This window comes from Dehalococcoidales bacterium, from assembly GCA_041652735.1.
Classification (GTDB): Bacteria; Chloroflexota; Dehalococcoidia; order Dehalococcoidales; family RBG-16-60-22; genus RBG-13-51-18.
Genome location: JBAZGT010000020.1, coordinates 1 through 47,411, shown reverse-complemented (window position 1 = coordinate 47,411; position 47,411 = coordinate 1). Strand labels below are relative to the sequence as shown.

Genomic DNA, 47,411 nt, shown 5'->3' with positions numbered 1-47,411 from the left:
CATTGCTATTGTCCAGCGCCGTTCCGATGGGGGTGGCCGATTTGCTCCGAAAGAGTGGCCTACTTTACTCCGAAAGGCCGGCCGGTTTGCTCCGAAAGGGTGGCCGTTTTAGTCCGAAAAACGCATTTTACTCTTAAATGCATGTCGAAATCCCGCTGTTCGTTCAATGATAGGTAAAGCTAATATGACAGAATAACATTCTGAATTTCTATATCGATAGCGCCTTTGGCACAGACTTTATTACCGCCGGAGCACTCATTGCCGGTGCCGTCAAATCCCGGGTCGTAAGTTGCCGTTTTTAATGAATTGTCCGGCACCCCTGCTTTAATCCAGCTTCTCCCAACCAATACCCCGCGGTGTCCTGGTCAGTCGTGTTCCCTCATGGCTTACAGGAACTTGCTAAGGCTGGTCTACGTCATTTCGGTCGTTTGGTTCTTGGTGATCAAGAAGTTCCCCATAGCCAGCGCGTCCAAGCCGGTGGAATAGAAGCAGCGGACCGCGTCTTCCGGAGTTTCTATTATAGGTTGGCCCTGAATATTAAAACTGGTGTTGAGTAATACTGGTGTGCCGGTTAGAGCGCCGAATTTCTCGAGGAGATCGTAGAATACCGAATTAACACCTTTACTCACGGTGTGTAGCCGCGCCGAGCCATCGACGTGGGTGATTGCCGGCAGCAGGTCACGCATCTGCGGTTTGACCGGACACACTTTGAGCATGAAGGGGCTTTCGCCGATGATATCGAAGTACTTGTCTTTAGTCTCTACTGGGACTGACGGCGCAAACGGGCGGAAAGCCTCTCGATGCTTAACTTCGGCGTTGATCTTGTCCTTCATATAAGGTGGAGTCGGATTAGCCAGAATGCTGCGATTTCCCAGGGCACGGGGACCGATTTCCATTCGTCCCTGGAACCACCCCAGTATTTTGCCGTCCGCCAGCATTCGAGCGGCTACTGACGAGATGTCATCATATCTTTTGGCGTGGAGTTTGCACTCGCTGATCAGCTTTCCGATATATTCATCAGAGTAAGCGGTACCCAAGAACGGATCGTCGTGCACAAATACGCGCGGCTGGTTTAGTATCGTATTGTAGACGTAATAGGCTGCCCCGATGGCGGTGCCGTTATCCCCCGCCGCGGGCATCACGTATATATCATCAAATCCCGCTTCCCGCAGGATACGTCCGTTCATCACACTGTTGAGTGCTATGCCTCCGGCGATAACCAGATGACGACTATCGGTTTTTTGTCTCACCACCGCGCAAAGGTTCAACGCCCGTTCCTCCAATACTCTTTGAAACGCGGCCGCGACGTTCTTATGATTGTCTTGAAACTCTTTGCCTTTCCGCGGAGGGCCGAAGGTCGCGGAGAACTTTGGTGAGCAACGCTGTTGTCCCTGGTACTGATAATAGAAATAGGACAAATCTATTTTGATAACGCCATTTGCGTCAACCTTAGCTATCCCGTCAACGATCTTTCCGAATATGTCGGGGTCGCCGAACGGCGCAAGCCCCATAGTCTTGCCCTCATCGTAATTGGGCCGAAAGCCGCAGAATTCTGTGGCTGATTCGTAGAAAGAGCCGAGCGAGTGGGGAAAGAAGCTTTCCGAAAAACAGGTGATTTGATTACCCTTGCCTTCCCCGATAAAAGACGTAGCCCATTCACCCCAGCCATCGAGGCTGATTATCGCCGCTTTCTCGTAAGGTGAAACTAAGAACGTGCCGGCGGCATGTGACAAATGATGTGGTATGAAATAAACTTTAGGACCATTCTGCGGCCATGTATAGCTATACCAGCCCCTGAATCGTGATTGCTTGCGAAGTAATGTGACGAGTTCATTTTTGATGAATGGTCGGGCTTTAGGCGCATGAGCCAGTCCATAAACAATCTTGTTTGCCCAGTTCTTGGAGGGTTTGATGGAAACTGCCACCGCGTCGATGTCTTTAGGATTGAGGCCAGCTATGGCCAGACAACGTTCGATGGCTTTCTGGGGAAAGGCGTCTGTATGCTTGTTGCGTGTAAGCCTTTCTTCCTCTATGGCTGCTACTATCTTCCCGTCCACTACGATGCATGCAGTACTGTCATGGAACGAATAGTTTAGTCCTAGTATGTTTAGCTGCTTCAATTTTATCGTTACTCCTCTTTAGCATATTTAACTAATTGCCATCTGGCAGATCAAGGCACTTGATTACATTCTTCTAACACCTAATTGTTCTTATAGATCTACCCCTCTGGTTTAGAATTACGCCGCAACTATAGTGTAGTGAATGACTATCTTGCGGGCGGTAGTTTAGAATTCCCTGTACAGTGCTATCTCTTTGTATTTAATATATCATATCCAGGCTAAGACCAGATGGTAATATTGTCAATATCAATTATCTAAATCTAGATTAAACAAACCTCCCAAATTCAAGGTAACTAAGTCTGGCCGCCGCGTAACCGGTTGACATACTTCTTTTTCCGGTATGGTTTTGGGATAAATAACTCTCGGCACCGTCTCCTCTGTAAAAAAGGTATCCTGTTTGGGGTGACGGTTAGTGGTATGCCTATGGGGATACTTTATTAAGTTTAACTGCATTTGAGTGTAACTATTTGCTTGTTGGTAGCAGTTTTTTATCCGACTTGTGATTATCGAGTTTCTTGAGGTCAGGCTTGTGAATATCGAGCATATCTAAGGCTATAATTATACTCTATGGCGGGCTATTTGTAAAAACGGTACGCGCCGGTTATCCCGCCCCTGGGCAATGATTCAAATCAAACCGCGCAGCACTGGCCTCCGTTACGTATCATTAACCGGCGCTATGTTGACAGCGATATAGCTATGGTGCTAATATGAATTGGTTTCTCTGGAACTGTCTCACCTAAATACCTAAAAAGGACACGGTGAACAGACGGTATCCTGATTACATCGGGATCGACGGTAGCGCGGGAAACGGCGCTATCTCCCTGGTTGGAAAGGAGAAAAAATGGTGCTGGTGTCTTAATTAATAGCGTGCTTCATGATGATGAGGTGCGCTATTTTTTATTTCCCCTTTAGTTTGGTTTTTTAGCTTTTATTATTAGCTTTTTATTTACCATAAAAAATCCCGGTAAACGGCCGGGGTTATAATATTTGTCTCCGGAGCTGTGGCACCTGATTCCCGGCGTCAGCGGGATATGGTGAACAGCCGGTATCCCCGGTACTTGCGGGGGTCGACGGCGGCGCGGGAAACAGTGCCGCCTCCCAGGTAGGAAAGGAGCAAAATGGCTGCGTTCCCGTATGAAATGGTGCGTCTTTTGAGGCCCGGCGCTGCATTTTTATACTTTTTTAAGAATTCACGGATTTTCATTATTTTTTCCTCCTTTTTGAGACAGCGCGGGACTGGCGGTATCAACCACTACTGCCGGGCCCGCGCCCCCTCACCTGAGGTAAGCTCCGCATGATACCCGCCGGCATGATTACCGAGTTAATCCGCTGGGGGACGGATTTATCCACCGAGGCTGGCCGGCTGGGTCATCAAAGAGACCTTGTCTTATCTTCACCGCTGGTTTTGGCCTGGGATGGTACGGCGGCCAGAATCGGTATTCAGGAGGTGGTTGCCCGTACTGTTGGTATGGAGCGGTCCGGCCTGGGGCATGTCTCCCTGGTTTCCGGCTGGAGAAAAAACCGGCTGCCCCTGCCTTTTTATCAATACGTTGACGGCGTTAGAAAAAACACCGGACTCGCTATTTCGGTGGATTTCGGCGCTATAAATATGCCGGAAATGGTCATTCTAAAAGAAATCGGCGTGAGCAGCGTCTGCTGCGCCTTGCCGGCCAAAGACGCTCGGGTGCTTTTAGAGGTCCCGCCGCGGCCGGTCTATCAGGACCGGCTCCGCACTTTGCGGGAAGCCGGAGAGCTTGGGCTAAAAACCGGCGTCAGTCTGACCATCGGCATCGGGGAGTCTTTTAAGGACATCGATGCCGCTGTCAGAATTGTGGAAAAGCTGGGGATTGACTCCCTGTCCGTTTCCGGTGTCTGGCCCGCCACGCTGACGGCCGCCCAGCAGCGGTATCAGGTCGACCTTATCGGGCGGATTGCCGCGGCCGCCAGGCTCTGCTTGCCGGATGGAATGGATATCGCCGTATCCACCGCCGCCACCGCCCCGGACCCCTTGTTTTTTATGGAATGCGGCGCCAATGTCTTCACCGTTGCGCCGGAACACGCGGCCTCGCCCAACGGCTTGGTCAAGCATTTGCGGGCCATGTGGCAAAACGGCCTGGCAGCCTGAATTTTATCGATTTTATTGATTACAGGAGGAATAAAACATGCAGCAATATAAAATGTGGATAAACGGTAAATGGGTGGGGGCGGAATCCGGGCGGACCTACCCGGTGGTCAACCCGGCCAATGAAGAAGTAATCGCGGAGGTGCCGCTGGGGGATAGGGCAGATGTGGATAAAGCCGTCGCGGCGGCGAGACGCGCTTTCCCCGTGTGGTCTCAGAAGACCCAGGCGGAGCGTTCCCGCATCGTCAGCCGCATTGCCGCGGCGCTGGGGGAGCGACTTGAGGAAGTTGCCCGAATTGAGATGCTCGACCACGGTGCCCCCATTAACGCGGCGCGCGGTATGCACGTCGGTGGCTCGGTGGAAAACCTGGAGTACGCGGCCCAGGTCAGCCGGGTGCTTATGGGCAGCGCCGTGCCCGTTAACCCCGCCGCCTTGACCTACATCCAGCGGGAGCCGGTGGGCGTCTGCGCCCTGATTACCCCGTGGAATTTCCCGCTGCTGATGGTCGCCTGGAAGCTGGGCTTTGCCCTGGCCGCCGGCAATACCTGTGTCATCAAGCCGCCCAGCATAGATTCCCTTTCCACCCTTAAGCTGGCCGAGGTGCTGGAGAGCGTTGATTTGCCCCCCGGCACGGTCAACGTTATCACCGGCCCCGGCGGCACGGTGGGTGAAGCTCTGGCCTCGCACCCCGGCGTGGACAAGATAGCCTTCACCGGCAGCTGCGATACCGGCAAGGATATCATGGCCTGCGCCAGCCGTTCCGTCAAGCGCGTCGGGCTGGAGCTGGGCGGAAAAAACCCGTTCATCGTGCTGCCGGACGCTGATATTGACGCCGCCGTCGAGGGGGGCGTCTTTGCTTCGTTCTGCAACAGCGGCATGATTTGCGCCTCGCCGGGCCGTTATTACGTCCATGAAAGTATCCATGATGAGTTCGTGGAGAAATTCGTGGCGGCGGCGGGTAAAATCGTCGTCGGCGACCCCGCCAGTGAAAAGACCCAGATGGGGCCTTTAGTCAGCGCCGAACACCGGGATAAGGTGGAGGGGTATATCAGGTCCGGCGTCGCGGAAGGCGCCAAGCTGGTGCTGGGCGGCAAAAGGCCGGCCGCCCCGCCCCTGAACAAGGGTTACTTCGTCATGCCCGCCGTCTTTACCGGGGTTACCCAGGACATGACCATCGCCCGCGAGGAAATCTTCGGACCGGTGGTATGCATTATGAAATACCTGAGCGAGGACCGGGTGGTGGCGCTGGCTAACGATAATACCTTCGGGCTGTGCGCCTCGGTGTGGACGCGGGATATGCCCAAAGGCATCCGGATGGCAAATGAAATACGCGCCGGCTGGGTCTGGATTAACGAGCACCTGATGCTTGCGCCGGGCCTGCCCTGGGGCGGCTATAAAGAGAGCGGCATCGGCAAGGACGGCTCCATCCATACCCTGGACGAGTATACCGAGCTTAAGGTCATTTACGCGGATTTAACCGGTGCGACGCACAAACCCTGGCACGTTTTATAAGGTAACAAATATCTTCGCTGTCAGGTTGTGCTGCCTGGCCGACCTGTAAAAACGAAGCCCCTTCCCCGTAATAGGGAGGGGGCTTCGTCTTTGTTCGCTGCTTGGCTACTCGATTACATACCCTTGAGCGACGTGTAAATCCCGCCGGTGCCGCCGTAGAGTTTCAGCCCGTAGCGTTCGTAGATGGGCAGGGCTTCCTCGTAGAGGTACATCATCCGGGATACGGACGGCGGTGCGAAGTCCTCGTAGGCCGCTTTGCGCATTGGCGTGTGCGGCACGATGGAGCAGACCACGCCCAGGGACGCGCACATCTCCACGCCCTTGAGGATGGAGTCGTCGGACTCGCCCAGCCCGGTGATGGCCATGGTATAGACCTCGTTGTGGTCGAAGATTTCCGTGCATTTCTTCCAGACTTTCTGGTAGGTCTCGATGGAGTTCTTGCCCTTGAGCGGCATGATATCTTCCCGCAGGTTCACGTCGAAGCACTCGATGTTGCAAAGCACGGTGGTGGCGCCGGCCGCTTTGCCTTCCTGCAAGAGCGTTTCCAGCATGGCCCAGTCCGTCACCGGCTCGAAGTTGAGCGTCATGGTGACTTTCGCCTTCTGGTTGATGAGTTTCGCCGTGGCCACTAAATCTTCCAGGCCCTTGCCCGTCGTGAGCTTGGTGCCGGTGCTCAGGGTGACATGTTTGGCCATGCCCTCTTTGTAGGCGGCTGCCGCCACCTCGGCTACATGCCGGGGGGACTTGTCGGTATAGCCCGCCCACCAGCTTTCCACAGCGCAGAATTTGCAGCCTTTTCCGAGCTGCTGGTAGCCGCAGCGCTGGTTCAGTACCGAGCGCAGGTGGTCCGGCTCGCCGATGACCGCGATATCGGACATCTTGACGCCGTCGCTGGTGACGCTGTTATAAAACTCCGGCCGCGGCAGCATGACGACTTCCGTGTATTTCTCGTCGTTCCGCCATACCTCGAACTCGCCGTCCGCCGCTTTCACCAGGTGGAAGGGGGAGTGCTCGGCGAATTTGCCGTTGATGATGAGCACCGTGGTCAGGTGGCCGTCCACCGGGGATTTCAGGCAGAACACGAACCGCCCGTTCTTGATGGCCGGGGCGTTCCATTCCCGCTCCAGTTCGTCCTGCAGCTCCGGTGACACCAGCACCCCGTGGGTCTGCAAATCCGTCTTGATTCTCCCCAGTACGCCTACTTCCGTGGTATACGTTCTTAAACTTACCATTTCTAATCCTCCTAAGATTATTAATTGATAAAAGGCTTTCTATGCCCCGAATCTGGTAACGTCTTTAATGGCGCTGAAGCCGCCGCCCCGCACGCAACCCGCTGTGCAGGCGCACATGTCCAGCCCGTACTTTTTATGGATAGCCGCCGCTTTTTCATAGAGGTTAAGCATTCTATCGGCGGAAGGCGGGATAAAATCCTCGTAAGCGGCGCCGGCGGCCGGACTGTGCGGCACCAGGAAGGTCATTACCCCGTTCCCGGCCGCCATTTCCACCCCCTTGATGATTGACGCGTCGCCCTCGCCGATGCCCACCACCACCGTGGTGGATACCTCGTTATTGCCGAATATTTCCCGGCATATCTTCCAGTTTTCTATATACTCGCTGACGGGTATCCTGCCCTTGGCCGGCATGATTTCCTCCCGCCGCTTTTCGTCGAATACCTCGATATTTATCGAAACGGTGGTGACGCCCGCTTTTTTCGCCTCGCTCAGTAACGACCGCAATAGGGCGTGGTCGGTCACCGGCTCGAATTCCAGCATGATGGGCACGTCCGCCTGCGCGTGAATCAGCTGCGCCGTCTTCACCAGGCTGGCCAGCCCTTTGTCCGGCGTATCGGACGTGGCCGTGGTCAGGGAAATATGCTTTACCGCTCCCTCCCTGTACCCCGCGATGGCCGTTTCCGCCACCTGCTCCGGCTGCTTGGTGGGCATGGCGTTCCACCAGTACTGCACCGCGCAGAACTTGCACGCCTGCCCGGTCTGCTGGTAGTAGCAGCTCTGGCTGACCACGGAGCGCAAATGCCCCGGCCCCACGATGACCGCCACCTTGCTCATAGGGCTGCCGCCGCTGGTCTTCAAATCATAAAACTTCGGGCGGGGCAGGGGTATAACGTCCGCGTATTTTTCATTATCTTTCAGTACTTCAAATTTGCCCGGCTCTTTTTCCGTTAAAGAATATGGAGACTTGCCGCCCCGTTTCCCGTTCACGATGAATACCGGCAGCATCTCTCCGCTGCCGTCCGGGGACGCCAAACACAGCACCAGCCGCCCGGTGCTTACCGCCGGGGCGTTATAGCCCGCCTCCAGCGCCGCGGCTGTTTCCGGCGCAATGCGCAGCCCCTTTTCCTGGAGCCCCGCCTTTATCCCCGCCACCGAATCGTTTTTCTTCAACAGTTTTTCCTTAACGGTGTTTCCACGCATAAATCGAATTTTATGAAGTCCAGCCCCACCCGGTAGTCCAGGCCGGACTTATGGATAATCTCTTGCACCTCCGGCAGGGTGTAGCTTGACATAATGGCTTTGGGCCAGTTGTCCCGGTGGCGCTTGTTCATGAACAGCGATAGCCCCCGGATAAACACCTCCCAGAAAGGGTTGCCGTAGACCCGCCGGTTGTCCCGGATAATTACCGCCCCGCCCTCTTTCACCACCCGCCGCGCCTCGGCAAACACCTGCTCCGGGTTGGCCCAGTGGTGCAGTGACGCGTAGCTGACCACTAAATCGAACGACTTGTCCGGGAAGGGCAGGGCCGCGCCGTTGCCTTTGATAAACGTAATCTTGCCGTTCATCCCCGCGGCTTTGGCGTTCTCCTTGGCGCGCGCCAGCATGTCCTGGGAAACGTCCAGCCCGGTGATTTCATATTCATTCCCTTTTGTTTTCGCCAGCTCGATGGCCAGCCGCCCGCTGCCGGTGCCTATGTCCAGTACCTTCCCCGCCCTTATGCCCCGCCGCCGCACCTTGTGCGCGAAGTACTTGTACTCCGGCAGCATGTAGAGCCGGGCGCCCTTGTCGTACTGTTTCACGGCGGCCGTGCCTTTAATGGCTTCGTGGTTTAGTGGTACGCGTTTTAAAATCTTCATTTTCTAATGATAAACGATAATGCTTAATATTATCGCCGCCGATATTACCATGCGGTATAAAGCCAGCGTGCTCCAGGCGCGGTGCACCTGCTTCGTGTCCGGCGCGGCGCTGGCCAACGCCCTGCAGCGGTACAGCGTGTACAGCCCGAAGGCCGCCGCCGGTACTATATACAGCCAGCTTATGCTGGTCAGCAGTGGCAGCAGCACGCTCATGATGAACAGTAGCCCCGCCAGCCCCAGCGTCATTCGCGCCGCCGCCCGCGGCGAGGGTTTGCTGAAGAACGCCGGCGTGGCGATGACCGCCTTGCCTTGTTTGTCATACCGTATATTCAGCAGGTAATGCGCCATGATGTGGCCGGATTGCCATACCGCCCCCAGCAGGTATAAGTACCAGGGCAGCGCCGTGGTGAATACCGTTTCCGGGGCCAGGCACGCCCAGCCGCAGAGAAATATCAGCCCCTCTATAGGGGGCAGGGAAAGGTAGCCTATTTTATCCCGCAGGTGCGTGGAATACAATGAGCCCAGCACCTCCGCCCCCAGCAGGATAAAGAAAGCGGTGGGATTGAAGTAAATCCAGCACAGCGCCAGGGCGGCTGCGTAAGAGGCCAGCGCAATACCCAGTGCCGCCCCCGCCTTTACCCGCCCGCTGGGGATGCCGCGGGAAGGCCATAGCGTTTTGTCCCTCTCCCGGTCCGCCCAGCGGTTGAAAATATTGACTCCGGCCGCCGCCAGTGCCCCGGTGAAAAAACCCGCCAGGCATAAGCCCCAGGACGGCAGCCCCCGGATGCTTAAAACGGCCGCGCTGGCGGCATTGAGCGGCGTTAAAAGCAGGAATAAAGGGCGCGCCAGCGTCAGATGTCCCGCCAGTTTTTCCCTGGCGCTGTATCTATCGCGGATAAGTAAATCGGAGCCGAAATTGGCGTGAACGACTTTACTCAGATTCATTAGCTTAAGCTCCAGCCGGCTGGCGCTGTTTCCCCGTTAATCTACTTGTCGCCTTCCGTGCGTTCGCTGTCCAGCGGGAACAGCGCCTTATAGCGGGATTTCGGCATTTTGCCGGTGAGGATAACGGTATTGATGGGGAAAAGGTCGGGCGAAAGGTGGGCGTAGTAAATATGCACGCTTAAGACGAACCAGGCCAGGAACAGCGCCACGCTGCGGTGAATTACCGCCGCAATGGCTATCCCCAGTCCGCCGATGATGTGCTGGGAGACGGTGGTATAGTGCATGGCCAGCCCGGTCACCGAAAGGGTGGGTATGCCGAAAAGGATGATGAAGAAGTCTATCTTCTGCCCGAAGGTAAAGCGGTCGTAGTCCGGCTCCTCTTTCTCGAAGCCGAAGATGTAGAGGTTCATGTGAATCATATCCACGATGTCTTTCCACCCGGGCAGCATGGCGCGCATCTTCTCTTTTTTAATGAAGAACTTGTAGGCCAGGTAGAAGAGGAAATAGAACACCGTAAAATCAACTACATACGCGAAGTAGTGGTGGAAATGCCGCTTGTCCGCCAGGCTCCCCCAGATGTTGTTGAGGAAATTGCTCCCCGCCCCCCAGTCCGGGAAGGCCTGGAGCAGCCCTATAATGCCCGCCAGGGTGACGAATATCATTATCAGGTAGTGCTGAATCTTGAAATGCCCGTTGAAGCGGGTTACCTGCTCATCGCCGGGCTTGCCTTCGGGCAGGTGATGCGGCTGACGGCCTTGGTTGATGCGCCAGCGGATAAGCTCGCCGATAATGGTGACCAGCATGAATAGTATCGCCGCCGCCGTGACGATGTAGAATATCCAGCGGATTGCCGTCACCGCCGTGTAGGAAACGTATTGCTGTAGATAGGCCACGTGCGGCGCGTCCCCGTAGTATATATAGCCTTTGGGGTCGAGCGTGGGAAAAAGGTACACCAGGAACGCTATGAACGCGGCCAGTATCCCCAGTTCAACCAGCATCACGAAAGGAAACTTTAAGTTTTTCATGGCTCTCACATCCTTTAATATCGTGCTGTAGCTAGTTTATTATTTTTTTACCACGCTTACTCTTTTTTAACCCAGGCGGTAGAGAATCCCGTAGCCTCCCTGGGGATAGTCCCAGGTCAGCGACCCCTGGTCGCACACGATGCGGCAGGTGCCGCATTCCAGGCAGCCCTCCCAGGAAAGCACCACGTCCTCGCCGTTGATGGTATAGTTTTCCACCGGGCAGACGTATGTGCAGGCCTTGTGCGGGCATTTCCGGCAGATTTCCGGCTTTATCTGGAGGTGTGCCTGCTTGTCCACGTGGAACAGGTCCAGTGCCAGTTTATCGTCTATTTTCATAGGAAAGACAGCCCTCCCTTCAGGCATCTCCAGCAGAAGCCGAGCAGCGGGAATCTTGACTTGGTCGCTTTGCCCAGGTTTTTGCGGAAATCCTTAATCATCTGCCATTCCTGGCTCCGCTTGGGCGTCTCTTTTACCGCGAAGTAGTCCACGGCCGCCTGGGTGATAACGTCGAAGTAGGGGCCGAAGAACTCCGGGTTCTTTTCCGCGAAGTGGTTCATCTTGCGGTAGCGCTTGAGGTCTTTCATCACGAAGCTTTTTTCCAGCAGTTTCTGGTAGTAGGCCAGCGACTTCGCGGAGTAGTCGTTCAGCCCGCGTGCGTGGAGGATGGCTTTGGCCGCCGCTTCCCCGGACGCCATGGCGAAGTTGGTCCCCTCGTAATGGAGGGACGCGTTTAAAAAGCGGGCGGCGTCCCCGGCTATTACCAGCCCGTCGGTGAAGTACCTGGGTGTATCGTCGTAGCCGCCGTCGGGGGCCAGGTGCGCCTGGTACTCTACCGTTTTGCCGCCCTTGATATAGTTCTTCACGAAGGGGTGCGCCTTGAACTGCTCGAAGAGCTCGGTCGACTTTCTTTTGCTTTTTATCAGCGGGTCCAGGGCCAGCCAGGTGACCAGGGAAACGCTTTCCTGGTTGGTGTAGATATTGCCGCCTCCCCAGATGCCCTTGGTGGCGTCCCCCGCCATGTATTTTATCTCCACGCCCTCGTCCCCGCTGATGCCGAACCGGTCTTCGATGACATTCCGCGGCAGCTCGATGATTTCCTTCATCCCCAGTGATACCTGCCGCGGTACGTAGCTTTTTCTCAAACCGGCCTTTTCCGCCAGTATGGAGTTTACCCCGTCCGCCAGGATTACGGTATCGGCGTAAAGCTCGCCTTCCTCCCCCCGCACCTTCACCCCCGCCACTTTGCCGTTCACCCGGAGCAGGTCGTCCACCTGGGTGTTCAGCAGCAGCATTGCGCCGGCCTCCTCCGCCTTGGAGGCGTACCATTTATCGAAGGCCGCGCGTGATACGGTGAAGCTGTTGTTGTAGGGCGGCTGGTTATGCTCTTCGCTCTCCACGCCGATGGATACCGCGTTCTGCGGCGATACCAGGTAAATCTTGATGCCCTTGATATGCCGCTCCACCGGCGCCTCTTCCCAGAAGTTGGGAACAAGCCGGTTCAGCACCGTGGTGTACAGTATCCCCCCGAAGACGTTCTTGCTGCCCGGACTGGAGCTGCGCTCCAGCAGCAGGACGTTCAGCCCGGCTTTGGCCAGGACCAGCGCCGCCGTGGTGCCGGCCGGCCCGGCGCCGACGATTATAGTATCGAATTTGTTTTCGCTGTTTTCGTTATCCATCGTAGTTATTATCCGGATATGGATAATCTCTTTTCTTAAATTTTGTGTCCCGCCTCCGCGCCGGCTCTGGTGGCGTCTACCATCAGGTCCGGTTCCGGTTTGAAACAGCTCCCGACGGTATATACTTCGGAGACGATGCCCTTCAGCTTGTCGGCCATGTCCAGGTTCTGTTTGAGGAACAGGGACGGCATGACCGTGTCTGCCTCGAGTTGTATTTTCTGGCCTTCTTTGGTGGTGATAACCAGGCCTTTCTCGTTGATTTCTTCGTACTTGACGCCGCCGTAGAGCTTGACGCCCTTCCGCTCGTACCAGGGCAGCAGCCGCAGCTTGTCGTCAACCGTCATGCCCTCGGCGAAGTTTTCCGTGGTATGGCAGATAGTGACCTGGCGGCCTTTCTTGGTCAGCCACTCGGCTATTTCACAGCCGTGGTGTTCGCCGCCCATGACGATGACGCGTTTGCCCACGCCGGGCATCATGATGCCCGCGCCCCAGTCGGACATCTTGGGGCCGAGAATCATCAGGAGCTTGTCCAGCTTGGTGAGGTCCATCACGTTCTTCCGGTTGATGCCGGGCAGGTTCGGGAACATGACGACCGTCCCGCCCAGGGCGAGCACGACCGTGTCCGGCTTCTTTTCTTTAATGAAGTCCACATCCACCGTCTTGTTCACCTTTATGGTTACGCCCTCTTTTTTCAGCTGGCGTTTGTACCAGGCCAGCAGGTCGAGTAAAACATCGGTTTCCAGGTCCTTGACCAGGGCGGCGATGGGTACCAGCCCGCCGAGTTTCAGACTCTTTTCGTACAGGGTCACGCTATGGCCGCGCTGCGCGGCGGTAAGGGCCGCCTGCATGCCGGAAAGGCCGCCTCCCACCACCATGACATTCTTCTTCTTGGCGGCCGGTTTTATCACGTATTGCCGCTCCTTGCCCAGGTCCGGGTTGACCCGGCATTCGATGCACTCGTTGCGGTTGCGCACGTCCATGCAGTGCAGACAGCCGCAGCAGGGCCTTATATCTTCCATCCGGTCGTTGATGACTTTATTCGGCAGCTCGTGGTCGGCCAGCAGGCGGCGCACCATGGGCACGAAGTCCAGCTTGCCCTCCCGCAGGAATTTCTCGCCGAGCGGGGCATCGAGACGCCCGGCCGCCCAGGCCGGTACGGTTACCACCTTTTTTACGGCTACCACCAGCGGCCAGGTAGCCCCGTGTCCCTTCCTGCTCCAGTCCAGGTCGCCCAGGTCGGTTTTCAGCCACGGCGGCGCTTCGGGGTAAAGTAGTCTATCGGGTTGCAGCAGGCCTTCGCGGTGGCCGTAGATGTGCGCCCGGCACTGTATGGCGTCGGCGCCGGCATCCTGCATGATTTTCGCCAGCCCCACGCCTTCTTCCATCGTGGTGGCCTTGGGGTGATTGTATTCCCGGATATTGATCAGGCAGGTAACCGTGAAGTCCGGCCCGCAGCGTTGCTTCACGCCCTGGATGATATCCGTCATATAGCGGGCGCGGTTTTCCAGGCTCTGCGGCCCGTACTCGTCCTCGCGCTTGTTCCAGATGCGGGAAAGGAAGGTATTAATCTGGTGGCAGGTGCCGCCGTTGATTTCCACGCCGTCGAACCCGGCTTTCCAGGCCCGCACCGCCGCTTTTATCCACGTTTCCTCGGCTTCTTTCATCTCTTCGTGGGTCATGGCGCGGCAAATCTCGAAGTCCGGCCCCGGCAGCTCTTCCCGCGTCATGGCGGAAGCCGCTTTGGTGTCGCGCTTCGGGAGCAGGCCGGTGGGATTCCACGGCCCGGCGTGCTGGAACTGCACCATTATCGGGCAGCCCTGCGCGTGCACGGCCTTGGCCAGCTCGGCATAGCTCGGGATATACTTGTCGTCGCTGAGGCGGAACTGGGCGTCCACGTGCTGGCAGGCCAGCGGGAACTCCACACCGCAGGACTCCACTATCAAAAGTCCGATGCCGCCCTTGGCCAGTGCTTCATAATAAGCAATTGCCCTGTCGCCCACGAAGCCGTCCCGCTCAATGAAGGACGTCCCGTTAGCGGTCTTGATAAAACGGTTCTTGGTTTTTATCTTCCCTATCTGTCCCGGTGCCAGCAGATGGGGAAATCTGGTGTTTGCTGCCATTTGTTTCCTCCTGTATTTGTTGGATTAGCTATAATAATCCGCTATCGGATATTCCGTTCCTTAAATAGTTACGACTTCAAAAATTCATCCACCTGGCGCATAGCCGGCTGGAGTACCGCCAGTGTGTTTTTCAGCCCCGCCTGCTCCTCCGGCTCCAGCTCCAGTTCCTGGATTTCATAAATGCCGCCGCTGCTCAGCACCATCGGCACGTCCATGCTCAGGTTATGCTGGCCGTATTCCCCGTCCAGCACTGCCGAGCAGGGGAATGTTTCATGGGTATTTTCCACGATGGCCTCGACCACCCTGGCCGCCCCCACGCCGGAGGTTATGCCGGCAGTGCGTCCGGTCTTTAGCTCTTCATAGCGGCGCAGGATATTGGGGATTTCCGCGCGTATCTTCTGCCGCGTGGCGCTGTCGATGTTGACCGGGTTGCCGTTGACCTTTACCGAGCTCCAGACGAGTACCTGGCTTTCGCCGTGCTCGCCTATGACAAAGGCTTCGACGGCGTCCGCTGACTGGCCGAGCTCCTGGGCCAGCATCATGCGGAAGCGGATGGAATCATTGGTGGAGTAGCCGATTACCTTGTGCCGGTCGAAGCCGGTGAAGCGGTACATGGCGTAGTTGAGGGGGTCGACGGGATTGGTGGCGGTGAGGACGATGGCCCCGGGGGCGTACTTTTTAATATCGTTGGCGATGTCCCGGATAATGGGCAGGTTCTTGGGGAGCATTTCCATGCGGGAGGCGATTACGCCCTGCGCCGCGCCCGCGGTGACGATGACGATGTTGGAGTCTTTGATTTCAGGAAAGTCCCCGGCGCGCATGACCACGCCGTTATCCGCTACCGCGGTGCCGGCGTCCATGGCCATATGTATTACCAGGTTTTGCTTGTAGGGGTCTACCAGCACTATTTCATCGGCCAGCCCCTGCAGTGCCAGGACTATGGCCACGTTGGACCCCACATACCCCGCTGCCCCGATTACGCTTATTTTCATGGAATTAATCTCCTCCTTGGTGATGAATAAAGAACACGCTAAAATGCAGGAATAGTATGCTTTACCTGCGAAATACTCCTGTTTGCCGGCGGGATTATAATGATTTCAATTCTATTAATAACACAAGCGGCCCAATTTTACAATAAAAAAGATTTGATAGAAGTATCAATATATCTGTTTTTAAAGCTGGCGCCGGGCATTCGCCGGTATTTGCCCCCCGCGCCGCCGATGGCGTAAAATCAGGCATTATGCTGGATTGCCGGTAAATTGTGAGCAGGAGTGAAAAATGGCTAAATACGATTATTTGAAGTCCTCGGAAATTGTCCGCGATAGCATCTACCCGCCCTTCAAAGGCATGATATTCTATGCCCTCCCCAAAGGCGAGAATTTCCAGATACGGTTTACCCACGTCAGCGTGCCTTTTCAGGGCAAGGAAGACGCGCACAAGCACGACTTCGCCGAGGTGTTTGTTTTCGTGCCCTGTTCCGATGACTTAAAGGCTTATGACGCGGAGTCCGAGCTTTATCTGGGTGAGGAAGGGGAGAAAATCATTATCGATAAGACCACGGCGGTGCATATCCCGGCGGGACTGGTGCATTGTCCCATTATTCACAAGAGGGTCGGCACGCCGTTTTTCTTCGTTAACTGCCCCATCACCCCGGAATATTCGGCCATGATAGGGGAAAACAAGGTGGACTACCCCGTGGACAAGAAATTCTTTCCGCGCAAATAATCCCCCTATCCCCTTCCCTCTTCCCCCTAATCCCTAAATCATGTTCTGCGTCACCACCATGAACACCACCAGGGTGATGAACAGGCCGAACATCAATATGCGCCGGGCGACCGTCGGGTTTTCGTTCTTCAAAGACGACCATGCAATCACCCCGCCGATAATCCCCAGGAAAATCCCCAGTAGCCACCACGCGGCGTATGACTTGCCGGCCGTGGCCGGGGCCGCGGGCGGCGGTTGGGTCCGGCTGGTCCCCGGGGTGGTAGCCGTGCCGCACCGATTGCAGAAAGCGCTGTCCGCCGGGATGGTGTTGCCGCAATGCGTGCAGTAAATATTGCTAGGGACGGCCGGTGCGGCGGTCGCTGTAGCCTCCAGCGTTGCCCCGCAGCGCGTGCAGAAGTTGGCGTTCTGCTGGGCCTGTGCGCCGCATTTGGGACAGAAAAGCCCCTCTATAACCGGCGCCGCGGTGGGCGGGCTCATCACCGGCGGCGGTGCGGCGGTATATGACGGCCGGGCAGGTGGGGTATATGCCCCGGCGTTAACGGTCACCGGCTGTTTGCGGCGGGTGCCGGTGATAAGTGCTATTACCAGTAATAAAACGGCTCCCCCCGCCGCGAACCACCACCACTCGAATTGGAATTTATCGGAAGCGCCGGCGTCCTGCATGCCTTGTTCTATTGCCTTGGCCAGCGTCGCCCCCAGCTGGTTCATATTGCTGACGTTGAAATAGCTGCCGTTCCCGGCGGCCGCCAGGTCTCTCAGACCCTGTTCGTCGGCGGCGGAAGCCACGTTCACCCCCACCACCTGGAAGGAAACGGGGATGCCCGCCGCGAAGGCTTTTTCGATAAACGGGTTCCAGTTATCGTATTCTATGCCGGCGGTCAGGCTTTTTACCGCCGCCTCCGGGTCGCCCCCGGTCGTGTCCACGCTGGTCGGGCTGAGTAAAATAATGGAGCCGGTGGTGCCTTTGGCGCCCGTCTGGAGATATTGCCCGGCCCCCGTGATGGCGGCTGCCAGCGGCGCTCCGCCGAGTGCTTCGGCGTCACTGTCCGGGATGCCGCTCAATGCCTGGCTCAGGGCCGCCGGAGATAGGAACGGGGACACCGGGCCGTACCAGTTTTCCTCGCCGTAATACGGGCCCTTGCCGTAGCCGTAAAGGGCTACCTCTACTCCCTCGTCGGGCAGGCTTTCCACCGCGTTGGCTATAAGGTTGACGAAGCCCATGAAGGAGATGCCTTTTATCTGTGACGAGCCGTTGATGAGGATGACCGTGGAGTGCAGGCCGTTATCGGCGGGGGTAGTGGCCGCGGGCTGTACTTGGCCGGTACGGTCCTGGACGGAAGCGTACTGCATGTCCGGCTGGCTGTAATCGTAGACCACGTCCAGCCGCAGGGAGCAGCCGTCCGCGCTGTTCGCCTTGACGTTCCAGGAAATTTCAGAAGTGTTTCCGGCGCTGGCGTCCGGGGCGCTCTTGGTATCGCCGCCGGAGATGGTGCCGCCGGTAACGGTCAGTTTAGCTTTGACCTGGGACGCTTGGCCGCTGCCTGTATTGGTAAAATGCCCTGTTATCTTAAATTCGTTGGGTTTGGTTGCATCCGGCACGGTTACTTCCAGCCACGGGGAAACCGCCGTAAAGCCGGCCCGCCAGAGACTGGCCACGCGCTGTGCCGCGACCGCCACGCAGGCTTCCGGGTTGTTCAGCCCGGCCAGCTGGGTACGCCTTGAGTTTTCCGCCGCCAGTTCGGCAAAAGCGGCGGCTTGCCCGGCCTGGTTGGCCGCGATGGTGGCCAGGTCATAAACGGGGGTTTTATTCTCCCAGTTCTTCCAGCCCGGGCTGTAGGTGGTTACCGCGGGGATGGTCTTGATATTGCCCGCAAACCCCTCCCAGAGCACGTGGCTGGATGAAATGTCGGTCGCGCCGTTGTTGTACCACGGGTCGAACCAGTCCGCCATGGGGTCGGTCCTCGCCAGGAAAGCCTCGATTTCAGGTTTGAAATCCCAGTCCGGGTCGAAAACGCACCGGTAACAGAAGTCCAGCGACCCCACTATATCTGCGTCGAGGATAATGCTGCTGGCGCCGTGCCCGCCCTGGGCGTTGTAAATACGCAGGATTTCCTCGCGGGAAACGCCGTTGGTATGGAAGGGTGTCTCCACGTCCGCCAGGAAATGCGCTCCCCAGGCGGCGGCGTGCTGTGGCGAGGAGCTCTGGGTAATGCCGGAGCCGATTTTGATGTCCAGCATGAACTGTAGCAAGTCCTGGAACTCCCGCTTGACGGCGTTGGGGGCGTTGCCCTTGCTGCCGGGCGCATCGGCGTTATACCAGTGGTCGGCCCACGGGGAGTTGGCGTTCTCGGCGTCCGGGCCGGGACCGTTGCCGCTCACCCATTCCGTCACACCCTCGTTAGCCAGGATTTCTTCCAGTGTCGGGAAGATTTCCGGATTGAAAGCCGGGTCGCTGCTCAGGAAATTATAGGCTGTCCTGAGGATAAGCTGGTGCACTTCTGAGGCGTCGACTACCGCCCCCCACCCCATTACCGGCGTCGCCGGGACGGCGCAGAGGAGTAATACCGCCAGGAGAATTACAGGTAAGCATTTTTTTAAAATATTCTTCATCTGCCGCCGGTTCTCCTTACGTTTTCATTGGTTTCCGGCATTCCGTAAAATGCCGGCCCCGGGATTAACTGGCTCACGTTAGGATTTGGATAGTGCCGCCGCCCGCGCACATCGGTAGCATCTCTTGCCGATTAACCATCCCGATGCAAGCTTGCCCCGTTTATGGTGAACCCGTACCGCGATACGGGTTCGGGACCCAGGTATTCCGGCTTGGGTTATTTAGCGGGTGGTGAAGTGAAAACTCCCTGAAGTATCCCGTCCGCCGTCCGCTATTCCAGCGGTATTATTTCCCCGCACTTGGGGCAGGTGATGGTGGTGCGGTAGTAGGCCTGGAAGTCTGCTACCATGCTCCCCTCGGCGAACACGGCATACCGTACCCCGATGTTCTGCTTCGCCTCCTCCGTGGCCTTTGCTTTGGCCTGTTCCAGCGTGCCCTGGAAATTCAGCCTCGTTCTCACCTTATCCCCGCCCTCGTATTTGGTCTGTATGATTTCATACTGTTTTTCTGACGGCGCCATGACCTTCCTCCCCGGCGTTTTGTTTCCGGCCATATTATACCATGTGTTCCGCCTGTATTTTCCTCTTTTTTCTCGGGCTGTAAATCCGGGCGTTATTGAATATTAGTCGTTTTCTGTAGTACATTATCCATAGCGCGGGTACGGTCCGGCGCTTAATAATGCAGCCTGCGGCAGGGGGATTAAATATGGAAAAACCATGGTCGGATTTGACTAAGGAAGAAAAACGGGAGCAGCGGCTCCAGGACTATATCCATCCCGTCGGCGTTAAGTTCCGTGACGCTAAAGCGGAGAAGCTTTACCACGAGCGGGTCAAGCGCCAGCTGGCGGCCAGTATGTGTGAAAAACCGGACCGCGTGCCGGTGTCGCTGCCGTTGGGGGGCTATCCGGCCTATTACTCCGGCTATAATTTCAAGAAAATCATGTATGATTACAAAGCTGCCCGTGAGGCGTCTAGCAAGTTCATGTGGGACTTCTATGAGGATATGGACAGCTACGGCGGCATCGGCCTGGCTTTTTCCGGCAAGGTGTTCGATATCCTGGATTACCACCAGTACTCCTGGCCCGGCCACGGCCTGGGCGACGATGCCACCACCTACCAGTATAACGAGAAGCAGTATATGTCCCCCGATGAGTACGACCGCTTTATCGATGACCCCGGCGACTTCGGTTTCCGGGTGCTGACCCCGCGGACCGTCGGCGCGGCGGAGCCTTGGCAGCATTTCCCGCACATGACCAACATCAACGGTATGCCCCTGGTGGCCGTCTATCCCTTCATCCGCCCGGATGTGCGGGAGTCGTTTAAAAAATTCATCGCCGCCGGAGAGGAGCTGGAAAGGCAGCAGGCGGAGAATATGGTCTTCGCTAAAGAGTGCCTGGAAGCTGGTTTCCCCATGGGGCGGGGCGGCATGGGCAGCGCGCCGTTCGACCTTATTGCCGATAATCTGCGCGGCACCTCCGGTATCGCTATCGATATGTTCCGCAAGCCGGAGAAGCTGCTTGAAGCCATCGAGGTGGTGACCAAAATCCACATCGCCCGGCTGATTGAAGGCGTTAACGCCATGAATGGCTTTCAGGTCAGCTTCCCCCTGCACAAGGGCGATGATGTTTTCATGTCCCGCCCGCAGTTTGAGAAGTTCTACTGGCCCAGCCTGAAGCGGGTCGTGGACGCTTTAATTGAGGAAGGCATCATGGTTTCGCTTTTCGCCGAGGGCCGGCACAACCAGCGGCTTGATTATTACGGCGATTTCCCCAAGGGCTGGGTGACCTGGATGTTCGACCGCACGGATATGGCCAAAGCCAAAAAAGCCGTGGGTGATAAGTGCTGCATCAGCGGCAATGTCCCCGCCTCCCTGATGATTGCCGGCACGCCCCAGCAGGTCAAGGACTGCTGCCGCCAGCTTATCGAGGACTGTGCGCCCGGCGGCGGCTACGTTCTGGCCGGCGGCTGCTCCGCCACGGAGACCAAGAACCCGGAGAACTTCCGCGTGTTCATGCAGGCCGCTAAAGAATACGGCATGTACTAAAAAACGGCTTTATTCCGTCACGTTGACCAGCAGGTAGAGGGACTCCAGCACCTCGTCCTGCCCCTGCTTGTATAGAAAGAAATCTATTCTTTGCTGTTGGCCCGGGTTTTCCAGGGTGAAAGTAACCTGCTGCTCATGTTTTTCGTCGGCGGCCAGCGTTATCGGCCCCAGGATATCTTCGGGCGCGCCGTTGATATTGATTTCCACCCGGTAGCTTAGGGTCGCCTGTTCCCGGTTGATGATGCCCAGCGTCAGGCTCGCCTCTTCCCCCGCCTTGAGCTGGAAGGGATAGTCCGCTGTCCTCCCCTCCCCGTCGAGGATATAGAACTCGGTCAGTGTCTCCGGCGGCCCCGCCGTAATGTTATAGATGAGTACCGCCAGCGCTCCCACCGTCGCCAGCACCAGGATGGCGGTAAACAGCCGTTGTAAAGCCTTGGCTTCTGCCCTTTTGTCCATTTTAAGGTAACTATAGCCTAAACCCCGTGTTCTGGCAATAGTGCGCCCCGGTACTTTGGTGCAATTGATTGACATTAGCTGTCAGCAGGTGGTTAAATATAAAAATAGCTTGAAGGGAGCCTGGTGTGAAGTTACCTTCTATCAGCCCGCGGTGGTACATCCCGCTGGCGCTTATCGCTTTTATCGTTCTTTCCCTGCTCTTCCGCATCGCCTTGCCTTACCATCAGATTTTTACTGACGAGGGGATAAAGTATGCCAGCAACGATTCCTACACCTTCATGCGTATGGTGGACAACTGGGTCTATAATTTTCCCCATGTCACCGGCATAGACGTTTACCGCATTTATCCCGGCAATCCTGGCGCCGTCGGGTTTTCCTTTTTTAACTGGATGATAGCTTTCATCTCCTGGTTGCTTGGTCTTGGTTCGCCCAGCCAGCACCTTATCGACGTCGTTGGTGTGTGTTTCCCGGCCGTGCTCGGCGCCCTCACCGTTATCCCCGCCTATTTCCTCGGTAAAACGCTTTTTAACCGCGCCGTGGGTCTGCTGGCCGCCGCTTTGATGGTGGTGATGCCCGGCGAGTTCCTGGGGCGCTCCATTCTTGGGTTTACGGACTATCATGTCGCCGAGACGCTGTTCAGCATGACGGCGGCGCTCTTTCTGATACTGGCCGTCAAGACCGCCGGCGCCAGGCAGCTTACCTGGGGGCAATTCCGGCGGCGGGACTTTAAGCCGGCCCTTAAGCCTCTTCTCTTCGGCCTGCTGGGGGGCTTTTTCCTGGCGCTTTACCTGCTTACCTGGCAGGGCGCGTCGCTTTTTGTCTTTATCATCACCCTCTATTTCGTCGTCCAGTTTATCATCGACCACCTCAAGAAAAGGTCGTCGGACTATCTGGGCATCGCTGGCTTCACCCTGTTTTTCGTGGCGCTGTTAATCTGCCTGCCGTTCTCTATGCCGGGTTACATCGTTATCGGCCTGGTCGTCGCCATGCTGGTGCCCCCGGCGCTTTCCGCTGTTTCCTGGCTGGTGACCCGGCTGCGCTGGCGGCCTTATTTTTATCCGCTGGTGGTGGTGGGGCTGGGGGCGGCCTTTATCGCCGTTTTTTACGCCGTTGCCCCGTCCACTTTTAATATCATCATGGACAGGTTTAAGTTCATCTTCCTTCCCAGCGGCGCCACCGCGGCCACCACTATGGAAATGCAGCCCCTGCTTGCGCCGGACGGCTATTTTACCACCGGGCTGGCCTGGGGCAACTTTACCACCAGCTTTTTCCTCATCCGGGGCTGGCCTATTCCCGGGTTCGGCATTATCGCCTTCTTTATCCTGGTCTGGCTTTATATCAAAAACCGCGCTGAAGATAAAACCCTGCTGTTTTTCTTTTTCTGGACGCTGGTGATATTCATCGCCACCCTCATCCAGCGCCGTTTCTGCTATTACCTGGTCGTCAATCTCTCCCTGCTTTCCGCTTATATTTCCTGGCAGATAATCTGGCAGGCCGGATTGAAGAAAGTGACTCTCCGGCGTCAGGAAGCGGCGGCGCTCAAGCTGGAAAAGAAAAAGCCCAGGAAAGAAAGCGGCTTCTCCATTTATCACGTCAATGTCATTCTGGCCGTCATCGCGGTGTTCTTCCTGGTCTTCTTCTGGAATATCACCCGGGCCAAAGACACGGCCTCTCACGTATATTACGCCCCTTCGGACGCCTGGCAGGCCTCGCTTGTCTGGATGCGCGATAACACCCCCGAGCCCTTTGGCGACCCCTCGGTGTACTATGACATCTACGAGCCGGCCGCCTCCGGCCCGAATTTCGTTTACCCGGATTCCGCTTACGGCGTTACCGCCTGGTGGGACTACGGCTACTGGATATCCCGCACCGCCCGCCGTCTGCCCAACGCCAATCCCGCCCAGGCCACTGAGCCGATACAAAAAGTGGCCGTTTTCTTCCTTTCCGGGGACGATGCCACTCGCGATGAAATCCGCCAAGAGCTGGATTCCTCCTACGTTATCATCGATTATGATTTGACCAGCCTCCTTTCCAAGTTCTCGGCGGTAGTTACCTGGGCGGACAGGTCCCAGAACGAATTCGCCGGTGTTTATTATTATGTGGATAATAATAACCAGCTTGTGCCCGCGATTCTCTACTATCCGGAGTATTACCGTACGCTAATGGTCAGGCTGTACAATTTTAACGGCGAAGCGGTATCTGATGTTGCTCCGCTGGTAGTCACCTATGAAGACAGGGCTACCGACGATGGTTATCAGTACCGCCTGCTTACCGATGCCTATGAAGCCACCAGCTACCAGGATGCTCTGGACTACATGGCGGAACATGCCTCGGAAAACTGTCTTCTCGTGGGGCAGGACCCGTTTGTCAGCCCGGTCGCTCTGGATGCGGTGTCAGACTATGAGCTGGTCTATAGCTCGGACCCCGCCCTGAACTCCGCGGACATCACGGATACCTCTGAGATAAAAATATTCCATTATACGGGCAGCGATTGAGATAAGAGAAAACTAAATGCAGCAGGAAAACGGACATTCTGTTTCCAGGTCTGCCTTTCTGTTGTTGCCGGTACTGGCGCTGGCTTTCTATATCGCGTTTATTCCCCACCAGTCATACGCTTACCCCCTCCACATTGACGAATGGTTGAACCTCGCCCGGACGGAAGGCCTGCAAAACGCGGGCACCATCGCTTACCCTAACGTCCTGTCCGGGGGAGCGCCGCTGGAGCTGAGCTCCAATATGGAGATTAATTTCCAGGTATTCTGGGCGGTGTTCCAGCGCATTACCGGTTTGTCCTGGCTGACCATCTTCCGCTTTTTCCCGTCCGTTATCCTGATGTTCACGGCGTTGGCCGCCTATGTTTTAACGCGCCGGCTGGGCTTTGGGCTGGAGGCCGCTTTCTTTACCTGCCTCATCCCCACCACCGTAGGGATACTCGGCCCGGCTTTTCTGCTGCCCGTTTCCCTGGCTTTGCCTTTTGTCCTGCTGGCTCTCTTTTTAGCTTTTTATTTCCAGAGCTGGTGGAGCTACCTGTTAATCTTTGTTTTCACCTGTTTTCTGGTCATGCTTCATCCCCCGTCGGCGGTATGTCTTTTACTCATCGTCTTCCCTTACGCGCTGCTTAATTTACATAAAGGCGGCTATCTCCGCTGTCTGGGTATAGTTCTGGCTGTCCTCGTGCCTTTCCTGGCCCCCTTCCCCTGGATATACAACACGGTGATAGACGCGGCCAAAAACCTGTTCACGCCGCAGCCGCTGCCGGCCTATGTCGACCTCCCCATGATTATCAAGACTTATGGCTATATCCCGGTGACGCTGGGATTGTTCGGCACTTTCGTGCTGGCGGTGCGGCGGGGGAAAGAAAACTTCGGGCTGGTCCTCGGCCTGCTGGTCGTCTCGCTGATGCTGGCGGTTTTCTATACTTACCATTACGGGCTTTCCATTTTATACGAGCGCGGGCTGCTTTTCATGCTGCTGCTGCTGGGCATCGTGGCCGGGGCGGGGCTGGCCTGGATCAAGGATATCGGCTATAACCGCTGGCTGGCGGCCCGTACTAAAAATACGCGCCCGTTCCGCTATGCCGGCTGGCTGGCCTGCCTGGCGCTGGTGGGCGTTACGCTTTTCGTCAGCATTCCTGACCACCGGCAGCAGCCTTACTATCACATGATTGATGATACGGACTACCAGGCTTTCGTCTGGATAAAGGACAACCTGGGCCCGGAATACCGTAAAGCGGCCGTGGACCCGTGGAAGGCCACCGCCTTTATCGCCGTGACCGGCAAGCTGGTGTTTTCCCGCATCCATGAAGCCGCCACCCCCAACGATGAAGCCGTGGCGGCGTTTCTGGCCGGCGGCTGCGTGGATACCAAATTTTTAATCGACTACAAGATGTCTTTTGTTTATACCCGGGGGCCGTGCAATAATCCGGACCTGGTGGAAGTCCGGGACTATGTTTATGTGCTGAAGAACTAAAGCTGGCCCGCTTGTATTGGAACGCCGTGACCACTACAATGGAACCGTTGACGCCGGACTGGCCGGTATTCCGCTGTTCCGGCAAGATATTGAAACGATGAAAATAGCTATGGTTTTGCCCTGGTTTCCTTCGCTGGACGCCCGCACCGTTGAGGCGCAGCAGGGCGTGTTCGATTTTCGCCAGACGATGCAGCTGGCGGAGCGGGGCCATGAGTTTAAGATTATCTCGGTCAGATGGCGGGGCCAGTCTTCCGCCGAATCTTTCGGCGATAGGGTGGCGGTGCGCCGCCTTTCCCCCCTTTTCATCTTCCCCAAAATACGTTACCCTGTTCCTGAGTTGTTCTCTTTCAGCCGGGCAATAAAGAAATTGTGCCGGGACTGGCGGCCGGACGTGCTCTATTACAGTCACGCCATTTATCTTACGGCCCTGCCGGTGCTCTGGTTGAGGAAGACCGGTATTCCCGTTATCGCCGGCACGGACGCCCTGCCCGGCGTGGCCTGGTTTTACGGCAGCCGTTTGGTGGATTTGGCCGGCCGTCTTTATACGAAATTAGTTCTCAAACGCATTTTGAATTTGGCCGACGGCGTTCACCTGATGAGCTCGCAGCTCATGAAACAGGGCGAGAGCATCGGGCTGGATAAAACTAAAGCCTTCACCATCACCCGCGGCGTGGATACCGCCGTTTTCCATCCCGCCCCGCCCCCCGCCGGACTGCGTGAAAGCCTCGGCATCGGCGAGCGGGACACGGTTGTCCTCTACGCCGGACGACTGGACCTGGTCAAGGGCGTGGGCTATCTGCTCCGGGCCGCCGCCCGCGTTTTGCCCCGCCGCCCCGCCGTCAAAGTCCTTATCGTGGGGGAGGGGAGTTTGAGAAAGCAGTACGAAGCATACGCCGCGCCGCTGTCCCCGGCGGTGATATTCGCCGGCTGGCGCAAGGATATCCCGCGGCTCATGAATGCCGCTGATATCTTTGTGTTGCCCTCGCTGTCCGAGGGCGCCGCCAACGTGGCTATGGAGGCCGGTGCCTCCGGCCTGCCGGTTATCGCCAGCGCGGTGGGAGAGATACCTCATATCATCGTTCCGGGCCTCACCGGGGAGCTGGTCGCGCCCGGGGACGTGGACGGCCTTGCCGCCGCTCTGGAAAAGCTGCTGGACAGTCCGGCGCTGGCCAGGCAAATGGGTGAGGCCGCCCGTAAAAGAATGGCCGAAAAATATACCTGGAATATAATCTGCGAGGCGGTTGCCGGCGAGTACGGGCAAGTAATCGACCGCTTCAGCCGGGCGGGAGAGCGGCAATAGCTATGGATAAAGGGGTGTTCGTCCTTTCGCTGGATTTGGAGCTGGCCTGGGGCGCCTGCTTTGATGCAAGAAAGATTGCCCATAACCGCCGCTATTACCAGGAGACCCGGGCCAATGTCCGCGCTCTCTTGACTCTCCTGGAGAAGTATGAGATTTCCGCCACCTGGTTCACGGTGGGGCATTTGTTCCTCTCGAGCTGCGCCCCGGTGGACGGCGTGGTTCACCCGGAGGTCATTAAGCCGCGCTATCGCTGGCTTGATGGCGACTGGCTGGCCCGCGACCCCTCTTCTGACGTTGCCGCCGACCCCATATGGTACGGGAGCGATATCGTCGCCTCCTTACAAAGCTGCCGCGTGCCTCAGGAAATAGCCTGCCATACCTTTTCCCACATCATCGTGGACGACCCCGCCTGTACGCCGGAGTGCCTGGACTCCGAGCTTAAGGCCTGCCGGGCGCTGGCGGAAAAAATCAGCGTTCCCCTTAAGTCCTTTTCCTTCCCCAGGAACCGGGAAAAATATCTGGCAACGCTGGCGGAGAACGGTTTCCTTAGCTATCGCGGTATGGACGCGCCGTGGTATTATCGCTGCCCCAAAACCGTGCAGAAAATCGCCTATTTTATGGATAACCTCTTGTTCTTTGTCCCCCCGCCCGTCACCGTCCCCGTGAAAAATCATTGCTGGAATATCCGCGGGAGCTGGTTTTACGGGCATTCGGACGGGCTGGCCGCGCTCCTTCCCGTTCCCTGCCGCGTGCTCAAGATTAGTAGCGGCCTCCGGCGCGCCGCCCGTGAGAAAGCTGTATTTCACCTCTGGTTTCACCCCTTTAACATGGCGAGTAATCCCCGCGGTCTGCTGGCCGGGCTGGAAGACGTTTTCCGGCGCGTCCGGCGCTTGCGGGATAAAGGCGTCATTGAAAATCTCACCATGACTGCGCTGGTGGCAAGGCTGGAAAGCGGGTATCGTGATAATGTTGCTGGTACGGGGGAGAGGCGGTGATCAGGCTTTACCGTGACGGGGACGAAGACAATCTCTTTGCGCTTTATTGCGTCGTGCATCCGGAACGGCGTTATGATAGAGAGTCCTGGTTACTCTGGTGGCGCTGGAAATTCCGCGATAGCCCCGCCGGCCCCGCCCGCCTTTGGCTTTACGAGGACGAGTCCGGGATTATCGGGCAGTACCCGCTGCTGCCGCAAAATATCAAGGTGAAAGGCCGCGTCCTTAAAGCCTGGCAGAACGTCGATCTTCTTACCCACCCGGCTCATGCCCGCCGCGGTATTTTTACCGCGCTGGAAAAGCAGGCGCTGCAGGACGCCGCTGCCGATGGTGAACTTGTCGTTATCGGCTTTCCCAACCTGGCTGCCCGTGCCGGGCACCTGAAAACGGGCTGGTTTGACGTCGACCGTATGCGCGTCATGGTCAAGCCCCTGGACTGGCCGAACGTTATTCATGGGTGGCTAAAAAACCGCTTCCTTTCCGGGCTTCTGGCGTTTTTCGCCTCCCTTTTCTGTGACCGGCTTTTCTTTAGGTCTATAAGTGCCCCGCCGGACGGTTTGTCCGTCACTCGGGTCGACTCTTTTGATGAGCGCGTTAACGATTTGTGGGGTCGTGTTTCCGTCCGTTACCCGATTCTGACTGTAAGGGACAAATACTACCTCAACTGGCGTTACGGGGCTGTTCCGGGGGTTCAATATACTATTTTTACCGCAGCCAAAGACCAAAAGCTTTCGGGCTATCTGGTGCTGCGGGCACTGGCGCAGCGGGGCCTGAAAATCGGCGTTGTTTTCGACCTTTTGGCGGAGGATGAGTCCGTTGCTTCGAGCTTAATGGCGCAAGCTGTCGCTCACTGTAAAAAGGAAAAGCTGGACCTCATTTACTACAGCGTGCTGGCTGATAAAGCCCATATCAAGACTGTCCGGCGGCACGGCTTTATCCCCGTGCGGGCCTTCGTTAAGCGGTGGTTGGGCGTTTATGCCGCCCCCGGTATGGATACAAGCTTGCTCCGTGACCCTGAAAGCTGGTTGGTCACTTTGGGTGACTCGGACATGATTTGACCGTTATCCGTTTGTGTTGGAGATATTGCATATGAAGGTACTGTATATCAGCGGCTACCCCCTGAGTGAAAAAGTCAGCGGTTCCCTGGTGCATGCCGCTAAAATGGCGGAGTACGTCGCCGCTATGGATGGCACGGAAGTACACGTCATTACCATGGGTACCCGCCACGGCTTTTTTCAACAGGGTAGGGTAAACGTGCATACCGTCGCCCGCTCGTGGCTGTTGAACCCCTGCCTTTTCCCCCTCGCCCTCCGCAAAATTAAAAACATCGCCGCCGCTGTTAAGCCGGACGTGATTCATGGCATGAGGGGCTTTCCTTACCCCAGTATCGTCCTTTCCCTCCGGAAGAAGTACCCCGTAGTGCTGTCCCTGTTCAGCCTCCCCCAGAAAGAGCTGTTTTTTGATAAAAGCCCGACAGCTATGCTGTCCCGGCTCTTTCTGGACATCCCCGCTATCAAGTACGCTATTCCCCGCCTCCCCCATATCATCGTCCAGACGCGCTTCATGGCCGGCCTTATTGAGCATGACACTAAAGCCAAAATCCATATTATCCCGGAGGGCATTGAGTGCGACCGACTCCGCGCGCTGGCCGCGCTGAAGCCCCCCGCCTCTCCCCCGGATATCTTTATCGCCGTGAGTTTCCGCAAGCTCAAGGGCATCGACGTTTTACTCGACGCCGTGCCGGCGGTGCTTAAGTCCGTCCCCGGCCTTCAGGTATGTATCGGCGGGGCGGGGGGGGGAGACGCCAAACTGAAAAACCAGGTCAAAGAGCTTGGCCTGGCGGAGCACGTCACCTTCCCCGGCTTTATCACCGATGAAGCCGTCCGTTACGGCTGGTACGGCGCCTGCAAAATCGTGGCGGTGCCGTCCCGTTGGGACAACGAGCCTTTCGCCGCGCTGGACGGCGCCGCCCTGGGCAAGCCGGTTATCGCCTCGGCGGCGGCCAACGCCTCGGTGGTCGTGGACGGCCGGACGGGCTTTGTGGTGCCGTCGGAGGACGTTGCCGCGCTGTCTGACCGCATTGTCACTCTTTTGACGGACGACCGCCTGCGGGCGGAGATGGGCCGGGCTATCACCCAAAAGGTTAAAGAGTATGATTGGCCGGTTATCGCCGGTAAAACGGCGGACGTCTACCGTGAGGCAATCGCAGATTTTCAGCAAAACAGGGGTAAAAAATAAGCCCGGAATATTGACGGCTGGCAGGAAATAATACAGGTTGACAGCTAATGTCCGCTGGCGGTAAAGTGAGACCATAACAGGGGGTGCGTATGAGAATGCTTATTACCGGCGGGGCCGGGTTCGTCGGCAGCCATCTGTGTGAGAAGTACACTAAGGAAAAACATACCGTCCTGTGCCTGGATAATTTCATGAGCGGCAACCTGACCAATGTCCGGCATTTGCTGGATTATCGTAATTTCAAGCTGGTCAAGGGTGATATCCGCGATTATGACCTGCTGGAAAAAATCATGCGGGATGTGGAGGTGGTCTTTCACCTGGCGGCCCAGGTGCACGTGGACCGCTCTTACATCGAGCCCCGCCTCACCTGGGAAGTGAACGTCATGGGCACCCAGAACGTGCTGGAAATCGCCCGCCTTCACGATGCCTCCAAGGTGATTTATGCCTCTACCAGTGAGGTCTATGGCTCCGCCCAGTACGTTCCCATCGACGAAAAGCACCCGCTCGATGCCCCCCACCCCTACGGCGCTTCCAAGGTGGCCGCCGACCGCATGTGCCACGCCTATAACCGCACCTACGGCATGAATATCGCTATCATGCGCCTGTTCAATATCTTCGGGCCGCACCAGCGCGACCTCGGCTACGGCGGCGTTATTTCCATCTTCGCCCGCCGCGTGCTGACCGGCATGCCGCCCATGATTTACGGCGACGGCTCCCAGAGCCGCGACTACACCTATATCGCCGACGCCGTCCGCGCTTATGACCTGGTTTTGAATTACAATGAGCCGCTTCCTGGGCCGGTCAACTTCGGCAGCGGCAAGGACGTCACTATTACTGATTTGGCTAACCGCATCATCGCCCAGTGCGGCAAGGGTGACGTTATGAAGCCGGTGCATGTTTCCCCCCGGATTGGCGAGGTGAACCGCCTCATCGCCGATGCCTCCAAAGCTAAAAAGCTCCTGGGCTGGCAGCCGGAATACGGGCTGGAGCAGGGCCTGGCCGAGTTTCTCGACTGGTATAAACAGTACGGCGTGGAGGAAAGGATAAAAATTGACTGACACGCAGGCTGTTCCCCGGGCGACGCTTAAGAAAATGTACGCCGCCATGCTCCGCATCCGCCGTTTTGAGGAGAAGGTGGCCCGGCTCATATCACTTAACGAGATTATCTGCCCCTGTCATCTGTATATCGGCCAGGAGGCCGTCGCCGCCGGCGTCTGTGCTAACCTGCGTCAGGACGACTGGGTTTTCAGCACTCACCGCAGTCATGGCCATTATATCGCCAAGGGCGGTGGGCTTAAAGGACTGATGGCGGAGCTTTACGGCAAAGCTGACGGCTGTTCCGGCGGCTACGGCGGCTCCATGCACCTGGCCGCGCCGGAAATCGGCCTGCCCGGCAGCTCGGCTATCGTGGCGGGCACGGTGCCCCTGGCGGCCGGGGCGGCCCTGGCTTTCAGTCTGCAAAAGAAGGATAGTGTGGCCGTGGCTTTCTTCGGGGACGGCGCCGTGGACGAGGGCGTCTGGTACGAGACGCTTAACTTCGCCTCGCTTAAAAAGCTGCCCGTCATTTTTATCTGTGAGAACAATCTCTATTCCACCCACATGCCCCTGTCCGCCTGCTTGGCGGATACCGCCATCGCTAAAAAGGCCGCCGCTTTCGGTATGCCGGGGGTGTGTATCGACGGCAATAACGCTTTCGAGGTCTATAACACGACCCAAAAAGCCGTCGCTGACGCCCGGCGCGGTAAAGGCCCGGCGCTTATCGAGTGCCTTACCTACCGCTGGCTGGGGCATGTCGGCCCTAATGATGATCTGGACAAGGGCCTGCGCGGTAAAAAGGAAGTGCGGGCCTGGATGCGAAAAGACCCTGTAAATAGACTGGAAACAGAGTTGCTGAAACAGCGGGTTATTTCCCCCGATTATAAAGATAAACTGGCTCGGGAAATAGACGCTGAAATAGCCGCCGCTTACGCTTTCGCTCAAGCCGCCCCCTACCCGGATGTTAAGCAGGCGGTCGGCCGGGTATTTAAGTAAACGGATTTTATGATGCGGACACTATCTTACGCGCAAGCCATCCGTGAAGCCCTGGAGCAAATGCTCCGGGAAGATGAAAAGGTCTTCCTGATAGGCCAGGGCGTTACCAGCCCCTGGTACGTGGGCGCCACCACCACCGGGCTGGTGGACCGCTTTGGTTCGGAGCGGGTGATAGACACCCCCGTCTCGGAAAGCGGCATTACTGGGATGGCGGTGGGCGCGGCGCTGGCTGGGATGCGGCCGGTGCTGGTGCACCCGCGGCTGGACTTTATGTATTACGCCATGGACCAGCTCGCCAATCACGCCGCCAACTGGCATTATATGTTCGGCGGGCAGTTAAGTGTCCCCCTGACCGTCTGGGGCATTATCAACCGGGGCGGGGAGCAGGCGGCCCAGCACTCTCAGGCCTTGCAGGCGGTGTTCATGCACCTGCCCGGCCTCAAGGTGGTCATGCCCTCCACGCCGTATGACGCCAAGGGGTTGCTTATCGCCGCTATCAAGGATGATAACCCGGTTGTCTTTATCGATGACCGCTGGCTTTACGACCTCTCCGGGGAGGTGCCGGAGGAAATCTATAACGTGCCCCTCGGTAAGGGGATAGTGAGGAAGCGGGGCGCGGACATTACTATCGTTTCTATTTCCTATATGGCTACGGAAGCCCTGGCCGCCGCGGCGATATTAACAAAGCGGCACATCGGCGCCGAGGTTATTGACCTCCGCTCGCTCAAGCCCCTGGACGAAGCCATTATTCTGAAATCTGTGAAAAAGACCGGCCGGCTGATCGTAGCCGACGGCGGCTGGAAGACCGGCGGCATCGGCGCGGAAATCGTTTCCCGCGTCGCGGAAAAAGCCATGATTTATCTTAAGGCCCCGCCCCGCCGTGTTGCCCTGCCGGATACCCCCGCCCCCGCCAGCCGGGTGCTGGAAGAGTGCTATTACCCCAAAGCCAGAGACATCGTGGCCGCCGCCGCTGCCATTATGCAGGAGGGACAATGAGCTATCGCGTGCCCTTCGTGAATTACCCGGAGCATTACCGCCGCATCTGGGACGAGACCATGGCGGCTTTGACCGACGTCCTCACTCACGGCGACCTTATTATGCGCGCCCATCTCAGGGAGTTTGAGGAGAGTATCGCGGCCATGTCCGGCTCCAAATACGCGGTGGGGCTGAACAGCGGCACGGACGCTATCTGGCTTTCGCTCGTCGCCGCCGGCATCAAGACCGGCGATGAGGTCATCACCGTGGCCCATACCTTCGTGGCGACGGCGGCGGTTATCGTTCACTGCGGCGCTAGACCTGTCCTGATTGACGTTGGCGACGACTATAATATGGATGTTAGCCGGCTTGAAGCGGCCATCACCCCCAGGACCAGGGCCGTCATTCCCGTCCATTTGAACGGCCGACTCTGTGAAATGGACAGGTTGATGGAGATTGCCGGTAAGCATAAGCTGATAGTCATAGAAGATGCGGCCCAGGCGCTCAACGCCGCCTTTGACGGTAAAAAGTCCGGCTCTTTCGGCCTTACCGGCTGCTTCAGCCTTTACCCGGCCAAGCTGCTGGGCGCCGCCGGCGATGGCGGCATCGTCGTTACCGACGATGAAAATATCGCCCAAAAAATCCGCCTCCTCCGCGACCATTGTGTGGAGCGCGCCACCGGCGATATCCTCGGCTACGGCTTTAATAGCCGTCTGGACAATCTCCAGGCCGCCCTGCTTAACGTTAAGCTCAAGTACCTCCCCGCCTGGATTGAGCGCCGGCGGGAAATAGCGGCAAGATACCAGCATGGCCTCGGCGGCATTCCCGGCCTGTCTTTACCCCCGCCCCCCGCCGCCGGGCGTTATTATGATGTGTTTACCAACTACGCCGTCCTCTCCGATAACCGTGACGGGCTGGTGTCCCATCTCACGGAAAGCGGCGTGGAGACTATTATTTCCTGGCCTAAGCCGATGCACCGCCACCCGGCGCTGGGGCTGGGTCATTTCCGCCTCCCCCGCACCGAGAAAATCTCCCGGGAGGTGGTGTCTTTACCCTTGTATCCTGAGTTGAGCGATGCTCAGGCTGACTTCGTTATCGGGTCGGTGCGTAAATTTTATCGGGTATGAATCATGGGGATAAGGCAATCGCTGGGGCGCTTTTTAAGGAGTAAGTCCGGGCCGGGCCGCTGGCTCGGTGACTTGTACCTGGCTTTGCACCCCGTCCGCCTTCGGGAGCTGTTTATCGGCACCCGCGCCCGGGAAAAACAGTGGGCGGACCGCCACCTGCGCCGCGGTAATGATTGGCGCAGCACCCGCCACGTCGGTTCCCCTGACGAGTGGGTGATGGGCTACTGGGACTCCCGGCAGCACAGCCACCGCCGCTTTCTGGTGGAGAGCATCGCCGCCCGCTCTCCTTTTGATAGCGTCCTGGAAATCGGCTGTAACTGCGCCCCCAACCTGTACCTGCTGGCTCAAAGGTTTCCCGGAGCGGCGCTGACCGGTATTGATATCAATACCGGGGCCATAGAAAAGGGGCGGGAAATGTTGTCGGCGGAGGGCGTTGCCAATGTTAACCTGCTGGTCGCTCGCGCTGACGAGTTGGCGCAGTTCCCGGATAAAAGCTTTGACGTTGTTTTCACGGATGCCGTTTTGATCTATATAGGGCCGGATAAAATCGATAAGGTGATGGAGCAGTTGGTGCGTATTACCCGTAAAGCGCTGATCATGCTGGAAATGCAGCCCGGCAGGGGTGAAAAGTCGGGGGCCGCCGGGGTCTATAAGCTGGGCCTCTGGCTGCGGGACTACCCGGCCCTGTTGCGGCGCTATCTTCCCGCGGCCCGCATTAAGGTCACCCCGGTGACCGTGGAAATGTGGCCTAAACCTGAATGGCTCCGGGCGGGCGCTATTATTGAAGCTGATTTGGCAGATACGGGGCAATCATGAAAAAAATGCTGGTTATCGGTTTTTTGTGGCCATACCACCGGCGCGCCGGCGCCCGGCTGGGCGGCCTGCTCAAGTACCTTTGGGAGTTTGGCTGGGAGCCGGTGCTGCTTACCGCCCCGCTGGAAAATAAGCCGTCCATCCCCTTCAAAGTTATCGAGGTGCCTTACAAGTATGGTCTGGATTCTTGGCTTAAACTATTACGCTTCAACCAGAACGCCAGCGCCAGCGTCCGCGAGCAGGCTAAACGGCGTATCGGGGGAGCATCCGGGAAGTCTTTCCGGGGGAAATTGCTGGACTTCGCTTTTACCCGCGCCCTGGAAGTTATTGACTATCCTGATTTGGAAAAAGACTGGATAAAACCGGCTCTGGAGATATGTGAACAGCTTTGGCCAAAGGAAAATTTCCTGGCGGTAATCAGCAGTTCGCCGCCGGTGACCGGCCATATCATCGCTAAAAAGCTCAAGATAAAATACGGTGTCCCCTGGATTGCCGACCTTCCCCACCTCTGGTCGCAGAACAACTCCTACGCTTACAGCCCGCCCCGCCGCCTGGTGGACCGGATGCTGGAGCTTAAGACTCTGGCCCCGGCGGACTATCTGACCACTACTTCCGGGCCGCTGGCATACAAGCTGGAAAGCCTGCACCGGGATAAAACAGTGTTCAGCATCACCCACGGCTTCGACCCCGAAACGCTGAACAGCCCGCCGGGCAAACTGGCGGATAAGTTCACTGTCACCTATACCGGCGGTTTCCATCCCCAGTTCCGGACGCCCGTTCCGCTTTTGGCCGCCCTGCAAAGCTTGCTCGCGAGAAGGGCGATGGAGCGGGAAAGGGTGGCGGTGCGGTTCTACGGGCCGGAGGAAAGCTGGATAGAAAACGAGATTGAGCAGCGCGGCCTCTCCGGGGTGGTGCGGCAGTTGGGTCGCGTTCCCATGCCGGAGGCCCAGGCCAGACAGCGGGAATCGCAGTTGCTCTATAACCCTAAGTGGGACGACCCTAAAGAGCCGGGTATTCATTCGCTCAAGCTATTGGAATACCTCGCCGCCCGCCGGCCGGTGCTGGCTACCGGCAAATTTTCAGACGTCGCGGACGATTTGCTGGCGGAGACCGGCGCTGGTGTTTATGCCGCGGACGCCGCCGCTATCGAACGGTCTTTGACCGCGGCTTATCGGGAATATATGCAAAGGGGCGCGGTGGCCTGGCACGGTAACGAGGCGAAAATCGCCGGCTACAGCCAGCGGGAGATGGCCCATAAATTTGCCCGGATACTCGATTCGCTGACCTGAAGGATAAGCGTTGATGTCGAGAGCACTGAAAAATCTGAGCGGTAACTGGTTTTTCTGGTTCCTGATATTCCTGGCCGTAACCGACCTGTCCATGCTGCTGGATGTCCCCGTGCTGCGGCAGGTGCTGGTCTTCATTCTGCTGGGCGTCATGCCCGGCTGGCTTGTCCTCCGCCTGTTGCGCCCCGCCGCCCTGGGCCTCCCGGAAAAAGCCGTGCTGTCCGTCGGACTGAGCGTTATCGTGGTGTGCCTGGCGGCGTTGCTTATCAACGCGGTGTATCCCCGGTTCGGCTATCACACGCCGCTCTCCGCGGATTCCCTGGTTATTTCTTTTAACGTGCTGCTTCTGGTGCTGGCGGCGCTGGCTTATTTCCTCCGCGGCGGCGCTTTGCCTCCCCTCGCCGGTTTCCGGCTGAACTTGAGTGAAAAGGCTTTTCTGCTGCTGCCCGCTTTTTTCCCGCTGCTCGGCATCATCGGCATACGCCTGATGAACACTGGGGATAATAATGTTCTCCTGCTGGCACTGCTGTTTCTGGTTATTCTCTGCGTCCTGTTTCTCTGGATATTCCGTCACCGGGTGCCGCCGCGGGTATTCCCCCTCGTCGTCATGCTGATTAGCGTCTCCCTGCTGCTTGTCATCACCCTGCGCGACCATCATATCATGGGTGTGGACATTCACCGCGAGTACTACCTGGCGCAAATGGCCGCTGACGCTCAAGTGTGGCACGTCGTTCCCGGCGACCAACTTTCTTCCTGTCTGGTCACATCTTTGATGCCGGCGGTCTATCAGCCGCTCGTGAACATGGACCCGGAATATTTGTTCGGTCTGCTCCACCTTTTTACCGCGGTCTTTACGCCTCTGGTGGTGTTTATCATCGCCCGCAAGTACCTCGGTGACGCCGGCGCTTTTCTGGCCGCCTTTTTCTTCATCGCCCAGGAAAATTTCCTGGCTATCGGCGGCGGCCGCGTGGATTACGCCGTCTTTTTCTTCGCTTTGCTCATCATGTCCCTGTTCCATGAAAGGCTTTCCGGTTTTCACCAGAAATTGCTGTTTATCTGCTGTTCAACCGGCCTGATTATTTCCCACTATTCCGCCGCCTTCATCGCCCTCTTTATCATCGTCTTTGCCTGGCTGTTGGCGTTAGTCTTTAAAGCGGTGGCCTCCCGCTGGAAAAAGCTGCGCTATGCCTCCGGCGGGCTTACCTTCGGCCTGGTCGCTATCTTTGTGGTGCTGCTTTTTTTGTGGGACAGCCAGCTTACCCATACGGCCTTTACCGGCGCCGTGGAGTTTGCCCGGCTCGTTTTCCGGAACCTTTACAATATGTTCATCCTGGAGTCGCGCAGCACCTGGGTGGCTTCGGCTTTCGGCGTTGGCCTGGGTGCCAAGGGTGTGCCGCATCAAATCGAGTTCGTCGCCGCCTGGCTGACCATCGCCCTCATAGCTGTCGGCGTCTTGCTGGTCCTGCTGCGGCATCGCCGCACGTTAGTTGAGATTGGTCCGAACGCCCCCCCCGGCGTTTCCCTCGTCCATCGGGTTGAGCTTTCTTTACTGGCGATGGCGCTGGCCGGGGTGGTCATTATGGCGGCGGCTTTGGTGCTGCCGGCCGTTTCCATCGGCTATGACATCGGCCGCGTGTACTACCAGATGATGCCTTTGATGTCCGCCTTCTTTATCATCGGCGGGATGAATGTCGGCGCGTTGCTCCGGGACCGGCGCGTTCAGGCTCTGCTTTTGCTGGTGCTGGTGGTTTACTTCGCCTGTACCAGCGGCCTCACCTACCAGCTCTCCGGCTATCCGCGGAGCCTGGTGCTGAACTCCCGGGGCGATTATTTTGCGGCCTACTTCGTCCACGAGCAGGACTCCCGCGCCGCCCAATGGCTCGGCGGGAACAGGGTGGTGTCGGACGCCATCTATACCGGTTACCGGGGCATGTTGCTGGTCAGCCAGGGAAAAATACCGCAGTCTGCCCTCAACCGTAACCTGGTGGAAACTTACCTGGAGAACCGCCCCGTCACCGGCTATGTTTTCCTGCGCTATGAGAATTACGTCAACGGCGGCATCGTGGCTAAAGACGGCGTAGTATATGACCTGGCGCAATACCCGGATTTACTCTCCGGCAAGAGCCGGATATACGTTTCCAATGGGGCGGCGGTTTACCGTTAGCCGGCCCCCGTCAAACGTGGTCGGAGTCGCCCATGGTGAAATGCCAGCGGCAATTTCCGCTAAGGACGCGGCGCCCCAGCTCGTTGTTATAGCTGATAATCACCTGTCGCGCCCGTCTTATGAATCCGGCCCGCCGCAGCAGCCGGTCGTAAAATCCCCCCGCCACCCCGTAAGCCGTGACCAGGGCGACTTTGTCCTTTTTAAAATCGGTTACTGCCTCGGCCAGCAGCGACCGGAAAATGCGAGGGTCGTCCTCCCGGGTGAGGAAATCGCACAGGTATCCGGTCGGCAGGTTGCCGCCGTGGAATTTCGTCACCATGTATCCCGTGATTTCCCCGTTCCGGTTGCGCGCCAGGTATATCCGGTATTTGTCCGGGCTGTTGACGTACCTCCAGGTTAGGAAGTCTCTATCGCGTATCACGGCCGCGTCGTAACTGGACATAACGTGTCGCCAGACCGTCTCGATGTCCTCGGGGAAAGCCGGTTCCAGCCTTACTACGACGGCGTTTTTTACCCCGCCGGTGCTCATTCTGAACACAGTTTGATAGTAGAGTTTCACCGCCGGCGCCAGCACCGCGGCGAGTAGCGCCGGGAGCTTTGTTTTCAAGACCGGCGCGGGATTGAGCAGCAGCGCCAGTCCCCGCACGTTCACCGGGATTTGTGAGTAGTCCAGTTTGCGCTCGTACCCCAGCAGAGAAACTTCATTGGGCAGCCCGAAGATGTAGTCCAGCCTGGTGTCTATTCCTTGCTCTCTTTTGGCGGCGGCGAACAGCCCCGTAAAAATGCCCCGCCGCTGGTACCCCGGGTGCGTAAAGGTATCCCCGGTCTCCGCCCCCGCCGCTTCCTTGCCCAGTATCCGCATCCGTTTCGGTACCATGCTCTTCATGCCCACCACCGTGGTCCCGTCCTCCGCCAGGTACATCTCACCCGGCATAAAGGGGTTTTGTAAGGTCTTCCACTCGTAGTACTCCGGCCCGGAGGAGCGCCCTGTCTCGTGCTCCCCCCAGAATTCCTTGCGGAACCGGGAGATACGCGGCAGGTCCGCCTTTTCCGCTTTGCGGTAAGTTAGCTCTTCTGTCATCGCTGCCTCCTCCGTAAAAACTTTACCGCCGCCCCCGGCCACCATACCCAGTCGTAGCCGCCTTCCACCCGCCGCCGGAACGCCGCCGTTGAGTCGAGGCCTGTCATGGGCACCCGCTTCAGCGCCAGGAAGTCGCTTTTCACGGTGTTGTTGGCGCCCTCGTTGGTCAGCGCGGCGCGGTAGCCGGCCTTTTTCACCAGGTTTTTTACCGTATCGTTGTAGTCGCTGTGGGGATAGCTAAAGCACACCACCGGTTTTCCCAGTATATCTTCGAGTCGTTTTTTAGAGGCGGTCAGTTCCTCCGCGACTTCGTCCGGGCTCAGTCGCGTCAGGTAGCGGTGGTTTTTGGTGTGGGAGCCGAAGCACGCGCCGCGGGCGCTCATTTCCCGGATGTCGCCGCCGGTCAGCGGCAGCCAGTACTGCCGGTTGGCTTGGCTGTGGGTGATGGATTTTTCTCCGAGCTTGAGCCAGTGGAATATCCTGTCGCTGTCGATGTAATCGGTGACCGGCAGAAAGGTGCCCCGGAAACCGTACTTTTCCAGGATGGGGAGCGCGATGAGCAGGTTGTCCCGGTAGCCGTCGTCGAAGGTGATGATGATGCTTTTAGGGGGTGGCGCCGTGTTTTTATCTCTGTATTCGATAAACTGCTCCGGCGTGATGACGTTATAGCCCTTTTGACTCAGCCACGCCATCTGCCGGTCGAACACGACCGGATTGATGTTGAGCGACTCCATGATATCGCCGGTAGGGGGCAAATCGCAAACGCGGTGATAGCTTAATATGCGCACCTTGTTCCTGGTCCACACCCGCGCTGCCGGATTTAGTATTATGCTGATTAAATTAATTACGCTGCGCAACACTCTCTTACCGCTTTAATTGAGTAGTTTTCTCGCTTTCCCCCTCCCCCCACCGATTATTAAATAATATACTCTTTCGCCCGTTTTATGCCAAGCCCCGGTTTTTTTGTATTATTTGCCTTTGTATTTTCATCTCTATTTATTGCCCCCGCTCTGTCAACGGAGAGGGGGTTAAGGGGGAGAGGTTAAGAATAGAGAGGTAAGAATGGCAAAACATGCACCGCAACTAAACGCAAAAGTAACCTTTTTTACTTTAGTGATATACGGTCTTGCCGCCATCTCCGCGGGCCGCGTTGGCACGTTTGCCTAAAAACAGTCTCTGTGTATATACTGATATAACTATTTTTCATCGTATTGTCGGAGGGGAATCTGGCCACCTCTTACCGTAAATCAGCCATAGATACCATTTTCGTGGGCGCGGCTACGCTGGTGCAATTCCTGTTCGGACTGTTTATCATGCCCCTGATAAGCAAGACGATGGGCGCCCAGGGCTATGGCATATGGTCGCAGGCCACCGCCACCGTCAGCCTCATTCTGTCCGTCACCAACCTCGGGCTGGGTACCGCTTTGGTGAGGTTTTTAGCGTCGGAGAAAAGCCGGGAAGAAATCCGGGAGGGGTTTTACTCGGTCATCATTACGCTTTTCGCCGTTAATCTGATTGCGGCGCTGCTGGTCTTCGTCTTCGCCGGTCCCCTCGCGGATAACTTTTTCAACGGCGCTGTTCTGGTGGTCCGGCTCACCGGCGCTATGGTAATCCTGGTTACCCTGGTGGAAAATTGCCTGCTCCTCATCCGCACCTTCCAGCAGGTGAAAATGCTCTCCGCTTTCATGGCCGCGGAGACCGCTCTCTTTACCGCGCTGGTCGCCTTTTTCGTTTTCCGGGGCTACGGGATTACCTGGGTTGTCCTGGCTTACATATCCGTCAAGACGCTGGAATTTATCGTGCTGTTTTTCCTGATAAGGTCGAAAATCGGCCTCAAGTGGCCGCGCTTTTCCCGCCTCCGGGAGTTTTTAAGCTTCGGCCTGCCCCTGGCCCCCCGGGGTCTGGCTTACTGGCTGATTAATATTAACGACCGCTATATCATCAGCTATGTTTTAGGGGCTACCTCGCTGGGCATCTACGCGGCGGGCTACAATCTGGGCAATATCCCCTATTCCGTAACCACCATACTCTCCTTCGTGCTGATGGCCACGCTGCCCCAGCTTTATGACCAGGGCAGAATCGACGAGGTTAAGACCCACCTGCGCTTTAACCTGAAGTATTTTCTGGCTATCGCCATTCCCTTCCTTTTTGGTGCCGCCGTCCTCGGCGAATCGGTGCTGCGGCTGTTCAGCACTCAGGAGATTGCCGCCGGGGGCCATTTCGTTACCCCGCTGGTGGCGCTGGCGGTGACGCTTTTGGGCGTTCACAACATCATGTGGAATATCCTGCTGCTGGTGAAAAAGACAAGGGTGCTGGTTATCATCTGGGGTATCGCCGCCGCTCTGAATGTCGGGCTTAACCTGTTGCTGGTGCCGTCCGTCGGCATCATCGGCGCCCCCGTTTCGGCGCTGGTCGCCTACGCTCTGGCGCTGGGCGCGGTAAGCTATTACGCCCGCAAAGAGCTGACCTTCCCCATCGACTGGTCATTCATACTGAAAAGCATTGCCGCGTCGCTGGTCATGTCGGCGGCGGTCTGGCCCCTGCGCTCCACGAGCCTCCTGGGCACGTTTTTCACCGTGCTGGCCGGCGTGGCGGTTTACGGGGTGGTTTTGGTCCTGCTGCGGGGGTTCAGCCGGTCGGAGTTCAAGTTCTTCTGGGGACTGTTAAAGCGGACTACTTAGCCGCCTCTTACCTCTGCAGGCTCCAGTAGTTGAACCCCGCCTTGCGCGCCGCGGCGGGCGTAAACAGCCCGCGCACGTCAATCAATACCGGCCGGGCGCTCATGATGCCTTTCAGGCTGGCAATGGCTATCGTCTTGAAAGCGTCGTGCGCCACCGCCACAATCACGCCGTCATAGCCGGCCAGGCCTTTCAGCGATTTTACGGCTTTGATGCCGAAATCTTTGGCGACATTTTCCAGCAGGGGGTCGTAGCCGGTGATATCCACGCCGAACTCTTTCAGCTCGTCGATTATTTCCCTTACCGGCGTCTCCCGTATGTCCGGCACGTTCTCTTTATAGGTCAGTCCCATTATCAGCACTCTGGAGCCTTTCAGCACCTTGTCCATGTTGTTCAGCGCTTTAATGGTCATTTCCGCGATGTACTTGGGCATGTAGTCGTTAATCGCCCGCCCCGCCGGGATAACCTGGGCGTGGTAGCCCAGCTCCTTGGCTTTGTACACCAGGTAGTATGGGTCGACCGGTATGCAGTGCCCCCCCACCAGCCCCGGGGAAAACCGCACGAAGTTCCACTTGGTCACCGCGGCGTCCAGCACGTCGCTGGTGCTCAGTCCCATCTTTTTGAAAATCAGCGTTAGCTCGTTCATCAGCGCGATGTTCAGGTCCCGTTGTGTGTTCTCGATGACCTTGGCGGCTTCCGCTGTCTTGATGTCCGTGGCCTTGAAAACGTCTTTGGCTATCCTGCCGTAAAGCGCCGCCGCCCTTTCCGTGGTCTCTTTGTCCATGCCGGCCACCACCTTGGTGATGGCGTTCACCCCATGCAGCTTGTCGCCGGGGTTGACCCTCTCCGGGGAGTACCCTATTTTAAAGTCCGTTCCGCACTTGAGGCCGGACTCCTTTTCCAGTATCGGCTTGACGATTTCCTCGGTGACGCCGGGATAAACGGTGGACTCCAGTATCACCGTGCTGCCCTTTTTCATGTGCTGGCCGGCTGTGGTGGCCGCCGACTCCACATAAGACAGGTCCGGGTCTTTGGATTTGGTGACCGGCGTGGGCACGCAGATGATTATGAAGTCGGCGCTGCTTATCGCTTCCGCTTTGCTGGTGTAGACCAGGTTACTGTTACGGTTGTTTTCTTGCAGCGACTTTATTTTCTTCACGTCCGTGTCGTAGCCCGTTACTTTTAAGCTCCCGGCGAACGCCTCCGCCAGCGGCAGTCCCACGTATCCCAGGCCGATTACACAGACTGCTGCTTTATCCAGGCTGCTTTTCATACCCGCTCCTCGTCAGTTCTTTCAGGCCGTTCTCGAAGGTGTATTCCGGTTTGTACCCGAAGCCGGCGGCTTTGCTGATGTCCGCCACGCTGTGTTTGATGTCCCCCGCCCGCGGCGGCTTGTATATTGGCTCCAGGTCGCTCCCGGCCGTTTCCAGCAACCGCCGGGCCAGCGCGTTGATGCTGATGCCCTGCCCCGCGCTGATGTTGTACACGCCTTCGGCGTCGCTCTCGGCGGCCAGGATGTTCGCTCTCACTACGTCCTTGATGTAGGTAAAGTCCCGCGTCTGCTCGCCGTCGCCGTAAATCACCGGCGCCTTCCCTGCGGCGATGTTTTTCCTGAAAGTCGGTATTACCGCCGCGTACTGCGAGTTCTCCGCCTGCCTTGTCCCGTACACGTTGAAGTACCGCAGGCTGACCGTCTTTAGCCCGAACGACTTCCCGAAGACGCTGCAGTAATACTCCGCCGCCAGCTTGGTCGCGGCGTAGGGGGAAAGGGGTTGGGGCGTCATGTCCTCTCGTTTGGGCAGGGTGGGCGTCTCTCCGTAAACGGAAGAGGAGGATGCGTTGACTACTTTTTTGACCTTGTTTTGGCTGGCCGCCAGCAGCACGTTCAGCGTGCCGGTGATATTGACTTCGTGGGAGGCCTGGGGGTTATCGATGCTCCGCGGCACGCTGGGAATGGCGGCCTCGTGAAAAACGTATGCGGCGTCTTTAAAGGCTTCCTGGAGCAGGGGCTGGTCGGTAATGCTCCCCTGTATGAACTCTATTCTTTTCTCTTTTATCAGCCCGTCTATATTGGCCAGCTTCCCCGTGGACAGGTTGTCTATGACCACCACCCGGTAGCCTCTTCCGGCCAGCTCTTCGGCCAGGTGGGAGCCGATGAACCCGGCCCCGCCGGTGACAACTACCTTTTTCATGGTTGTTTGTCCTCAATACTGGATAGACAGTGGGACATGCTTTGTTACAGGAATGGTAACATAGCTCATGTTCGTAGGTCAACGTGACGTCCCCTGCGCCGTCATTGCCCGCAGCCCCCGTTCCATCGGCGAAGCGCGGCAATCTCACCCCCCGCCTTTTCCCCCATCCATCGCCTCCCCTCTTATCCCCCTAACCATCCCGCTGTTTACCCGTCATTCCCGACCTGATCGGGAATCCAGGTACTCCGCCTTGGCCTAATCAAGGGTTGATGCAAAAAATAGAGGAAATGTTGTCATCCCGGCACATTCACTTCGTTCAGTGTAAACTCCTGCTGGAATCCACTCCCAACCTGTCCCTATTTTGGGGTATTGACGTCCCTCCTTCGTAAGGAGGGATAAGAGGGAGATTTTACTCCCGCCATTCCAACGCAAGCCAAAGCTCAATCAATCGCCTCCCTCCCTGCCGGCGGGGAAAGGCTTGTCCGCCGAAGCTTTAGCGTAGGTGGGGATAAGAGGAAGAAGGGTAAGCCCCATCACCCCCCGTCATCCCGTACTTGATACGGGCTCCAGTTATTCCGGCTTGTTTTAGTTGGAAAGTAAAGGGAGAATACGACTGTTATTCCCGGCCTTAGAAACACCGTTCCCGGACTTCCTCAATCAATCGCCTCCCTCCCTGCCAGCGGGGAGAGGGATAAGAGGGAAAGGGGTTCGTCCAATCCATCGCCTCCCTTTCGTAAAGGGAGATAAGAGAGGGTTTTTCCCCTTTCCCTTACTTTATAACGTGCTCTTCCACCAGCCACATGCTGCTCTTGACGCCCATGGCGCAGAAGTTGGCCGCGTCCTCCATCAGCTCCTTGGAGTCGTGCACCATTGCCAGGCTCTTCTTCCAGGCCTCAATGTCGTCGTACCACATCTCCACCACGCCGTCGCCGTCGTATTCCATGCCCGGTACTTCCACCAGGTGGTTCTGCACGTACCTCCGCACGTTGGGGATGAGCTTGGCCGCCAGCGGCCCGTGTTTGTGCAGCCAGTAGTCGTTGTACTCCGCGCGGGTCATGCCCGGTTTGCGGTGCGCCACTACGATAGACTTAATCACTCTTTGCCTCCTTAAAACTCCTTTATATTCAAAGCTATTCTACTCTTCTGACCGCCGGTACGAAAATGGCAAAGTACAGCGATAGCGCCACCAGCAGCATCGCCATGCTGCCCAGCACCCATTGCACCGGCAGCACCGCCGCCATTATCCCCACCAGGAAGGTGCCCAGGCTCATTACCCCCCATTGCATGTTGACGATGCTCATTACCCGCCCCATGTAAGCGTCCTCCGTGTAGGTCTGGAGCAATACGCTGCCGATGGTGTTGCGGAACGCCTGGCACAGCCCCACCAAGAAGATGACCACCAGTGACAGCCCCCAGACGGCAGAGAAAGAAAACACCGCCAGCGCCGCCCCCGCCAGGACGCCGCTCCCCAGCAGCATCAGCCCGCGCTTTTTCCCCGGTAGTGCCGCCAGTAAAAGCGACCCCGCCAGGGCGCCGCCGCCGCACACGCCGTTAAGTATCCCGCTCCCCGCCGCCCCGGTATGCAGTATCTCCTCCACGTAAACGGGTATGAACTGCTGGTAGGGCATGGATAGCACCACGATTATCAGCGTAAAGGCCAGTATCTGTAGAATCAGCGGGTTCTTGCCGATGTACTGGAAACCCTTCTGCATTTCCCGCAGGATGTTGCCGGTGCCGGTGATTATCCTCGTCCGGGCGGGGATAAATATCATGATACTGGCGGCGCAGAGGTAAAGCCCGGCCATGGTGAAATAAGCGGCTTGGTAGTTGGCGTCGGCGATGATGAACCCGGCAATCGGCGGCGCTATCAGGTTCACGGCGTTCATGCCCGTGGTATTCAGGGCGATGGCGTTCATCAGTTTGTCGCGGTTGATGATTTCCGGGATGATGGCCATCAACGCGGGCATCATCATCCCCATGATGGCCCCCTGCACCGTGGAGGTGCCCAGCAGGATAAACCAGGAGCTGGGGTTGTCTTTATTGAGGACGCCGGTAACCAGGACCAGGGCGACCGTCGTCGAAACCGCCGCCGACCCGATAAGCCCCCCGATGAGTATTTTTTTCTTCTGTAGTCTGTCCGCGAAAGCCCCCCCGAATACGGAAACGCCCAGCATCGGCGCGGCGCTTACCAGCGATATCATGCCCAGCCATTCCGTTTTGCCGGTGAGATAGAAAATCAAAAGGGGACTGCTGACAATCTGCATGCTCATGGCGGCGTAATGGGCCAGCGTCCCGAAGAAGTACAGCCGGTAACCCGGGTTTTGCAGTGAGCTCAATAGCTTTAAAGTGAAGGCGGACGGTCCGTTCCTGGCGGGTCCACTTGAACTCACGCGACTCTCCCTGACGTTATATCAAAAGTATACTGTAAAACGGGTACATTGTACCCCACGCGGCCCGGCGTGGCAATTAAATCCCGCATACCAAAAAGTGTCCCCCTTTCCCCCACCCATCCCGGTGCAAGCTTGCCCCGTACCGCGATACGGGGTCGGGATCCAGGTACTCCCGGCTTGGTTCAATTACCGGGTGTAATAGAAAAAACCAGAGATACGTCACTCCAGCCCAGGCTTTAGTTCGAGTATAACCGAGTACTGGAATCCACTTACCGGGCAGGTATTATTCGGGGTAATTCGTCCCCCTTGTTAAAGTCGAAGATTCCGTATGAGGCAGAATCGGAAGAGGAGAGAGGAGGATTTCGCTCCTTTCCTTACCCCCGTCATCCCGTACTAGATACGGGATCCAGGTACTCCCGCCTTGCTTTATTTATCGGGTAAAACAGGAAAATCTAAAGGTATGTCTTTCCAGCACGTTCACTTCGTTCAGTGTAAACTCCTGCTGGAATCCACTCCCAACCTGTCCCTATTTTGGGGTATTGACGTCCCTCCTTCGTAAGGAGGGATAAGAGGGAGATTTTACTCCCGCCATTCCAACGCAAGCCAAAGCCAATCAATGTGCAAACTGGGACATAGGTTACACTTTAGACCGGGGACATAGGTAACACTTTTCCTTTGGTTTCATCTAGTAAACCAAGCTTTAAGAAACTGAACCAGACTTCCCAGACTGTGTCTGT

At 57.2% G+C, this 47,411-nt stretch carries 37 protein-coding genes and 1 riboswitch; of the genes, 18 read left to right on the top strand and 19 right to left on the bottom strand.

Annotated elements, in window-relative coordinates; all coding sequences use genetic code 11:
- Window positions 1–410 precede the first annotated feature (410 nt).
- Complete coding sequence (locus WC370_08115; protein MFA5309429.1) at window positions 411–2,120, bottom strand: carbamoyltransferase N-terminal domain-containing protein; 1,710 nt, start codon at window positions 2,118–2,120, stop codon at window positions 411–413.
- Window positions 2,121–3,099: 979 nt separating this feature from the next.
- Window positions 3,100–3,251: riboswitch (molybdenum cofactor riboswitch) on the top strand.
- 163 nt (window positions 3,252–3,414) lie between these two features.
- Between WC370_08115 and WC370_08110 the strand changes: the two genes are divergently transcribed.
- Both WC370_08110 and WC370_08105 read left to right on the top strand, forming a co-directional pair.
- Complete coding sequence (locus tag WC370_08110) at window positions 3,415–4,245, top strand: hypothetical protein (protein MFA5309428.1); 831 nt, start codon at window positions 3,415–3,417, stop codon at window positions 4,243–4,245.
- Between the two features lie 37 nt (window positions 4,246–4,282).
- Window positions 4,283–5,755, top strand: a complete 1,473-nt coding sequence (locus WC370_08105) for an aldehyde dehydrogenase family protein (GenBank protein ID MFA5309427.1) — start codon at window positions 4,283–4,285, stop codon at window positions 5,753–5,755.
- 113 nt (window positions 5,756–5,868) lie between these two features.
- Here the strand turns inward: WC370_08105 and WC370_08100 are convergent, their stop codons facing one another.
- The 9 genes from WC370_08100 to WC370_08060 all read right to left on the bottom strand — a co-directional run bounded on the left by WC370_08100 (window position 5,869) and on the right by WC370_08060 (window position 15,601).
- A complete protein-coding gene (locus WC370_08100) occupies window positions 5,869–6,987 on the bottom strand; it encodes a radical SAM protein (protein ID MFA5309426.1) in 1,119 nt (372 codons plus the stop codon).
- Between the two features lie 39 nt (window positions 6,988–7,026).
- Window positions 7,027–8,157, bottom strand: coding sequence for a radical SAM protein (locus tag WC370_08095; protein ID MFA5309425.1), 1,131 nt, complete (start codon window positions 8,155–8,157; stop codon window positions 7,027–7,029).
- Complete coding sequence (locus tag WC370_08090) at window positions 8,154–8,843, bottom strand: methyltransferase domain-containing protein (GenBank protein MFA5309424.1); 690 nt, start codon at window positions 8,841–8,843, stop codon at window positions 8,154–8,156. Before WC370_08090 ends, WC370_08095 begins: the two co-directional genes overlap by 4 nt.
- 3 nt (window positions 8,844–8,846) lie before the next feature.
- A complete protein-coding gene (locus tag WC370_08085; protein ID MFA5309423.1) occupies window positions 8,847–9,788 on the bottom strand; it encodes a UbiA prenyltransferase family protein in 942 nt (313 codons plus the stop codon).
- A 41-nt stretch (window positions 9,789–9,829) separates the two neighbouring features.
- Window positions 9,830–10,813 carry a cytochrome b/b6 domain-containing protein gene (locus WC370_08080; protein ID MFA5309422.1) on the bottom strand — a complete coding sequence of 328 codons (984 nt, stop codon included), beginning with the start codon at window positions 10,811–10,813 and terminating at the stop codon, window positions 9,830–9,832.
- A 66-nt stretch (window positions 10,814–10,879) separates the two neighbouring features.
- Entirely contained in the window at window positions 10,880–11,149 is a 270-nt protein-coding gene (locus tag WC370_08075; protein MFA5309421.1) for a hypothetical protein, read from the bottom strand.
- Window positions 11,146–12,489 (bottom strand): FAD-dependent oxidoreductase, encoded by a 1,344-nt coding sequence (locus WC370_08070; protein MFA5309420.1) that lies wholly within the window; start codon window positions 12,487–12,489, stop codon window positions 11,146–11,148. The genes WC370_08075 and WC370_08070 overlap by 4 nt, the downstream gene beginning before the upstream one ends.
- A gap of 35 nt (window positions 12,490–12,524) precedes the next feature.
- Entirely contained in the window at window positions 12,525–14,609 is a 2,085-nt protein-coding gene (locus WC370_08065; GenBank protein ID MFA5309419.1) for an FAD-dependent oxidoreductase, read from the bottom strand.
- 68 nt (window positions 14,610–14,677) lie between these two features.
- On the bottom strand, window positions 14,678–15,601 hold the full coding sequence (locus WC370_08060) for a hypothetical protein (GenBank protein ID MFA5309418.1): 924 nt from the start codon (window positions 15,599–15,601) through the stop codon (window positions 14,678–14,680).
- Window positions 15,602–15,887: 286 nt separating this feature from the next.
- On the opposite strand from WC370_08060, the gene WC370_08055 reads away from it, so the two are divergent.
- Window positions 15,888–16,334: a hypothetical protein gene (locus tag WC370_08055; protein MFA5309417.1), complete on the top strand. Its 447-nt coding sequence runs from the start codon at window positions 15,888–15,890 to the stop codon at window positions 16,332–16,334.
- A 33-nt stretch (window positions 16,335–16,367) separates the two neighbouring features.
- Here WC370_08055 and WC370_08050 read toward each other — a convergent pair whose 3' ends face one another.
- A complete protein-coding gene (locus WC370_08050; protein ID MFA5309416.1) occupies window positions 16,368–18,944 on the bottom strand; it encodes a zinc ribbon domain-containing protein in 2,577 nt (858 codons plus the stop codon).
- A gap of 269 nt (window positions 18,945–19,213) precedes the next feature.
- Window positions 19,214–19,462 (bottom strand): hypothetical protein, encoded by a 249-nt coding sequence (locus WC370_08045; GenBank protein MFA5309415.1) that lies wholly within the window; start codon window positions 19,460–19,462, stop codon window positions 19,214–19,216.
- A 185-nt stretch (window positions 19,463–19,647) separates the two neighbouring features.
- Between WC370_08045 and WC370_08040 the strand changes: the two genes are divergently transcribed.
- Window positions 19,648–20,985 (top strand): uroporphyrinogen decarboxylase family protein, encoded by a 1,338-nt coding sequence (locus WC370_08040; GenBank protein MFA5309414.1) that lies wholly within the window; start codon window positions 19,648–19,650, stop codon window positions 20,983–20,985.
- A gap of 9 nt (window positions 20,986–20,994) precedes the next feature.
- Here WC370_08040 and WC370_08035 read toward each other — a convergent pair whose 3' ends face one another.
- On the bottom strand, window positions 20,995–21,441 hold the full coding sequence (locus WC370_08035; GenBank protein ID MFA5309413.1) for a DUF1616 domain-containing protein: 447 nt from the start codon (window positions 21,439–21,441) through the stop codon (window positions 20,995–20,997).
- A gap of 125 nt (window positions 21,442–21,566) precedes the next feature.
- On the opposite strand from WC370_08035, the gene WC370_08030 reads away from it, so the two are divergent.
- From WC370_08030 to WC370_07970, 13 genes are all read left to right on the top strand, one after another.
- A complete protein-coding gene (locus WC370_08030) occupies window positions 21,567–23,936 on the top strand; it encodes an oligosaccharyl transferase, archaeosortase A system-associated (protein MFA5309412.1) in 2,370 nt (789 codons plus the stop codon).
- A gap of 16 nt (window positions 23,937–23,952) precedes the next feature.
- Window positions 23,953–25,410, top strand: coding sequence for a hypothetical protein (locus WC370_08025; GenBank protein ID MFA5309411.1), 1,458 nt, complete (start codon window positions 23,953–23,955; stop codon window positions 25,408–25,410).
- A gap of 16 nt (window positions 25,411–25,426) precedes the next feature.
- Window positions 25,427–26,710: a glycosyltransferase gene (locus WC370_08020; GenBank protein MFA5309410.1), complete on the top strand. Its 1,284-nt coding sequence runs from the start codon at window positions 25,427–25,429 to the stop codon at window positions 26,708–26,710.
- Window positions 26,711–26,712: 2 nt separating this feature from the next.
- Entirely contained in the window at window positions 26,713–27,705 is a 993-nt protein-coding gene (locus tag WC370_08015) for a hypothetical protein (GenBank protein ID MFA5309409.1), read from the top strand.
- A complete protein-coding gene (locus tag WC370_08010; GenBank protein ID MFA5309408.1) occupies window positions 27,702–28,760 on the top strand; it encodes a GNAT family N-acetyltransferase in 1,059 nt (352 codons plus the stop codon). The genes WC370_08015 and WC370_08010 overlap by 4 nt, the downstream gene beginning before the upstream one ends.
- A 31-nt stretch (window positions 28,761–28,791) precedes the next feature.
- Window positions 28,792–29,940 (top strand): glycosyltransferase family 4 protein, encoded by a 1,149-nt coding sequence (locus tag WC370_08005; protein ID MFA5309407.1) that lies wholly within the window; start codon window positions 28,792–28,794, stop codon window positions 29,938–29,940.
- Window positions 29,941–30,029: 89 nt separating this feature from the next.
- A complete protein-coding gene (locus WC370_08000; protein MFA5309406.1) occupies window positions 30,030–30,995 on the top strand; it encodes a GDP-mannose 4,6-dehydratase in 966 nt (321 codons plus the stop codon).
- Window positions 30,988–31,968, top strand: coding sequence for a thiamine pyrophosphate-dependent dehydrogenase E1 component subunit alpha (locus WC370_07995; protein MFA5309405.1), 981 nt, complete (start codon window positions 30,988–30,990; stop codon window positions 31,966–31,968). Before WC370_08000 ends, WC370_07995 begins: the two co-directional genes overlap by 8 nt.
- A gap of 9 nt (window positions 31,969–31,977) precedes the next feature.
- Window positions 31,978–32,964, top strand: a complete 987-nt coding sequence (locus tag WC370_07990) for a pyruvate dehydrogenase complex E1 component subunit beta (protein MFA5309404.1) — start codon at window positions 31,978–31,980, stop codon at window positions 32,962–32,964.
- Window positions 32,961–34,070 carry a DegT/DnrJ/EryC1/StrS family aminotransferase gene (locus WC370_07985; GenBank protein ID MFA5309403.1) on the top strand — a complete coding sequence of 370 codons (1,110 nt, stop codon included), beginning with the start codon at window positions 32,961–32,963 and terminating at the stop codon, window positions 34,068–34,070. Before WC370_07990 ends, WC370_07985 begins: the two co-directional genes overlap by 4 nt.
- A gap of 3 nt (window positions 34,071–34,073) precedes the next feature.
- Window positions 34,074–34,886 (top strand): class I SAM-dependent methyltransferase, encoded by an 813-nt coding sequence (locus tag WC370_07980; GenBank protein ID MFA5309402.1) that lies wholly within the window; start codon window positions 34,074–34,076, stop codon window positions 34,884–34,886.
- On the top strand, window positions 34,883–36,172 hold the full coding sequence (locus WC370_07975) for a glycosyltransferase (protein ID MFA5309401.1): 1,290 nt from the start codon (window positions 34,883–34,885) through the stop codon (window positions 36,170–36,172). Before WC370_07980 ends, WC370_07975 begins: the two co-directional genes overlap by 4 nt.
- A 13-nt stretch (window positions 36,173–36,185) precedes the next feature.
- Entirely contained in the window at window positions 36,186–38,333 is a 2,148-nt protein-coding gene (locus tag WC370_07970; protein ID MFA5309400.1) for a DUF2206 domain-containing protein, read from the top strand.
- Between the two features lie 10 nt (window positions 38,334–38,343).
- Here the strand turns inward: WC370_07970 and WC370_07965 are convergent, their stop codons facing one another.
- Both WC370_07965 and WC370_07960 read right to left on the bottom strand, forming a co-directional pair.
- Window positions 38,344–39,414 carry a GNAT family N-acetyltransferase gene (locus WC370_07965; protein MFA5309399.1) on the bottom strand — a complete coding sequence of 357 codons (1,071 nt, stop codon included), beginning with the start codon at window positions 39,412–39,414 and terminating at the stop codon, window positions 38,344–38,346.
- Window positions 39,411–40,220, bottom strand: coding sequence for a polysaccharide deacetylase family protein (locus WC370_07960; GenBank protein MFA5309398.1), 810 nt, complete (start codon window positions 40,218–40,220; stop codon window positions 39,411–39,413). The genes WC370_07965 and WC370_07960 overlap by 4 nt, the downstream gene beginning before the upstream one ends.
- Window positions 40,221–40,625: 405 nt before the next feature.
- On the opposite strand from WC370_07960, the gene WC370_07955 reads away from it, so the two are divergent.
- Window positions 40,626–42,095 carry an oligosaccharide flippase family protein gene (locus tag WC370_07955; GenBank protein ID MFA5309397.1) on the top strand — a complete coding sequence of 490 codons (1,470 nt, stop codon included), beginning with the start codon at window positions 40,626–40,628 and terminating at the stop codon, window positions 42,093–42,095.
- A 7-nt stretch (window positions 42,096–42,102) separates the two neighbouring features.
- Here WC370_07955 and WC370_07950 read toward each other — a convergent pair whose 3' ends face one another.
- From WC370_07950 to WC370_07935, 4 genes are all read right to left on the bottom strand, one after another.
- Entirely contained in the window at window positions 42,103–43,365 is a 1,263-nt protein-coding gene (locus WC370_07950) for a nucleotide sugar dehydrogenase (GenBank protein MFA5309396.1), read from the bottom strand.
- Window positions 43,346–44,284: an SDR family oxidoreductase gene (locus WC370_07945; GenBank protein MFA5309395.1), complete on the bottom strand. Its 939-nt coding sequence runs from the start codon at window positions 44,282–44,284 to the stop codon at window positions 43,346–43,348. Before WC370_07945 ends, WC370_07950 begins: the two co-directional genes overlap by 20 nt.
- A gap of 769 nt (window positions 44,285–45,053) precedes the next feature.
- Window positions 45,054–45,380 carry an EthD domain-containing protein gene (locus WC370_07940; GenBank protein ID MFA5309394.1) on the bottom strand — a complete coding sequence of 109 codons (327 nt, stop codon included), beginning with the start codon at window positions 45,378–45,380 and terminating at the stop codon, window positions 45,054–45,056.
- A gap of 34 nt (window positions 45,381–45,414) precedes the next feature.
- Window positions 45,415–46,674, bottom strand: a complete 1,260-nt coding sequence (locus WC370_07935; protein ID MFA5309393.1) for an MFS transporter — start codon at window positions 46,672–46,674, stop codon at window positions 45,415–45,417.
- Window positions 46,675–47,411 lie beyond the last annotated feature (737 nt).

What these genes read in the sequence shown, in the direction of transcription:
- WC370_07985 (MFA5309403.1), top strand. Translation starts at nt 32,961, where the DNA reads ATGAGCTATCGCGTGCCCTTCGTGAATTACCCGGAGCATTACCGCCGC.
- WC370_08100 (MFA5309426.1), bottom strand. Translation starts at nt 6,987, where the DNA reads ATGGTAAGTTTAAGAACGTATACCACGGAAGTAGGCGTACTGGGGAGA.
- WC370_08065 (MFA5309419.1), bottom strand. Translation starts at nt 14,609, where the DNA reads ATGGCAGCAAACACCAGATTTCCCCATCTGCTGGCACCGGGACAGATA.
- WC370_07945 (MFA5309395.1), bottom strand. Translation starts at nt 44,284, where the DNA reads ATGAAAAAGGTAGTTGTCACCGGCGGGGCCGGGTTCATCGGCTCCCAC.
- WC370_08060 (MFA5309418.1), bottom strand. Translation starts at nt 15,601, where the DNA reads ATGAAAATAAGCGTAATCGGGGCAGCGGGGTATGTGGGGTCCAACGTG.
- WC370_07990 (MFA5309404.1), top strand. Translation starts at nt 31,978, where the DNA reads ATGATGCGGACACTATCTTACGCGCAAGCCATCCGTGAAGCCCTGGAG.
- WC370_08105 (MFA5309427.1), top strand. Translation starts at nt 4,283, where the DNA reads ATGCAGCAATATAAAATGTGGATAAACGGTAAATGGGTGGGGGCGGAA.
- WC370_08050 (MFA5309416.1), bottom strand. Translation starts at nt 18,944, where the DNA reads ATGAAGAATATTTTAAAAAAATGCTTACCTGTAATTCTCCTGGCGGTA.
- WC370_08090 (MFA5309424.1), bottom strand. Translation starts at nt 8,843, where the DNA reads ATGAAGATTTTAAAACGCGTACCACTAAACCACGAAGCCATTAAAGGC.
- WC370_08000 (MFA5309406.1), top strand. Translation starts at nt 30,030, where the DNA reads ATGAGAATGCTTATTACCGGCGGGGCCGGGTTCGTCGGCAGCCATCTG.
- WC370_08005 (MFA5309407.1), top strand. Translation starts at nt 28,792, where the DNA reads ATGAAGGTACTGTATATCAGCGGCTACCCCCTGAGTGAAAAAGTCAGC.
- WC370_08040 (MFA5309414.1), top strand. Translation starts at nt 19,648, where the DNA reads ATGGAAAAACCATGGTCGGATTTGACTAAGGAAGAAAAACGGGAGCAG.
- WC370_08015 (MFA5309409.1), top strand. Translation starts at nt 26,713, where the DNA reads ATGGATAAAGGGGTGTTCGTCCTTTCGCTGGATTTGGAGCTGGCCTGG.
- WC370_07965 (MFA5309399.1), bottom strand. Translation starts at nt 39,414, where the DNA reads ATGACAGAAGAGCTAACTTACCGCAAAGCGGAAAAGGCGGACCTGCCG.
- WC370_07950 (MFA5309396.1), bottom strand. Translation starts at nt 43,365, where the DNA reads ATGAAAAGCAGCCTGGATAAAGCAGCAGTCTGTGTAATCGGCCTGGGA.
- WC370_08075 (MFA5309421.1), bottom strand. Translation starts at nt 11,149, where the DNA reads ATGAAAATAGACGATAAACTGGCACTGGACCTGTTCCACGTGGACAAG.
- WC370_08025 (MFA5309411.1), top strand. Translation starts at nt 23,953, where the DNA reads ATGCAGCAGGAAAACGGACATTCTGTTTCCAGGTCTGCCTTTCTGTTG.
- WC370_07980 (MFA5309402.1), top strand. Translation starts at nt 34,074, where the DNA reads ATGGGGATAAGGCAATCGCTGGGGCGCTTTTTAAGGAGTAAGTCCGGG.
- WC370_07970 (MFA5309400.1), top strand. Translation starts at nt 36,186, where the DNA reads ATGTCGAGAGCACTGAAAAATCTGAGCGGTAACTGGTTTTTCTGGTTC.
- WC370_08085 (MFA5309423.1), bottom strand. Translation starts at nt 9,788, where the DNA reads ATGAATCTGAGTAAAGTCGTTCACGCCAATTTCGGCTCCGATTTACTT.
- WC370_08080 (MFA5309422.1), bottom strand. Translation starts at nt 10,813, where the DNA reads ATGAAAAACTTAAAGTTTCCTTTCGTGATGCTGGTTGAACTGGGGATA.
- WC370_08070 (MFA5309420.1), bottom strand. Translation starts at nt 12,489, where the DNA reads ATGGATAACGAAAACAGCGAAAACAAATTCGATACTATAATCGTCGGC.
- WC370_07975 (MFA5309401.1), top strand. Translation starts at nt 34,883, where the DNA reads ATGAAAAAAATGCTGGTTATCGGTTTTTTGTGGCCATACCACCGGCGC.
- WC370_08045 (MFA5309415.1), bottom strand. Translation starts at nt 19,462, where the DNA reads ATGGCGCCGTCAGAAAAACAGTATGAAATCATACAGACCAAATACGAG.
- WC370_08035 (MFA5309413.1), bottom strand. Translation starts at nt 21,441, where the DNA reads ATGGACAAAAGGGCAGAAGCCAAGGCTTTACAACGGCTGTTTACCGCC.
- WC370_08055 (MFA5309417.1), top strand. Translation starts at nt 15,888, where the DNA reads ATGGCTAAATACGATTATTTGAAGTCCTCGGAAATTGTCCGCGATAGC.
- WC370_08110 (MFA5309428.1), top strand. Translation starts at nt 3,415, where the DNA reads ATGATACCCGCCGGCATGATTACCGAGTTAATCCGCTGGGGGACGGAT.